Source organism: Vibrio sp. 10N.222.52.C12 (assembly GCF_041474215.1).
Classification (GTDB): Bacteria; Pseudomonadota; Gammaproteobacteria; order Enterobacterales; family Vibrionaceae; genus Vibrio; species Vibrio crassostreae_C.
The window spans coordinates 1-54,254 of sequence record NZ_JBFRTR010000042.1; the positions used below are offsets into that span (position 1 = coordinate 1).

At 43.9% G+C, this 54,254-nt stretch carries 46 protein-coding genes and 2 pseudogenes; 23 read left to right on the forward strand and 25 right to left on the reverse strand.

Annotated elements, in window-relative coordinates:
- Positions 1–355: 355 nt before the first annotated feature.
- Complete coding sequence (gene yegD / locus AB4623_RS07930) at positions 356–1,708, reverse strand: molecular chaperone (protein ID WP_017064846.1); 1,353 nt, start codon at positions 1,706–1,708, stop codon at positions 356–358.
- Positions 1,709–1,868: 160 nt separating this feature from the next.
- Here yegD and AB4623_RS07935 point away from each other — a divergent pair, with 160 nt between their 5' ends.
- Entirely contained in the window at positions 1,869–2,177 is a 309-nt protein-coding gene (locus AB4623_RS07935; protein ID WP_080582242.1) for a DUF1289 domain-containing protein, read from the forward strand.
- 153 nt (positions 2,178–2,330) lie between these two features.
- Here AB4623_RS07935 and AB4623_RS07940 read toward each other — a convergent pair whose 3' ends face one another.
- Positions 2,331–2,681: a HopJ type III effector protein gene (locus AB4623_RS07940; protein ID WP_017061764.1), complete on the reverse strand. Its 351-nt coding sequence runs from the start codon at positions 2,679–2,681 to the stop codon at positions 2,331–2,333.
- A gap of 194 nt (positions 2,682–2,875) precedes the next feature.
- Between AB4623_RS07940 and AB4623_RS07945 the strand changes: the two genes are divergently transcribed.
- Complete coding sequence (locus AB4623_RS07945) at positions 2,876–3,535, forward strand: PilZ domain-containing protein (RefSeq protein WP_102332012.1); 660 nt, start codon at positions 2,876–2,878, stop codon at positions 3,533–3,535.
- 59 nt (positions 3,536–3,594) lie between these two features.
- On the opposite strand, the gene luxQ is transcribed toward AB4623_RS07945, so the two are convergent.
- From luxQ to AB4623_RS07970, 5 genes are all read right to left on the reverse strand, one after another.
- Complete coding sequence (gene luxQ, locus AB4623_RS07950; RefSeq protein WP_372058060.1) at positions 3,595–6,168, reverse strand: quorum-sensing autoinducer 2 sensor kinase/phosphatase LuxQ; 2,574 nt, start codon at positions 6,166–6,168, stop codon at positions 3,595–3,597.
- Positions 6,168–7,262 carry an autoinducer 2-binding periplasmic protein LuxP gene (locus AB4623_RS07955; protein WP_229648191.1) on the reverse strand — a complete coding sequence of 365 codons (1,095 nt, stop codon included), beginning with the start codon at positions 7,260–7,262 and terminating at the stop codon, positions 6,168–6,170. Before AB4623_RS07955 ends, luxQ begins: the two co-directional genes overlap by 1 nt.
- 308 nt (positions 7,263–7,570) lie before the next feature.
- The gene (locus AB4623_RS07960; protein ID WP_102332010.1) at positions 7,571–7,885 is read right to left on the reverse strand and encodes a GIY-YIG nuclease family protein; all 315 of its coding nucleotides are present in this window, start codon (positions 7,883–7,885) and stop codon (positions 7,571–7,573) included.
- Positions 7,886–8,542 carry a YceH family protein gene (locus AB4623_RS07965; protein WP_017061769.1) on the reverse strand — a complete coding sequence of 219 codons (657 nt, stop codon included), beginning with the start codon at positions 8,540–8,542 and terminating at the stop codon, positions 7,886–7,888.
- A gap of 56 nt (positions 8,543–8,598) precedes the next feature.
- Positions 8,599–8,799 (reverse strand): hypothetical protein, encoded by a 201-nt coding sequence (locus tag AB4623_RS07970; protein WP_017061770.1) that lies wholly within the window; start codon positions 8,797–8,799, stop codon positions 8,599–8,601.
- 195 nt (positions 8,800–8,994) lie between these two features.
- Here AB4623_RS07970 and AB4623_RS07975 point away from each other — a divergent pair, with 195 nt between their 5' ends.
- The 3 genes from AB4623_RS07975 to AB4623_RS07985 all read left to right on the forward strand — a co-directional run bounded on the left by AB4623_RS07975 (position 8,995) and on the right by AB4623_RS07985 (position 10,535).
- On the forward strand, positions 8,995–9,309 hold the full coding sequence (locus AB4623_RS07975) for a DUF496 family protein (RefSeq protein WP_004742367.1): 315 nt from the start codon (positions 8,995–8,997) through the stop codon (positions 9,307–9,309).
- A 196-nt stretch (positions 9,310–9,505) separates the two neighbouring features.
- A complete protein-coding gene (locus AB4623_RS07980; RefSeq protein ID WP_017066096.1) occupies positions 9,506–10,132 on the forward strand; it encodes a D-Ala-D-Ala carboxypeptidase family metallohydrolase in 627 nt (208 codons plus the stop codon).
- Between the two features lie 166 nt (positions 10,133–10,298).
- Entirely contained in the window at positions 10,299–10,535 is a 237-nt protein-coding gene (locus AB4623_RS07985; protein WP_017061772.1) for a hypothetical protein, read from the forward strand.
- A gap of 31 nt (positions 10,536–10,566) precedes the next feature.
- Here AB4623_RS07985 and AB4623_RS07990 read toward each other — a convergent pair whose 3' ends face one another.
- Complete coding sequence (locus AB4623_RS07990) at positions 10,567–13,131, reverse strand: ATP-binding protein (RefSeq protein ID WP_372146147.1); 2,565 nt, start codon at positions 13,129–13,131, stop codon at positions 10,567–10,569.
- Between the two features lie 966 nt (positions 13,132–14,097).
- Between AB4623_RS07990 and AB4623_RS07995 the strand changes: the two genes are divergently transcribed.
- Positions 14,098–15,534 (forward strand): glyceraldehyde-3-phosphate dehydrogenase, encoded by a 1,437-nt coding sequence (locus AB4623_RS07995; RefSeq protein WP_017068649.1) that lies wholly within the window; start codon positions 14,098–14,100, stop codon positions 15,532–15,534.
- 239 nt (positions 15,535–15,773) lie between these two features.
- On the opposite strand, the gene AB4623_RS08000 is transcribed toward AB4623_RS07995, so the two are convergent.
- On the reverse strand, positions 15,774–16,835 hold the full coding sequence (locus AB4623_RS08000) for a hybrid-cluster NAD(P)-dependent oxidoreductase (RefSeq protein WP_136982710.1): 1,062 nt from the start codon (positions 16,833–16,835) through the stop codon (positions 15,774–15,776).
- A 101-nt stretch (positions 16,836–16,936) separates the two neighbouring features.
- Positions 16,937–18,598, reverse strand: coding sequence for a hydroxylamine reductase (gene hcp / locus AB4623_RS08005; RefSeq protein ID WP_017068651.1), 1,662 nt, complete (start codon positions 18,596–18,598; stop codon positions 16,937–16,939).
- A 273-nt stretch (positions 18,599–18,871) separates the two neighbouring features.
- On the opposite strand from hcp, the gene AB4623_RS08010 reads away from it, so the two are divergent.
- On the forward strand, positions 18,872–19,102 hold the full coding sequence (locus tag AB4623_RS08010) for a hypothetical protein (protein WP_017061777.1): 231 nt from the start codon (positions 18,872–18,874) through the stop codon (positions 19,100–19,102).
- 53 nt (positions 19,103–19,155) lie between these two features.
- Entirely contained in the window at positions 19,156–20,319 is a 1,164-nt protein-coding gene (locus tag AB4623_RS08015; RefSeq protein WP_017061778.1) for a carboxylesterase, read from the forward strand.
- Between the two features lie 393 nt (positions 20,320–20,712).
- Here AB4623_RS08015 and AB4623_RS08020 read toward each other — a convergent pair whose 3' ends face one another.
- From AB4623_RS08020 to AB4623_RS08030, 3 genes are all read right to left on the reverse strand, one after another.
- Positions 20,713–21,327, reverse strand: a complete 615-nt coding sequence (locus tag AB4623_RS08020; RefSeq protein WP_017061779.1) for a LysE family translocator — start codon at positions 21,325–21,327, stop codon at positions 20,713–20,715.
- A 127-nt stretch (positions 21,328–21,454) separates the two neighbouring features.
- On the reverse strand, positions 21,455–22,375 hold the full coding sequence (locus AB4623_RS08025; RefSeq protein ID WP_017061780.1) for a LysR family transcriptional regulator: 921 nt from the start codon (positions 22,373–22,375) through the stop codon (positions 21,455–21,457).
- Positions 22,369–22,830 (reverse strand): Lrp/AsnC family transcriptional regulator, encoded by a 462-nt coding sequence (locus AB4623_RS08030; RefSeq protein ID WP_017061781.1) that lies wholly within the window; start codon positions 22,828–22,830, stop codon positions 22,369–22,371. The genes AB4623_RS08025 and AB4623_RS08030 overlap by 7 nt, the downstream gene beginning before the upstream one ends.
- Before the next feature lie 254 nt (positions 22,831–23,084).
- Between AB4623_RS08030 and yjeH the strand changes: the two genes are divergently transcribed.
- Positions 23,085–24,356: an L-methionine/branched-chain amino acid transporter gene (gene yjeH, locus AB4623_RS08035; RefSeq protein ID WP_372146126.1), complete on the forward strand. Its 1,272-nt coding sequence runs from the start codon at positions 23,085–23,087 to the stop codon at positions 24,354–24,356.
- A gap of 46 nt (positions 24,357–24,402) precedes the next feature.
- Here the strand turns inward: yjeH and AB4623_RS08040 are convergent, their stop codons facing one another.
- Positions 24,403–25,860, reverse strand: coding sequence for a PLP-dependent aminotransferase family protein (locus tag AB4623_RS08040; protein WP_372146128.1), 1,458 nt, complete (start codon positions 25,858–25,860; stop codon positions 24,403–24,405).
- Between the two features lie 90 nt (positions 25,861–25,950).
- Here AB4623_RS08040 and AB4623_RS08045 point away from each other — a divergent pair, with 90 nt between their 5' ends.
- On the forward strand, positions 25,951–26,610 hold the full coding sequence (locus AB4623_RS08045) for a pyridoxamine 5'-phosphate oxidase family protein (protein ID WP_017061784.1): 660 nt from the start codon (positions 25,951–25,953) through the stop codon (positions 26,608–26,610).
- Positions 26,611–26,692: 82 nt separating this feature from the next.
- Complete coding sequence (locus AB4623_RS08050; RefSeq protein WP_017064860.1) at positions 26,693–27,625, forward strand: urea transporter; 933 nt, start codon at positions 26,693–26,695, stop codon at positions 27,623–27,625.
- A 10-nt stretch (positions 27,626–27,635) separates the two neighbouring features.
- Here the strand turns inward: AB4623_RS08050 and AB4623_RS08055 are convergent, their stop codons facing one another.
- Complete coding sequence (locus tag AB4623_RS08055) at positions 27,636–28,643, reverse strand: AraC family transcriptional regulator (protein WP_017061786.1); 1,008 nt, start codon at positions 28,641–28,643, stop codon at positions 27,636–27,638.
- Positions 28,644–28,776: 133 nt separating this feature from the next.
- Here AB4623_RS08055 and AB4623_RS08060 point away from each other — a divergent pair, with 133 nt between their 5' ends.
- The 6 genes from AB4623_RS08060 to AB4623_RS08085 all read left to right on the forward strand — a co-directional run bounded on the left by AB4623_RS08060 (position 28,777) and on the right by AB4623_RS08085 (position 35,596).
- Positions 28,777–29,127, forward strand: coding sequence for an MFS transporter (locus AB4623_RS08060; protein ID WP_017066493.1), 351 nt, complete (start codon positions 28,777–28,779; stop codon positions 29,125–29,127).
- Complete coding sequence (locus AB4623_RS08065; RefSeq protein WP_372146130.1) at positions 29,121–30,344, forward strand: HlyD family secretion protein; 1,224 nt, start codon at positions 29,121–29,123, stop codon at positions 30,342–30,344. Before AB4623_RS08060 ends, AB4623_RS08065 begins: the two co-directional genes overlap by 7 nt.
- 680 nt (positions 30,345–31,024) lie before the next feature.
- Positions 31,025–32,263 (forward strand): cytosine permease, encoded by a 1,239-nt coding sequence (gene codB / locus AB4623_RS08070; protein ID WP_372146132.1) that lies wholly within the window; start codon positions 31,025–31,027, stop codon positions 32,261–32,263.
- A 9-nt stretch (positions 32,264–32,272) separates the two neighbouring features.
- Positions 32,273–33,550: a cytosine deaminase gene (locus tag AB4623_RS08075; protein WP_136982714.1), complete on the forward strand. Its 1,278-nt coding sequence runs from the start codon at positions 32,273–32,275 to the stop codon at positions 33,548–33,550.
- 358 nt (positions 33,551–33,908) lie between these two features.
- Positions 33,909–34,121: a cold-shock protein gene (locus AB4623_RS08080; protein ID WP_004740083.1), complete on the forward strand. Its 213-nt coding sequence runs from the start codon at positions 33,909–33,911 to the stop codon at positions 34,119–34,121.
- A 458-nt stretch (positions 34,122–34,579) separates the two neighbouring features.
- A complete protein-coding gene (locus AB4623_RS08085) occupies positions 34,580–35,596 on the forward strand; it encodes a GGDEF domain-containing protein (RefSeq protein WP_017060611.1) in 1,017 nt (338 codons plus the stop codon).
- Between the two features lie 130 nt (positions 35,597–35,726).
- On the opposite strand, the gene AB4623_RS08090 is transcribed toward AB4623_RS08085, so the two are convergent.
- Complete coding sequence (locus AB4623_RS08090; protein ID WP_372146133.1) at positions 35,727–36,323, reverse strand: hypothetical protein; 597 nt, start codon at positions 36,321–36,323, stop codon at positions 35,727–35,729.
- A 169-nt stretch (positions 36,324–36,492) separates the two neighbouring features.
- Between AB4623_RS08090 and AB4623_RS08095 the strand changes: the two genes are divergently transcribed.
- Positions 36,493–38,022 carry a DUF3612 domain-containing protein gene (locus tag AB4623_RS08095; protein ID WP_083994278.1) on the forward strand — a complete coding sequence of 510 codons (1,530 nt, stop codon included), beginning with the start codon at positions 36,493–36,495 and terminating at the stop codon, positions 38,020–38,022.
- Between the two features lie 552 nt (positions 38,023–38,574).
- Here AB4623_RS08095 and AB4623_RS08100 read toward each other — a convergent pair.
- A complete protein-coding gene (locus tag AB4623_RS08100) occupies positions 38,575–40,224 on the reverse strand; it encodes a DEAD/DEAH box helicase (protein ID WP_017060608.1) in 1,650 nt (549 codons plus the stop codon).
- Between the two features lie 163 nt (positions 40,225–40,387).
- Positions 40,388–41,743, reverse strand: coding sequence for a diguanylate cyclase (locus AB4623_RS08105; protein WP_102398618.1), 1,356 nt, complete (start codon positions 41,741–41,743; stop codon positions 40,388–40,390).
- Between the two features lie 283 nt (positions 41,744–42,026).
- On the opposite strand from AB4623_RS08105, the gene AB4623_RS08110 reads away from it, so the two are divergent.
- Positions 42,027–43,169: a DUF3541 domain-containing protein gene (locus tag AB4623_RS08110; RefSeq protein WP_017064867.1), complete on the forward strand. Its 1,143-nt coding sequence runs from the start codon at positions 42,027–42,029 to the stop codon at positions 43,167–43,169.
- Between the two features lie 144 nt (positions 43,170–43,313).
- Here AB4623_RS08110 and AB4623_RS08115 read toward each other — a convergent pair whose 3' ends face one another.
- The 4 genes from AB4623_RS08115 to AB4623_RS08130 all read right to left on the reverse strand — a co-directional run bounded on the left by AB4623_RS08115 (position 43,314) and on the right by AB4623_RS08130 (position 46,862).
- Positions 43,314–43,931 (reverse strand): class I SAM-dependent methyltransferase, encoded by a 618-nt coding sequence (locus AB4623_RS08115; RefSeq protein ID WP_017064868.1) that lies wholly within the window; start codon positions 43,929–43,931, stop codon positions 43,314–43,316.
- 45 nt (positions 43,932–43,976) lie between these two features.
- Positions 43,977–44,246, reverse strand: coding sequence for a hypothetical protein (locus AB4623_RS08120; RefSeq protein WP_017064869.1), 270 nt, complete (start codon positions 44,244–44,246; stop codon positions 43,977–43,979).
- A gap of 341 nt (positions 44,247–44,587) precedes the next feature.
- Complete coding sequence (locus tag AB4623_RS08125; RefSeq protein WP_017060598.1) at positions 44,588–45,796, reverse strand: NupC/NupG family nucleoside CNT transporter; 1,209 nt, start codon at positions 45,794–45,796, stop codon at positions 44,588–44,590.
- A gap of 445 nt (positions 45,797–46,241) precedes the next feature.
- Positions 46,242–46,862 (reverse strand): hypothetical protein, encoded by a 621-nt coding sequence (locus tag AB4623_RS08130; protein ID WP_017060596.1) that lies wholly within the window; start codon positions 46,860–46,862, stop codon positions 46,242–46,244.
- Positions 46,863–47,049: 187 nt separating this feature from the next.
- Between AB4623_RS08130 and AB4623_RS08135 the strand changes: the two are divergent.
- A pseudogene (locus tag AB4623_RS08135) lies at positions 47,050–47,373 on the forward strand (PTS sugar transporter subunit IIA); the annotation flags it as partial.
- Positions 47,374–47,507: 134 nt separating this feature from the next.
- Here AB4623_RS08135 and AB4623_RS08140 read toward each other — a convergent pair.
- Entirely contained in the window at positions 47,508–48,773 is a 1,266-nt protein-coding gene (locus AB4623_RS08140; RefSeq protein ID WP_372146135.1) for an HD-GYP domain-containing protein, read from the reverse strand.
- Between the two features lie 226 nt (positions 48,774–48,999).
- On the opposite strand from AB4623_RS08140, the gene AB4623_RS08145 reads away from it, so the two are divergent.
- Complete coding sequence (locus AB4623_RS08145) at positions 49,000–49,536, forward strand: GNAT family N-acetyltransferase (protein WP_050633186.1); 537 nt, start codon at positions 49,000–49,002, stop codon at positions 49,534–49,536.
- A gap of 166 nt (positions 49,537–49,702) precedes the next feature.
- Here AB4623_RS08145 and AB4623_RS08150 read toward each other — a convergent pair whose 3' ends face one another.
- Together AB4623_RS08150 and AB4623_RS08155 are read right to left on the reverse strand one after the other, a co-directional pair.
- Complete coding sequence (locus tag AB4623_RS08150; protein ID WP_065584997.1) at positions 49,703–51,052, reverse strand: sensor histidine kinase KdpD; 1,350 nt, start codon at positions 51,050–51,052, stop codon at positions 49,703–49,705.
- Complete coding sequence (locus AB4623_RS08155) at positions 51,045–51,734, reverse strand: response regulator transcription factor (RefSeq protein WP_017060591.1); 690 nt, start codon at positions 51,732–51,734, stop codon at positions 51,045–51,047. The genes AB4623_RS08150 and AB4623_RS08155 overlap by 8 nt, the downstream gene beginning before the upstream one ends.
- Positions 51,735–51,916: 182 nt before the next feature.
- On the opposite strand from AB4623_RS08155, the pseudogene AB4623_RS08160 reads away from it, so the two are divergent.
- Together AB4623_RS08160 and AB4623_RS08165 are read left to right on the forward strand one after the other, a co-directional pair.
- Positions 51,917–53,305, forward strand: a pseudogene (locus tag AB4623_RS08160) (putative bifunctional diguanylate cyclase/phosphodiesterase); the annotation flags it as partial.
- A gap of 250 nt (positions 53,306–53,555) precedes the next feature.
- Complete coding sequence (locus tag AB4623_RS08165) at positions 53,556–54,035, forward strand: type II secretion system protein (protein WP_017060589.1); 480 nt, start codon at positions 53,556–53,558, stop codon at positions 54,033–54,035.
- Positions 54,036–54,254: the final 219 nt, after the last annotated feature.

Sequence of the window (54,254 nt, forward strand, 5' to 3'; positions counted from 1 at the left end):
AAAAAAAATCGCACTATAAAAAACAAAAATACCTTTTAAAACAGATGATTAACACGACAATTACTGGGATCTCCTTTTATTCTTTGAGATAAATACTTTGATTATTTTTGATTTTATAATCACTAAAAAAGCATTAAAAATCTAAACCCAAGGTAACTCATCAGACCATCGAGAGGCTCGCCTTTGCCTTTGAAACATTTTGTAACACGTAGAGCTCAGCTGAAATATTTAGCTTTGTGAAACAAATCCCAATATGAGCTAGGAAAAATCGTTCAATAGAAAGTTCATTAGAGAAAAACAAAAAAAGGGCAACCAATCAGCGACTGGTTGCCCTTCATAACTCATCATTGAACTCTTATTTGAAGCAAACCTCAGCCCAACGAGCTAAACCTGCAGTTACTGAACCGAAGTAATTACCACTCACAATCGGTACATTCGGCACAGCTTGTTGTACGGCTTCACGAAGTATCGGTGAACGAGCGGAACCACCCGTCATGTAGATTACGTCTGGCTTTTTCTGGCCTTGTTGAATCGCTTCTTTAACCAACTCAATCATCTTAGACTTTGGTGTTTCAATCGCTTCAACCATCTGTTCGACTGAGATATCTACCTCGACCAGTTCAGAGGCAACATTAATCGCAGCACGATATTGAGGGGATTCTGCCAGCGCAATCTTGGCCTCTTCCGCTCTACGCACAATACCGTAACCCAAAGTGTCGTGATAAACCTTCATCAAACGTTCTAGCTTTTGAGGCTCTGACGCTTCTTTACGAAGTAATTTTAATGCCGCTAGGTTTTCTCTTGAATAGAAGTTCTTTTGAGCTTCAACATTATTAATCGCAATTGGGTTCCAGAATTGAGTCAGTGGCATATCAATACCCGAAATGCCTTTGCTGCCCATACCAAAAGGTGACATCAGTTGTTTGAATGCAAGATAGATATCGAGGTCATTCCCCCCTACCCTTTGCCCACTGTGTGCCAACAAGCTCTGGGTACGATCCGCTTTACCAGACCACGTTGGTCCCATTTCTAATAATGAGCAATCGGTGGTACCACCGCCAATATCAACAACCAATACTGTTTGGTTTTCAGTTAATGTGCTTTCGTAATCAAGGCCTGCGGCTACGGGCTCAAATTGAAAAGCGATATCAAGGAAACCGGCACGCTTAGCTGCGCGAGACAGTATGTCTTCAGCTTGTCTGTTCGCCTCTTCACCACCTCGACCGTGGAAGTTAATTGGTCGGCCGATAACAGCTTGCTTGATCTGCTCTTGAGTCGTGAGTTCGGCTTGATTCTTGATATTTGCCATCATGGCGCACACTAAATCTTCGAAAAAGCTCACCTGCACATCATGCAGTCCACTCGCGCCAAGGAAAGATTTAGGGGACTTAACATAATAAACATCGCGAGGGTCTTCTAAATATAAGTCCAACGCAGCCTGACCAAATGCCATGTCTTCTGGCACTAAGTCGATACTCTCTTCTCTGTTCAGCGCAATCGCACGTCGTAGTACTTGCTCACCGATCGCATCACTCGGCTTGATATTCAAGTGGCGGAATAGATGTTCAGAAACACTCTCACGAGTAGGCGCAAACACGGTTGAGGGAATATAGTGGTTGTTACCTTCTAGCGGTAACAGGCTTGGCTCTCCATTAACCATCGCCGCGACAGAACAGTTCGCTGTTCCATAATCAAATCCAATAAACATAATATCCCCCCACTCAACAAAAGGGGCGAGATGCTACATGAAAAGCCTAAAAATTACGAGGTCATTTCTAAATTTAACTGAGTAATTTCTTAGCTTAACGGCTCTTCAAGAAGAAACAAATATGCTACATTTCAGCCCAAATGAATCACAGGTTAGAGAAATGAAAACACCTTGCCGAGCGGCTTGTAAAAATAATGGCGGAATGTGTAGTGGCTGCTTTCGAACAATGGATGAAATTATAGGTTGGAAAGGCTTATCTGAAGAAGAGCAAACGTCGGTTATGGATAATCTTAGTGGCGCGAGTTCGACTCACCAATGTCCACAGTGTAATGAGCCAGCTCAATGCGATATCAGTGCGGGCAAAGAGACGTGTTGGTGTTTTGAGTTAGAAAAACGAGATACTAGCGATATTCCAAAGGCTGGAGTTTGTATGTGTCGTAAGTGCTTGTCTGCCCTGCCCGTTCAGTAGTTTAGAGCCCATTTAGTAGTTTAGAGCCCATTTAGTAAGTTACTGGATAGCAAGTTACTAGCCAGTTCAACATAGACAAAAAAAGCGAGAGGTTGTTTTCTCGCTTCAAAATACTGAGATTAAATTTCGACCTAATCGTTACCTGGTTAGTGTCTACTTCACTTTTGCAACCAGCGCAGGCTGAGAAAACTGGATACCATTCCAGCCATGAACCATAAAGTTACGAATATTTTGATGGTCGCTGTTCTCAGGAAAACCTAGCACGTCGTTACGATAAAATTGACCAAAACAAGCAAGTGTTTGCTCTGCTGATAGGCCTTGCTCTAAACCAAAAGCAAAAATCTTACACGAACCATTATTCTGCCCTGCAGCGTTCACTACCTCACCATTGCGAAATTCGCGCTCAGAAAAATCATAGTGAGCTTCGATCACTTGCATTGTATCTTCAAATTGCACGGCCTCTGGGGTTTCAGCCAGAGTATTCAATAAGGTTTCCAGTTCCATTTACTATTTCTCCATCAAGTATATATCTGTCAGCAGTGTATCTTGTTTTACGACAAGAGTAAGCCGTTGTTTACTTGAGATAGCGATTCACTTTTTTGTTGTACGCTGCTAATTACTTCAATGAAACTAATGACATAGTTTTATCAGGGCGTTATATTATTTTATCAAACGATTAACATTGTTCAGTAACGAATATGCATAAAGATAAAAACTTAGAACTGTTCAGATACCTAAAGCCAGGTACAAAAACAGCAGGTGTATTGGAATTTGGCCCAGACGACTCAATCCAGATCAGTACACTTTATATCGGACACAAAGAAGATCAGTACCTCATCCTAGAGCTTACGCAAAAAGCGACAGAAGCACTGACGCTGAGAAAGCTCACAAACGTTGATATTATTGTTCGTGCGATTACCGACACCGAACTTGGGCACATTGTCGCGTTCAAAACCAATGTACTGGCTCATATCACCTCTCCAGCACATCTAATCTTCCTTCGCCCACCCTCAAACTTTGCAACCAAGCCTATTCGTGAACACGAAAGGTATAAAGTACGTCTCAGCTGTGAAGTCACTTTTGATACCTTGTCGCTGGATGCCACACTAGTCGACTTTTCAGCGTCAGGGTGCGGTATCTATCTTACCCAGCAATCAGATATTGATGTCGGCTGGAAGATAAAAGTCAATTCTGACTTAAATGAGTACTTAGATGACGATCTTGTCTACAAGGTGGTAAGTAAGAAAAGGCAAAGACAAGGCCGGTTGCTAGGTATCCAATTCCCTGAACACCTAGATATGAGTGATGAGTTGAAAACGCTGCTATTGGAACAAGCCTTTGTCGCTGGCTCGATATAAAGGCAGAAAATTAGTTACTTCTCTTCAACAGACTCCATTAAAGTGCACTAAGTTAAAGCCTAGTGCTCTGTGTCATTCCAGTATGAGTTTTTGAAATGAACAAACGCTTGGTGGAGCGACTCTTCTTTAATCGGCTTTACAATCACGTAATTCGCCCCTGCGGCCATAAAGCTGTCTCTAGTTGACTCTTGAGCATCAGCGGTACACGCATAAATAGGGGCTGACACACCAATCTCACCTCTTAGCTGCTGAGTGGTTTCAACACCACCGAGATTAGGGAGTTGGTTATCCATCAAGATCAAGTCATAGGTAATCGTCTTAGCCATCTCAATCGCTTCTAAGCCATCTTTTGCCCAGGTGACGACCATGCCATATTTCTTACAGAAAGCCTGAGCAATAAAGGCGTTGGTGTGATTGTCTTCCACCAGCAACACATTCAAAGGTCGACTAAACAACGCCTCTGGCTCAACCTCAGCTTGTTGCTTAGCATCGACTAATAGCGGCTTGGCGTGTACGACTACAGGAATTTCTATCGTGAACTCTGAGCCTTGACCTATCACGCTGCGGACTTGAATGTCCCCTTCCAGCATATCGACCAGATTTTTTACAATTGTAAGTCCTAAACCAGTGCCACCATATTCACGAGTGGTGGTCTCTTCGGCTTGAACAAAGGGTTCAAAAACAGCATCAATTTTGCTTTCATCAATACCAATGCCAGAATCTTTCACTCGAACGATCAAGCTGGCGTGATCGGAGTTAAAGATACTCTCGATCTCAAAGCTGACGGAGATACCGCCTTGATGAGTGAATTTAAAAGCATTACTCAACAGATTAAACATGATCTGATTGAGGCGTACTTGGTCGGTATTGATTTCAATGTCATCAACCAAGTGATTCACAATGGTAAATTCGACGGATTTATCTTCACACAGCGGTCGATAGATGCTGTCTAAGGTATTAACTAACTCCCCTAAACGGAAGTCTTTCTTTTGAATATTAAACTGCCCTTGCTCAATCTTTGAGAAGTCCAAGATATCGTTAAGTACCGCCAGTAAATGTTCCGCACTATTACACAGTACATCCACCTGCTCGCGATTATCTTCATTGTGCATAGAGCGCTTGAGCAGCTGAGACACACCGAGAATACCGTTGAGCGGCGTGCGAATCTCATGACTCATCTTAGCTAAGAAGTCTGCTCGCACATTCGCAAGATGCTCCGCTTCTTCTCTTGCTCGATCAGCCTGTCTTTCCGCCTCGATTAGCTTAGTAATATCTTGCCCTTGTACCACCACTCCTGTGATGCCGTGTTCCACGCGAATAGCAGACATGTTCCAACGAAACACCTTTTCACCAATGGGTACGTTAATACCCGTCAGTTTAGAACCCTGAACCACCATTTGAATATTAGGCAGCATTCGCTGCTCAAACTCTTGGGCAATTGGACCATAATTGTCATCAGCATCGAACAACGCCATGCGAGCGGCGGGGTTCATCTGAATCAAATCGCCTTTTTCAGACCAAACTAAGATAGGCGAATGAGCAAAGTTAAAGAGATCTTGGAATTTTTGATTCTGTTCAGATAAGCGCTCAAAGGTGTCTTCAAGAGTACAACCAATATGATGAAATTCGAAAATGTTAGAGCCATCGAACTTGTTGTACTCTTCGCTAGCACTTGCCGAACGAGTAAAGTCCATTAGCTTATCAAGCTCGGCTGAGACTCTCTTTTGAATCCAAGTTCGAGCAAAAAAAGACATCAATATGATCACCACAATCACCACGATGATCGCACGCTGATAATTCTCTTCTAACGCAATGAAATTATTATTTTTTTGAACAGCTCGAATGATTAAAGGAGTTTCAACAGCATTAATCTTAATGGTTGCGATGGTAACGAAATGACGCGGCAACTGTTCGTACATTTGGTAATTGAGGATGTCAGTAATGGTGTAGCTTTCATCACCACTGAATGTCGATGTCACCGGTGTACCGTGCGCTTCAATCACGATATTTTCGCTATTACTGCCCTGTTGGATTGACTCAGCCAAAGAGAAGTTGTTGTCAAGCACAATGGCGATATAGAGTTGACCAAGGACTTCCCCAGTAGCGTTATCAACAATAGGGGTACGGCGAGCCAACAAGTGACGCTTACCTATATCTGTCCTCAGTTTAATAAAATGCCAATTACTGCTGAACGAAACCTCATCAGAAATATGCTTTAAGTTGGACTCATCCAAACCATAAAATTGACTGTTGCCGTCTTCCCAAGCCAAACCATCGTGGGTTGAGACAAAGCGTAAATCTGGTGCATGATCCGGTTCACGTTGGTCAACACCAAAGAAAAAGTAGCTCAGAGTCTCGTCATTACCCGTATCAATGTACTCTCTGAGAGTTTCACTGTGTGAGCTACTGTCTTGATGGATTTGCAGCACCGACAAACGATAATCAAACATGTTTTGGATCAGGCTTGAGGTTTGCTGTACCGTTCGATTCGTCTCTTGCTGTACGATATTACTGCTGGTTTCATAATTATGAATAAGCACGCCAAGTGCCATCACGCCTATCACCAAAATAACGATACGCGTAATGAGTCTAGCTAAAGTGTTTCTAGGTGTACTGGCGTAACTTTTCTTCATTAGTGACCTGAGTACCTAAATGCTCGCTGTTTAAGTTCTGAAATACGTTCTGGGGAATCTTCCTTGGTGACAATTTCAAATTCACCAGAGTAAACGGTAGGCACTTCCAAACCGGCTAGATCCCACTTGATCGCCTCTGCCATTGCAATGCCTGTATCGTCGTTCATACGCATGACAGTAACATCTAGGTCGCCCCTTGCAATGGCTTCAAGTTCAGCAGAGCCGCCTCCCCAACCATTCACTAAGATGTCTTGGCCCGATTCACGAATCGCTTCCATTGCACCGAGAGCGACATCCGTTGAACATGCATAGATAAAGTCTAGATCCTTATCGTTCTCTATACTGATTTTAGCCGCTTGGTAGCCACTGTCTTTGTTTGATTTTGTGTAAAACGAAGACTTAAGGGTAAAGTTGGTAACCGTATTCACTTCATGGATAAAAGTATCTCCACGCGCATCACTGATATAGCCTTGTGAGTAATACAAAACAGAATACTTACTGTCTGGCGGACTTACTTGTTTAAAATAGTCCGCCAGTTTTAAACTGCCTGTCGCATGGTCAAAACCCACATACATAAATGGCTGTCTATCTGCCCAAGCTCGCACTGGCGTCGTGATATTTTGAAGAATCAGTTTGGTGTCTGTAGAGGTCAACACGTACTCGATAAACTTGCGGTGGCGCGTGGTATCTAGCGTGAAAATCAAATAATCCGTCTTGTTTTCAATCGCTTCTTGCAACGAAATACTCTGCTGCGCGAGATCGGCATTAATACGGGTAAACACTTGATTTATTTGATAGCGGATCTTCAGCCTATCGAGACGCTTCTCAAAAGCTTGAATATTGCGAACCCAGTAATCCGAGATCTGTTGACCCGGATACACCACGGAAATCGTAATTGGTTCGTCTTGGATTCTTCTCAGTGGCACAGGGTGATTTTGTACAGCCTCGACCATTTTATCGGTCAATGCTCTTTGTTCTGGAAAAGTGGAAAGATAATCTTGGTATTCCCAGTACCTATTGAGGACATGAGTACCATGGGAAAGAGCGGACGCAGAAAATACGGCAAGTCCAAACAACATCAGTAAACGTTTCATATTTTTCTCGTTTTAGATGAGCTACTTTGGCTCATTTTTTAACCTAGCATGACACCATCTCTTTGTATGGCTAATGGATATTATGTAGGACAACGATGATAAATGATAGCGTCTAACACTAATTAGAACGACATTCTAAATGAGCAATATGTTAATTTGGAATGGAGATTAAGAACAACGAGTTAAATTATGATTTCAGCCCATTCACGGTAAGAGTAATTACCATTTAAATTCATAAGCTTAGCTAGAGCCGATATAGCTCCTTACACTATTAAGATTTAATCAATAACAAACATTTTAGCTATGAATTATGAGACTTCGATATATTGAATTTTGTCTTTTTGCCACTCAATAATCAGTTTGAGTGATACCAGTTTTTCTTTGCGGGATTTGGGCAACTGCTTGATCGCGTATTCGGTTTTCAACGCCTCACTTTTTGAGCCAACACCAAACCTCCAAACCAGCTTAAGTGGGCCTTTACCTTTTAAAGCTTTGGCGCCTTTACCGGTTTGATGTTGTTCAAATCGACGTTCTAGATTGTTCGTCACGCCACAATAAAGGGCATTGTGACGATTGCGGATCAAGTACACGACCCAATCCGCATTTTTATCAGCATCTGACATTTAAAGCAGTGATTCAACCAGAGCCTTAAGCTCTGCCACTTCTGCTCGTAGGCTTGCAACTTCAGACTCAAGCTCTTCAAACTTTTCACTCGTTGCAGAGGGGGCAGCCGCGCTTACTGATGCCATCGCAAACGCTTCAACGTCCACTTCACCGCTCAACAAATGCTGGTAGCGTGATTCACGTTTACCCGCTTCGCGTGGCAGCTTCACAACCAAGGCACCTGCTTCTCTTGCAGCGAGTTTGTCTAATGTTGCTTCTACTTCTTTCACATCACTAAAGTTTGCAAGGCGACCCGTTCGAGTACGAAGTTCACCGGGTGTTTGCGCACCGCGCAGTAACATACAGCAGATGATTGCACGCTCTTGCTCTGTAAATTGCAGATCGCCGAACTCAGTGTTGCAGAAACGATGCTGATACTTATTAACACGGCTATTGAAGCTGCTCTCATCACTCACCATGCGACGTCCGATTAAACCATCAACTGCATCTAAAACATCTGACTCAGAAAGAGAGAGAACAGGTTCACGGTTACTCTTTTGATTGCATGCCGTGGTTAAACTGTTCAGTGTCAGTGGGTAATGATCGGGAGTAGTGACTTCTTTCTCGATCAAACAACCGATAATTCTCGCTTCAATTGGGGAAAGTACTGTGTTCATCGTTTTTCCTTTTTATTATTTTGATAATTCCATCTCAACACCTAACAATGCAGTAACTAGTGTTCAGACAAAATTGGTACTCGTTTCTTTCTGCCCTGTTCATCAATCATTATGATCTTAGAACGGTTGAGCTCTATTTCCACGACTTCCAAATAAGTACGCTCTTGTACATACGCATCACGAAGCTTGTTTTGTTCTGCTGAAGATTCAGTGACATTCTCGTCCAATTCTTCGTTTTCCAATTGTTGTTGATTCATTTCACATTTCGTATCAATGCAGTATCTACATGGGATACTAACTTGAACGGTAAGATAAAAACAATCACACATCAGCGAGAGTGACGAATAATTAAACAACCTTACTTTTGCTTTGATCTAAAGACTGTTACATCATCAATTGATGTGCTTTAATCAGAAGCAGACAACGTATTTGACGAATAGGAAAAGGAATCTATGAGCAGCGTATTTGAAATTGTTAACCAAGCACGACGTAAGAACAAACTTAAGCGTGAACTTTTAGACAACGAAAAGAAAGTTCGTGACAACCGTAAGCGTGTCGACCTTCTTGATAACCTACTTGATTACATCAAGCCAGAGATGACCCACGACGAGATCCTAGGCATTATCAAAAATATGAAAGCTGACTACGAAGACCGTGTTGATGACCACATCATCAAGAGCGCTGAGATTTCTAAAGCTCGCCGTGACATCAGCCGTCGCATTCGTGAACTGACAGAAGAAGACAAGCAAATCCAAGGTAAGAAGTAATCTAACCTCGCTAATTTACTTGTAACAATGTTAGTAACCCACTCTTAGTAGTGGGTTTTTTTACCTAAACTCCAGCGTCTATACTTAAGCATCTAAACCTAACCGTCTAGGCTTAAGCGTACCTAAGCAAAATGAATGAAACTCAACAGCAGTATCAAACTAAATAACGAGTGTACACTAGCGATGGAGAGACTTTATGTACGGAAGTATTCTGATAACCTTGGCTTTATCAACGACACAACCTTACCCTGAAAAATTTGAGAAACTTTATACCGAAGAAACCGAAATCACTTATGACGATCTCGTGGTCGATGTTCATGGCTACAAGGTTCCGACCCGATCAGCATTTCGAGGTTGGATGCTCCTCAATCACGCTCAAGACCAAGTGAGAGCAATCGGACAACAACTCAAGGACAATGGCGTTACTCAGAGCATGCCTCTGCATCTCGTTCTATTGCAAGGGACGGATTGGGCAATGAGTAATACAACCTTGTTTACCCTCCCAAATAAGAAACATGTGCCAAACATGATCAATACCCTGAAGTACATACAACAATATATTGAGCCTGAAATCGGTGTTGTTATACCAGTATCTGGAGAGCGAACCGATATCTACAATCAACAAGCTGGTGGTGCACTGCGAAGTAAGCACTTAGAGTTTTGTGCCTTAGACCTAGTGCCTGCAAATGACATTACTCGCGAAGATCTACACGTGAAACTTAAAAAGATTCATTCGGAATTCGGGCAAAAAAATAATGTTGGGCTTGGTTTATATTCAGGTGTTCGATTCCACATCGATACTTGTGGGTTTAGACAATGGTAAAGAAACACGATCAAGTCATAAAGACATGCAATTCGCACGTGTCACTTAGACTCTAAAAACAAGCAAAATTACATAAGATTATGATTTTAAATGTAAATTAAAACTGGAACGCTAATTGATATTAATAACAAGTATCATAATTATTAATAGCAATTAGGAATTCAATATGAAGACGATGACTCAACGCTTTCAAACTCTGCTTTCTGTTTCAAACTTCAGTCTAGCTATCACAACCTTGCTTATGCTTCTCAGTATTATTGTTGCTTATCCAATGGCCGATCACTTCTCACTGCCAATTCAAATCGTCGCCCACATCAGCACCATCTTAGTCGCAGCCTTGCTGAACATCAGCTATGTCGGTCGTTGCCTTGCACAATACAACCTTGGATTGGAAGTTCGTTAAGTAGCGCCGCGCTAGCCTTGATACGGGAGCCCTAGACAATATCAAGGCTACTGAAAAGATCGTACAGCTGGTGAGATTTATAGGGTTTAGGTAAGTAGGCGTTCATACCGGCTTCAAAACAATCTTTGATGTCTTCTTCTAGAACACTGGCGGTTAAAGCTATGATGGGTAATGGTGTGACTTGTTGATCGGCTTCCCACTGACGTATCGCACGAGTCGCCGTTATGCCATCCATAACAGGCATCATGCAGTCCATTAAGACTGCATCAAACTGAGCACCCCGGGTGATGACATCCACCGCTTCTTGGCCATTACTGGCAATCAAATATTCATAACCCGCTTGCTCAAGGAAGAAGCTCGCTATTTTTTGATTCATCAGATTGTCTTCAACGATCAAAATGCGTCGATTCAGAGAGCGAACTTCTTCATCTTTTGCTTCCACTTGAGGCGTTTGCTCTTCGCCCACATCGAGAGATTGTAAGCTGGTTAAGAAACGTCGGCCCAAGAATGGCAAGGTATGAGTCGAGTGGACCGTTTCTCTGATTAGGTTGGTTTTAAATAGGTGATGCTGACAAACGATGACGCGAGCAAGAGGATATATCACCTTCAACGTCGCAAGATCTTTTTCCATAGAGTGGTGCAAGGTATGACAATAAAGTATGAAGTCACTTTCTTTTACACTTTCACTAAGGGCAGCAATGGATGACACCACATTGGCTCGAACATTCAAACGCTCACACTCTTTAACGAGCTGATCGAGGTAATTGAAAGAGTTCGAGATGATGGTCGCTCGGCTCAGGTTATCGAAAGTTTGAACAGGCGCTTCTACAACATCGACATACAAACAAAAAGTGAATGTAGAGCCCTCTCCTTTCACTGAACGCGCGGTAATGTAACCACCCATCAAATCAACAAGCTGTCGACAAATCGCAAGCCCTAACCCCGTACCGCCAAATTGACGGGTAATGCTGCCATCTTCTTGAGTGAAAGGTTCAAATATGGACTCTAACTTCTCGGGCTCAATCCCAATCCCGGTATCAGACACGCTGCATTCAAGCTTGCCCCTGCCCATAGACATAGGTGTATAAGCAATGTCAGTTGTAATTGTGCCCTTAGACGTAAATTTGATGGCATTAGAAAGCAGATTGGTCAGCACCTGTCTCACGCGGTACTCATCGAAAAACAGTTGTGACGGCGTTTGATAATCGATATTGATGTCGAGCTCAATATCCTTACTTATCGCTTTCGACTGAATCACACTCACAGAGTCATAAACCGCTTCTCGCAAATCAGCATTGTGTGGTGACAACATCAAGTTACCCGACTCGATTTTAGACAGGTCGAGTATGTCATTCAGCAGCACCAGTAAAGAGTGAGAAGACGATTCGATATCCCCCAGTACTTCTTGTTGATTTGGGCTCAGTTGGCTTTGAGATAAGATCTCAGCCATGCCAATGATCCCGTTAAGTGGCGTGCGTATTTCATGTGACATATTTGCTAAGAATGCGCTTTTGGCTTTGTTAGCCGAAATCGCGTCTTCTTTTGCTGTTATCAACTCTTTGTTGTGCAGATAGTTGCGTTCCATCACTCGATTTAGGGTTTCAGTGAACTCGGCAAGCTCATCGTTCCCTTGGATACGAATCACCTTTGGCTGGCCGTAGCTATCAGCGCATTCCGACACACCTTTCAAGATAATCGACAGGTTTCTGTTTAAGCTCAGAGATGTCGCAACCCCAAGCCACATCAAAACACCAGAAGCGATGAGTATAAGCAACGTCATGACCAAGGTTTGCCTTTTCTGCAACGCGATATTCTTGGTCAGTTCAAACTGTATTTGATTGGTGTAAGCGCCAATCGCGTTTGAAATAGCCCGTTTTTTAACCTCTAAGCTTTTCAAGTGTTGATATATTTCGGGTGATGAAAAGTCCCCTTTGAGGATTCGAGATATAAATTTGTCTTGAAAATCATCTTTGGCGACCGCGTTTAGCAACTGTCTAATGTTTGGAGAACGCGTATCCGAACGGAAAAATGTATCTAATAGCTGTTGCTGCCTCTCTAGAGCAGCGACATAGCTAAGCAAGTATTGGTTTTTAAACTCTGGGGAGCGATTCAAACTGAAGCTTAACCACGCTTCTCTCTGAGTCCAAAACACATAATGCGTAAGATTGATAAACATCGCTTCCGCTTGACCAATATTGCCATCGACTAAAGCCATGCGATATTCGGACAGCTCCATCAGCACGTCTTTTAACAAGTCGAAAGCGCGCTCTGTCAATTTTCTGCTGTCTGTCGTTTCAGGTGTACTAGCTAGGATCATCAACAACTTTTTCAATTCAGCTAACTGAGGGTCAATACTCCAATTGCTGTCGAACCGTTGAAGTCGCATTCCATACTGAGTCAGTCTATCCAGCTCTGATTGCAGTGTTAAAAGCAACTGACCTTTCTCAGGGGAATCATTAGACAGCACCAACCATCGATAAGCATCACTTGAAACCGTATTAAAAAATTGAAGCGCTTCGACCTTAATACGCGTTGTTTCAAGGTGATTCATCTTCTCATCGTTCTTAAGCACTTCATTCACTGTAAACCCGAACATAATGAGTACAGAAACCGTGGAAAGAAAAATAAGACGCCATCTAATTGACATGTTTATCATTTTTATAACGACTCCCTTCCCGAAAGTAATTTACCTAACCCAAATTAAGAATAGGACATTAACAGGGGGTTATTGATCAAATTGGATATGAACAAATGATACTCTGAGCCCAGAACGAAAAATTAGAATCAACAGGCATCCAAAACAGGGCTTTAAAGCGGAGGAGTCTGCTTTACTAAGTGAGATTGAGACAAGCCGATTTTAGACAAGTGAACGTTACGTGAGAGAGGTCTACTCGAGGAGGTTTCTACAAATGAGATGTAAGCAAGCGAGGTTTTAGTGAGCAAAATGTAAACAAAAGACGTTTTCTCCAGTTATTATCACCGGCATAACAAGTACACATCCACATTCTGCGGCTCAACTAGACTGTGAATAATGACTCTGCGTGCTAACAAAGTGGATAGTTAGGTTAAAATTGTGACATCCAATCGTTTGCGTGATGCACTTTTCACACTCAAGCTAGGCTTATTCAAAGGTCAAACATCAATACTCGTTAATTCCCTTATTTATCGTTTACTGTTTACGTGTAACTTGAGTTAGCGATCACACCTTTAATGTTCAATATGACCTGTATTACATATTATCCTTTGAATTGAGTATTTTTTGACGAAAAATAAGTGCTACAGATTATTAAAGTCAATAGTCTTTATCGACGTTCAAATCTTGATTTATGGCTAATATAAAGCCAATTTGCAGATATTTTGTCTGCATTTATTTTTCCTAGCAGAATAACCCGTCGTACCTTACAATCCTGCCACATAAAAATTACAAGTTACACACAAGGTATATCAGCACATTTAAGTGGCAATAAAGACCACAGACTGATGCCTCAAATCCCCTATGCTGATTGGCTTCCCTACAACCGCCATGAATGCAGAAACTTAACGTGAAAGGTCCCGAGTAAAGATGAGTCCCGAAAAGCACCTCCTAGATTGGCAAACTAGTCAAACCATTGCTGAATCCATCGCTCCAACTTTAGGTCAGTTATACCGTCAAAAAGGCGTAGAAGTTATCCTCTTTGGTAAGACCTTAGTTAACGCGACAACTATCGACATCATCAAAGCTCACCGCATCGCAAAACGTTACACTGGTTCTCCTCTTACAGCAGAACAGACTCAACCTATTATTCAACACCTTCTCTCTATGGACTTATCTCCATGTCGTATTGATGTTGGTCGCCTTGCGCATTCATTCTGGCAAGATCGCGAAGACACACATGGGTTGGATGATTTCCTACAAACTGCACTTATCGAATCGCTTGAAGGCGATGCAATGACAGAACCTCGTGACGTTGTATTGTACGGTTTTGGTCGTATTGGCCGACTGCTAACTCGTCTGTTGATCGAGAAAAGTGGCCCGGGGTACCCACTGCGTTTACGTGCAATCGTTGTACGCGGCGGCAAAGATGGCGACCTAGAAAAACGTGCAAGCCTGCTTCGTCGTGACTCTGTACACGGCCAATTCAACGGCAGCATTGTTGTAGACCAAGAACGCAAAGCGATCATCGTTAACGGTAACTTCATCCAAGTTATCTACGCAAACAAACCAGAAGAAGTGGATTACACGGCTTACGGTGTTGAAAATGCACTTGTGGTTGATAACACAGGCGTATGGCGTGACGCGGAAGGCCTGAGCCAACACGTTGCGTGTAACGGTGCGAAGAAAGTGCTACTGACTGCACCTGGTAAAGGCGACATCAAGAACGTGGTATTTGGTGTGAATGAAAATGTTATTCAGCCAGAAGACACCATCATCTCTGCAGCAAGCTGTACTACTAACGCAATCACGCCAGTATTGAAAGCGGTTCACGACAAGTTTGGCGTGCTGTCTGGTCACATCGAAACGGTGCACTCATTTACCAATGATCAAAACCTAATCGATAACTTCCACTCGGGTGATCGTCGTGGTCGTGCTGCATCATTGAACATGGTACTGACATCGACTGGCGCTGCTAAAGCAGTATCAAAAGCGATGCCGGAAATGGAAGGTAAGCTAACAGGTAATGCGATTCGCGTTCCTACGCCAAACGTTTCAATGGCAGTTGCGAACCTAAACCTTGAGAAAGGCACAAACAAAGAAGAGTTGAACGAGTACCTGCGTGAAATGGCGCTGTCTTCTGCTTTGTCTGCACAAATTGATTACACAGACTCGACTGAGATTGTATCTACCGACTTGGTTGGCTCTCGTCACCCAGGTGTGGTTGACGGTGTGGCGACTATCGCACAAGACAACCGTGCCGTGCTGTACATTTGGTACGATAACGAGTTTGGCTACAGCTGCCAAGTTGTTCACTGTATGGAACAGATGATGGGTGTACGCTACAAGACATACCCAGAAGTTTAATTAACTTCGCTCTTGTAGATACGTCCATCGCAACAAGCTCCACAACATAATAACTATATCTGCGAAGTCTGTATGGACTTCGCAACCCCTTTTGTTTTACTCCCCCGTATAAACAAGAGGGTTGCCACTTAGATCTGCTCTCTCTAACTGATCTAGGTGGCCTTTTTACATCTAGCGCCCTAACTTTTATCGCTATAATAAGATCTTGTCTTCATCACTCTTGCACAGCTTTACGTCTGTTATAACTCAACCTCAACATCTGACTGAATCGAGCTTGAACATGCAAGCACGTAGCCCTGTTCAATCTGCTCTGGCGTCAATGTTTCTTGGCTGCTTGATTCCACAGATCCTTTGGTCACTTTGCATTTACACGAACCACAAATCCCACTACGACAAGCGATAATAATTGGAACGCCTGCTTTTTCTAATGAATCCGCCAATGGTGTGCCAGTTTCCGCTTCAACTTCAGCGCCGAACGCAGGCACAAATACCTTAACAGCACTATTCGTATCGTCAGCAATTTCGGCGTTTGACGCTTCTGATTGAGCATCCTGAGTAGCAGGAGTAAAGCTTTCTTGATAGAAGTTATCCATGTTGAACTCAAGCTCTTTCAGATAACTCTCAATATCTTGCATGAAGCCGACAGGCCCACACAGGTAAACCGTTCTATCTAAGATATCTGGGCTCAGTTTCACCAACCAGTTTTTATCTAAACGACCTTGAGGGGCGGTTGTTCCTTCGTTGTCTTTTAACAGCAGTTTTAAGTTGAAATTCGCATGTGATTCATCGAGCTGATGAAGTTCTTGAAAGTAGATAGTCTCAAGCTTGTTGCGTGCCATGTGGACGAAATCAATCTCAATGTCACTGTCACTGTCTTGAGACAGCCAATATTTTACCATCGCCATTACGGGTGTAATGCCACAGCCCGCACTCACTAGCGTTACTTTCTTTGTTGCCGTTGGCATGCAATCAATACAGTTAAACGAGCCTGCCGGCTTCAACACAGAAACCTCGTCACCTTCATCAAGCTCATCAACAATAAAGTTCGAAACCAAGCCACCTTCCACACGCTTGACCGTCAACTTCAGGCGGTTATCTTCGGGGCAAGAAGCCACGGAATAAGCACGGTAATCCGTTTTCGTCGGCATATCTAAACCCAAGGTGATGAACTGACCGGGCTTAAAATTGAAATGTAAATCTTGTGGAATACTGCCAAGCTCAAAGCTGACCGTATCTGGCGTCTCGTGCCATTTCTTTAAACACACTAAATTGATTGAATCGCTATCCGACCATGCATACATAGTTCACACACCTCACTGATACTAAAGAATTAAATCTAAAAAGCCCCGCCGCTGCACGTTCCTAGAGAACAGCAACAACGGAGCTTGGGAGTGGGCTTAGATTAAGCCGCTAAGATTGTTTTAAGATCTTGCTCTGGCGTTGAGATAGAACGCATATCGAACTCGTCTTGAATAATCTTTAGTAGGTTTTCAGTTAGGAATGCAGGCGCTGTTGGGCCTGTGTAGATACCTTTCACACCCAGTGCGAACAGAGTAAGCAGGATAACGATCGCTTTTTGCTCGAACCAAGAAAGAACAAGTGTTAGTGGTAGTTCGTTGATGCCACAATCAAACTCTTGAGACAGCGCAAGAGCAAGCTGAATCGCTGAGTATGCATCGTTACATTGGCCAACATCGAGCAGACGTGGAATACCGTTAATGTCGCCGAATTGGTTTTTGTTGAAACGGAATTTACCACATGCCAATGTCAGGATTACTGAATCTTCTGGCGCTTGAGCTGTGAAATCTGTGTAGTAGCTACGTTCAGATTTGTCGCCGTCACAACCACCCACTAGGAAGAAGTGTTTGATGTTGCCTTCTTTCACTTGTTCAACAACCGCAGGCGCTGCTTCCATCAAGGCGTTACGACCAAAACCGACAGTGATCATTTGCTCGATCTCGTCATGCTTAAAGCCTTCTTGCGCAAGAGCACAATCGATCACTGCACTGAAATCGTCACCTTCAAGGTGAGCAACACCCGGCCAGCCTACGATGCTACGCGTAAATAGGCGGTCAGCGTACGAGCCCACATCTGGGTTAAGCAGACAGTTAGATGTCATTACGATCGCACCTGGGAAGTTCGCAAATTCTTTTTGCTGGTTCTGCCAAGCGCTGCCGTAGTTACCCGCAAGGTGTGGGTACTTGTTTAGTTCAGGGTAGCCGTGTGCAGGTAGCATCTCACCGTTGGTGTAAACGTTAATGCCCTTGCCTTCCGTTTGTTGAAGGATCTTTTCTAGATCATGCAGGTCGTGACCAGAAACAAGGATACAGTGACCTCGCTTCGTCTTCACATTCACGGTTGTTGGTTGAGGGTGACCGAAGGTATCTGTCTCGCCTTTATCCAACATTTCCATGACCTTGTAGTTCATTAAGCCGATCTGCATAGACGTATCTAACAGTTGTTTTAGGTCTGATGGATCTGTACCTAGGAACGCCATGATTTCATGGTATTCAGCGAAAATAGCATTATCAGTTTGACCAAGAACACGTGCGTGCTCCATGTAAGCTGCTGCACCTTTTAGACCGTATAGGCAAAGAAGGCGAAGACCAATCACATCTTCGTGTTGAGAGTCGTGACCACGGTTTACCGCCGCTTGAGGGGCAAGCGCCAATAGCTCTGAAGAGTCCGTTGGAAGGTCGAATTGAGCAGCAGCAGAAAGCGCTGGGATCTCAAAACCAATCAATGTCGCTGCCGCGCGAACCTGTTGCTCTAAACGCTGCTTGAATTCATGGGACTGTTGTGCGAATTCGATGATACGAGCAGGGTCGAAGTTAACGTTGGTTAGTGTTGCGAAAAACGCTTTTGGCGCCCACTCGTCGATTTCAGTATCAATAACATCACACGCACGGCCCAAATTGGCCCAAAAAGAAACACCTTGAAGAGAATGCACCAACACGTCTTGAAGGTCGGATACTTCCGAAGTTTTACCACACATACCTTGTGCGAAAGAACAGCCTTTTACGGTTGGGGTTTGAATTGTTTGTTCACATTGAATACAGAACATATAAGGGCTCCAGTAATTTTTATTAACCGTAAGTACTTTGCTTACAGTGACTTATTCCAACCCCTATAGAGCATCAAGCGTGCCAACTTTTAACATATTGATTTTATTAAACTTAGTTTTATTCCATGTTTTTAGTGCGTGATTATGACTACATATAAACTCCCTAACAGCACACATCCGTGTCATAGTGACTCTCAGAGATTTATTAACGGCGTTCATGTTTCGTTCAGAATAGAAGCGATAAAGTAACAACATAGAAAAAGAGGAATGAATATGAAAAATATATTAGTTACGATTGTTGCATTGTTTACTGGCCTTTTGGCGTTATTCACAAGCTTGATCCTTGCTATTCCTTTAGCTATTGCAGCTTTAATTACTGGCAAGCGCATTCAGAATCAAATGAAGAAACAAGGTTTCGCAGCTCATATGAACACTCGTCAGTCATCAACCAATGATGCCGGTGTTATTGAAGGTGAATACGAAGACCTTTCAAGCAAAAAGTAACCTAAACTTTAGTTTCAGACATAGTGAAAGCACAACAGAGACAAGATTACATAATGCAAAGAAAGCCCCTCCTAGCACTGCTGGCCTTAACGACTTTAAGTCTCGTTGGTTGTTCCAACGAGACACCGATACCCGCTTACGAAACATCTCCAGACTTGCCTAGCTATCAGCAAGACAGCTTTGATGCCTACGTCAATGACACACAAGATTGGTTATTGAAAAACCGCGTGTTCATGACGGAAGACAAGCAACTCGAGATCCAACTCAATTCACCAACCGAGTATCAACCAACCTCGCCAAACGGCAAGGCGGTATTATTGGTTCATGGATTAGGCGACTCACCTTACTCATTTAAAGACATCGCTACCCATTTGGCAGAGCAAGGTTACTTAGTGAGAACCGTATTACTTCCGGGTCACGGCAGTCGCGTGGGTGATTTAATGCAGCCGAGCCTAGAAGATTGGCAAGGTGTGGTGGCTCATCATACGAAGTTACTTGAGCAAGAGTATGATTCTGTTTGGCTAGGCGGCTATTCAACCGGCGCGAACCTCGTGACTTCACAGGCGATGAACGATCCAAAGATCTCTGGGTTACTGCTGTTCTCACCTGCGTTTCAACCGAGCTCGTCTGCCGTTCAATACGCGGGACTAGCAAGCTACTTTGTCACTTGGGCGGATCAAGATCCTGAAGACAATGTGTTGCGTTACAACTCGTTGCCAATGAATGGTGCATCGGTTTACTACGAGACATCAGAAGTCGTACGTGGTGACTTACAAGATAAACACTTCGATAAACCAGTTTTTATTATGATGAGTGAAGGCGACAGCGTGATTGACACCAACTACGTTCAGCAAGCCTTTACTGAATCTATGCCGAATCCAAACAATGTGTTGGTTTGGCAAGGAGAGACGACTCTCGAGGATCCTCGCGCTGTTCAGTACAGCATGAAGATCCCAGAGCAACGCATCTCGAACGGCTCTCACATGGGCTTACTGTTCTCACCAAACAACCCTTATTACGGAATCAATGGTAGCGAGAAGATTTGCTCCAATGGTCAGGCAGAAGGGTTTGAAGAACAATGCAATGCAACCAGTGAGGTTTGGTACTCAGCTTGGGGCTATCGTGAAGAAGGGAAGAACCATGCGCGTTTGACCTACAACCCCTACTTCTCAGACTCGATGGCGAAGCTAGATGCCGTACTGAACTCTGAAGGCTAATAAGCTCAAGTCTTCCAAAAGCTAATCCAGAGAAATCAAAAAGGCTCACTAGATAACGTCTAGTGAGCCTTTTTTAATAAGTGTCGTTTCTGGTGAACGTCTAGGGTCTGTTGACCTTTAGAGCTGATTTTTGCAGCACTTTGTGGGAAATTTCTACAAGGCAGAGGCTTTGAAGTGTAGCTAGCCTACATGAGAAGCCGATAACGCAGTAGAAATGAACCACAAAGGCTGCCCGAAGGGTTCGGCTAGAATCGTTTTATGCTTTGTTAAGAAGTATTAACTTAGAATGACTAGGCTACATACTCCTTGCCGCGCCTAAAACGATTCTATCTCGAACAAAATTTAACCACTAAAAGTTAACAGACCCTAGTTACTTATTCTTATCGTTTACTGCTATATCGTCCACACCACGCGAACAGCAAGCAGGATCAGCACCACGCCAGATAGTCGATCAATCAACTGAGCTTTCGAGCGAATACGTTCAACAATCAACGGGCTAGACAGTACCAAGGTGATAAAGGTGTACCAAAGGCCGTCGACAATCAGCGGCGTTGAGACAATAATCACTTGATTGGTCAGTTCATTACCTAGCGCTACAAATTGGCTAAACAGAGCGATGAAGAACAATGCGATCTTTGGGCTCAAGATAGAGATCAAGAAAGCCTCACGAGCAGACTGCATGTAACTCATCTTTTCACCCGCTTCTAATTTCGCGGCAACACCACCTTTCGAACGTAACGCATTAACGCCAAGATAAAGCAGATAAGCAGCCCCCGCTAAGCTAATACCTTTAAATAACATTGGGGATTGCTCAAGCACAACGGCTAAACCAACAATGGTTGCGAACGCATAAATACCGATACCAGCAGCGTGTGACCAAGCTGCGATAAGCCCGTTCATACGGCCACCAGCCAAACTGTGTTTAGCGATCATCGCCAAGCTTGGGCCCGGAGACATTGCACCCAATAAGCAAATCGCTAATAAAGAAAACCAAATTGTTACTGTCATCATTCCATTCCTAATAAAATAAAGCGTTCCAGCTGAACGCTCTACGCTTAATACTCAATACTTGGCACTTACCATAATTCGCAGGAGGTATTATTTGAAATCAAAGATTATCATCACACCTATGATTTCAAGTCATACTGATATTGTAACTCGACTTTTGCATGGCTTGGAATGCTTTTTCTCGCGCCCATTTGTGGGCAGAGTCGTTGTCATATTTAGGATGCCACATTAACCAATAGGTATGCATTTCCGTATCAAATGGCAACGAAAAGTAGGTAGTATCGAGGTGTCGACCTAGGTTATAGGCGATATGTTCTGGCACGATCATCAGATAGTCGTCTTGCAATAACACAGTACCAGCAGATGAAAAGAACGGAACCTGTAAAGCCACTCTTCGCTTCAGCCCTTGCTTCTTCAATGCTATGTCCGCGTAACTGTCTTTATCTCCACCACCCGTCACTTTGATGTGAGAGTAGTGAACAATATCTTCTGCACTCAAAACCGCTTGTTGAGCCAGCGGGTGCGACTTTCGCATCAAACACACCGACTTATCTTCACCAAGTTTGATACTTGAGACATGTTCTGGCTTTGTGGGAAACATACTGGAAGCCAAATGAATCCCAGACTCGTTCAGTGCTTCAAGGTAGTTTGGCTGCCACAATCGATAAGCCAGATTAATGTTCGGCGCTTCAGCAGACACCTCTGCCACAATCACAGGAAGAATATACTGAGCGACATAATCACTCGAAGACAACACCAATTCACCCTGCCAGTCTTGCGGCTCGAAGGGTTTATCATCTAACAGGTGGTCAAACTCGCCAAGCAGGTCGTCGAGTTTACCTTTGAGTAGCAATGCACGGTTGGTCGGCACCAGTTTGTTGCCGTCACGGACCAGCAAAGGGTCGCCACACAAATCACGTAACTGGCTGAGCTGACGGCTCACCGCGGATTGTGTGATATGCAAACGTTGGGCGGCACGGCTCACATGACACTCTTCAAGAAGTACATGCAGTGAACGCAGTAGGTTTAAGTTGATATTGCCTAACATGAATGCACCGTCGCATTCTGTTTGTTGAAAAACTCGGTCAAAACCGTATGAGTCATTAAGTGGCGAAGATCCGGGTAACTTTGCAGCTGATCGCGAACTCGGTTCAAGCTCTCCATGCTTTCCACTTCCACGTACAACATCATATCTGTCTCACCGCTAATAGAGTGGCACCATTGCACCTCATCAATACTCTGGATTTGTTTCGCGTAAGACTCACAACTATGGTCACTACTCGACATGTCGAACTTCAACAAGATATAAGCGCACACATTCTTCGTTTGGTTGGGTTCTGCCACTTGAGCGCAGTAGCCCGTAATCACTTTGTCGCTTTCCAGTTTCTTGATTCTGGCGTTCACCGCTGAGCGCGAGAGGCTGACATCTCGGGCGATATCGCTCACTGAGCATCGTGCATTGGTTTTGAGAATATCCAAAATCTGGCGATCAAATTTATCCATGCTTCTGATTCTTTTCATTTATTGTTCTATTTATAACGCCTAATTTGACACAACTTTCCTACTTATAACAGCCATTCTGACAGCCGACACTTTCACACTGAATCGGATTAATACCGTTAAAATGACGGTGTCTTACGACGTTTCGCTAGCTGTATTATTGATGTCAACAATGTATGCTCTCAATCATAACTTCTCACACACCAGAAGAAAGTTACTGGAAGACCGTGACCAGAATCAAATAGCTAGGAGAGCGAATGACACAACTCAAACAAGAAATCACGCTTATTTCAGGAATCGGACAACTCTCGACGACCTTGCTAGGCACTGGATTATTTATGATCCCTGCGATCGCAGCAGGCATCGCTGGGCAGTTGTCTCTTCTCGCTTGGTTAATCCTGTTTATCGCTATTTGCCCGATTGCACTGACCTTCGCAGCACTAGGAAAACGCTACCCGAATGCAGGTGGCACTGCCTATTTTGTGCGCCAGGCGTTTAGCGAGCGATTAGAAACAAGCGTGGCGTGGTTGTTTGTGAGTGTTATTCCTGTCGGTATTCCAGCGGCCATTGCACTGGCTGGTGGTTTTGCTCAACAATTGTTACCCGCACCTCTCGATACACCACTTGGTGCTCAATCCTTTACCGTCGTCCTGCTTATTGCCGTCAATTTGATGGGCAGTAAATCTTCTGGCCGACTGCAAACCGTGATCGCATTGTCGATTTTTGCCTTAGTCAGCGCTTTTGTTTGGAAAGCCGACATCACGGCAACCGATGTTGCTCTTCCTGCCATCTCATCCAATTCAATGTGGTCTATCGGCGCTGCTTTAGCTGTCATGTTTTGGTGCTTTGTCGGAATAGAAGCTTTTGCTCACATGGGAGAGGAATTCAAAAATCCACAACGTGACTTCCCAATCGCCATCATTGCAGGCTGTTTTGTTGCGGGGCTAGTGTACTGGGCTTGTTCAGTAGTGATTCTTAAGCTGGGTGCTTTCGGTTCATCTGAATTCGATGCCGCATCCATCCCTTGGGTAACAGAACAACTGTTTGGTAATGGCTTCAAAACCGTCATCAGCGTGCTGGGGTTCTTTGCTTGCTTTGCCAGCCTAAACCTTTACACACAAAGCCTGTCTCGGATGATCTGGGCTCAGGCCCGCCAACACAGCCCTGCAAGTCGAATGGCTCAACTGAACAGCCGCGGCGTACCGCTCTACCCAACGTTAGCAATTGGCTTTGTCGTGCTTATTTCGTGTGTGATTGGTGAGCTGTCTAATTTAGACCTTGAGTTCTTTCTCAAGCTCGCCAACGGTATTTTTGTTCTGGTTTATCTGCTCGCAATGTTAGCCGCTTGCCGATTACTAACAGGCGCATCTAGATACACTGCCATGCTTTCATTGGTCATCTGTACCTTGGTGTTTATCTGTTTAAGTTGGTCGATGCTCTATGCTGTGACTGTTTTTGTGACATTGTCACTCCCTTGGCGGAAGTGGCTAGGTAAAGGTAAACCCACCGTCTCTATCGACAAGTTGTAACTCGATTCGTGATGAATCAGAAAATGGTAAACAAGCCCTACCAATATTACTGATAAAAAAGCCGAGCGATCTGTTTGATCTTCGGCTTTATGTCAGCCAATCGGATATTTCCAAACCCCAACACCACCCCACTCCAATCACGAGCATCACTTGATCCATATTCATAAAAATCAAACGGACGAATGATGATATTTTCAAGCTCAGCTCTATGACTCCATTCAGTCTCAGATATACCTTGATACCACTTCACGGTCACATGTAGCCCTGCCGCCTGACTGATCACTTCAAGATCACCGTTAAACTCGCTTTCAATCGCTTCTATCATCGCTTCATACTTGAGTTTGTATGACCGACGCATCTTTCTAATATGACGCAGCAAGTCGCCTTCTCGAACAAAATCCGCCAAAGCTTCCTGTGTGTGGGACGCCGTGTCTCCAGTGAGCGCGTCTTTGATCTCAAGACACTTCGCCACCAGACTTTCTGGCACCACTAAGTACCCTAATCGAAGGCCATTGAACATAACCTTACTCAGAGAGGCGACATAGATGATGCGATCATCGAACCCCAACTTTCCCGCCAACCCTTGCATGCAGGTATAAGGGCGATGAGCAAACTGGAACTCACTGTCATAGTCATCTTCAATGATCCATGACTGATGTTGATTGGCCCAATCGATCAGTTTAAGGCGCTGCTCAGTATTTAAAGTCGTGCCCATTGGGTATTGGTTACTCGGTGTGACATACAGAGCCTTAGCATTACTGGCCAACACTTTCTCAATATCCAACCCCACCTTTTCACGCACACTTACACCTTCTAACTCTAGTCTCAACAGATCGATAATTTTATGTACTTGTCGATAACCGGGTTCCTCCACGAGGATTTTGTCGCCCATCGCTAACGTTGCCATTAATCCGATTGAGATGGCTTGCTGCGCACCTGCGGTGATGATGATTCTGTCGGCATTACAATGAACGGAACGACTGCTTGCAAGATACCCACTCAACGCTTCCCTCAAGGCTGAGCTTCCCTGAACCTCTTGATTGCCCGCAATGTTCTGACGTGTAGAGTGACGTTGCAGCAACCTCTGCCATTTCGCAAAAGGGAACGCATCTAAGTCAGGAACTCCTGGGGCAAAGCTGCGGTTAATGTCGTTAGGTGTCGCTATGTTTGTACTCGGTTTACTGACTGTTTGTTTGACCTTCGGATCCTGAACACTGTTTGGCTTAGACAAACTTAGAAAGTGTTCTGGTTGTTCAACCGAGACATAAAACCCTGAGCCTTGCTTACTCTCGATATAGCCTTCAGTAACCAGTTGTTCGTACGCATAAATCACCGTATTTCGACTCACCGATAACTCGACAGCCAACTTACGTGTTGAAGGTAACTTACTGCCCTTGCTCCATAAATCTTGAACGATCTTCTCTCTTATCGCGTGGAACAAGGCGGTTTGACGCGTGCCGTGTTGTTCGTCTAACTGTAGATCACCGACATCGATAGGCTGCATAACTGGATCCAAATAGTGTTTAAAAGTGGCTCTATTTAATAGACCAGTTAATCGCTACATTAATCAAAAGGCAATGATTAAGGAGCGATTATGTTATCTAACACGAAAAGAACCACGATTAAAAAAGGGGCTCACAAAGCCGTATTTGAACAAGAGAAACTGCACCAAATTATTGATGAGAGCTTAATCGCACACATTGCATTGCAGGGCGAACAAGGACCAATGGTCATCCCGATGCTCGCGTGGCGAGTGGGTGATATAGTCTACATTCATGGAGCTAAAAACAGTCGCCTACTAAAAGGACTAAAAAAGGGAGAACCAACCTGTTTAACGTTCACCTTGTTCGATGGTTGGGTGCTGGCTCGTTCGGCATTTCATCATAGTGCGCATTATCGTTCTGCTGTGGTATTGGGGTCATTTTCAGTCATCGATGACAATCAAGAAAAGGATCGCTTGTTGAATATCTTTATTGAGCAAATCGCACCGGGCAGAACCGATGAAGTGAGGCTCAGTAATGAAAAAGAACTCACTGCGACCGAGTTGTTGGCGATACCTTTAACAGAAGCTTCCGTGAAGATTGGTAAACATGGAGTGAATGATGATAAAGCCGATATGGACATTCCAGTTTGGGCTGGCGTATTACCCTATAGAACTGTTGTTGGGCCGTTAGAAACCGTTCCAGAACAAGAAGGCATCATTGAAACACCAGATTACCAACAAGCTTATGGTGAACGCTGGTATCAGAATTAACACTCGAAGATGGTGAACTTGATAAAATTGCATACAATCTGAATTACAAAAATTTAACATGACTCAATAATGTAATCAGACGATGAAAACGAACAAGGATATTCTGCCGTTTCAAGGCTTGCTCAATGGCATTGGGCAAGTCTATTTCACACCGTCTATCATGACGTCGACTTTGCTGTTGCTTGCCATTTCTATTGAGTCACTGGCGCTGGCTTTTCTTACCTTACTTGGCGCCAGTTGCAGCTATGCATTAGCTTTCTATGGCTATATGTACACCAACACCAACACCAACACCAACAAGTCAGTTGACGACATTGATAGTGGAATGTACGCGCTAAATGGCGCTTTGATTGGTTTATTTATCGGTAACTTTTTTGGTGTGACACCATTATTGGCTTTAGTGACTGCGTTAGGTGCATTACTCACGGTGCCGATTGCCCACATCGTATTCAGTTTTGAGAAATATCGCGGTTACACTAGCGCCTTTATCCTCACCACTTGGCTGATTTATATTATCCAATCAACCTTTGAGCTGTCAGCGTTTTCTGCACCTGATTCCGCACTGATGCCACTCATCAGTATTGAGGCTAACTCGTGGTTCAACCTGCCGACAGTGGTGATCCCGTTGTTAAAAGGGATAAGCCAAGTCAGCTTCATCGAAAATGCGTTGTCGGGGCTCGTTATCTTAGTCGCCATCGCACTCAACAATATCAAGCATGCCATTTGGGTTATGCTCGCAGTAATAATTAGCACCGTATTTAGCGGGTTGATTGGCGCTTCTAACGAACTGGTAGCCCAAGGTCTTTACGGGTACAACGCCATTCTTGCCACTTTAGCACTTGTGCCCTATCCGCGAATCCGTTGGCCGTTAATCCTATTAGGCATGCTGTTAAGCTGTCTCATCACACTTGGTTTTCATGAACTGTCACTGTTACCACTCACCGCCCCTTTCATTTTGAGTACTTGGGGGATGGTTTACTTGTCCAGCCTGATCCATAAACGAACCATAAGTTAGCTCTGAATAGTTACAGGCCAGTTTTTAGGCGCTCAACATATTGCTTGGGTGTCAAACCTCGATGTTTCTTAAACATCCGATTAAAGCTCGCGACATTGGTATAGCCGAGCCTCGTCGCGACTTTATCTATTGGCACTGAATACATCAACAACTCCACCGCCACATTACTTAACGCATAGCCCATAATGGTAGAAAAGTTGATGCCTAAGTTATGCAATCGACGTTGAAATTGCTGTTCAGATAACCCAAGCAAACTCGACACTTTATGCAGTGTTGGCAGGCCGAAATGGCGACTGTAATTGATCATCTCATAGGTCACCTTATGCTCATCCGCGGCATCAGGCATGTTGAGGTAATTATCTAAGTCATGAAAGTTCATTGCCAAGCTCATCTTGCCGCTAGAAGGGGCTTGATTGCTCGATAACCTCGACTGGCTTGGTATCCAGATTTCAGTTCGTGGCTGGCCCCACTGAATATTGCACCCAAAATACTCTTGATAGAGTTGAGTGTTCTCGCGATAACCTGCGATAGAGACGGCTGCGGGAGTAAAGTCGTCTCCCAAGTAACGCCTTAATATCTTCATCATAAAGATGGCAACTCGAATTGAGTCATGAACTTTACCCACCTCAGTATAAGCAGGATTGTCGTAGCACCATTTGATGAAATTACCGACTTGAGCGCCATATAGAAAAGCCCCGGACTGCAAACAGTGCAACCCGATGTTAACTCGGCGTATAGACGACGCCAGATCGTGCCCCGAGAAAAACCAGTTAGAGAGAGGACCTAGCCTTTCAATATCCACTCTATCAGCCAGCTTCAAGATAATATCGGAATCACCGGTTTGTTGTTCAAGTAAGCCATACCATTTGTCCACTTCACTTACGGGGATAAGGTTCATCGGGTTATTAAACACCGATTTAGGAATACCTAATTGCTCAGTATTCACAGCCTTATTAGTCGTTGCGTATTGGTAAATACCCAAAATACCCAATGCTCTTAAGAAGTTACAATTGTTCATTAGCCACCATACTTAGAAGTCACTATTACAGATCAAATCATAATGACATCATTATTAAAGTAATTGGTAAATTATCAACTTCTAAATCTGATATCAATAACACTCGGTGCTCAATTTAACCTAGGGTATATCAATGAGTTTAGTTAGTGTCCCATTTGTCGGAACCGGCGCAGATACCGCACTACACGTAGTTGCAGGCGTAGTGTTAGTCGCAACCATCGCTGCTGCATGTTACGGCTTCTGGCGTGTGCATGAATTACCAATCAACAAGGCTCACAGTAAAGAGCATCAACAACTCGGTTTGATCACCGCATTAACATGGATTGGTTTTGTATGGCACTGGGTATGGGTACTAGCAGTAATTTTGGCCTTCGTTGATATGGAAAAAGCCATCATCAATCTAAGAGACACATGGAAGTCACCGACCACAACCAAGGAGCAAACAACTTCCGACAAGCAAGATGAGGAGAGCCAAACATGTTAGAAGGCTTGGCAATTTGGGCACTGTTCATTTACTTACTCAGACTTGTTGGTATGCCTTGGAACAAAGGCACCAAGGCGTTTGCGTACCTAGGGGGTACATCTTGGTTGCTGTTTGTATGGGTTGGCCTACTCAATTTTACTCCGATGGATCTATCGGGAGGCTCAGTGGTTCAGTCTCCACATATTCAGCTGCGTCCCGATTCAACTAATGTGTCGGGAAAAACTTCCAAAGTCCACATCGACCCAAACCAGGATGTGACTGAAGGACAGCTAATTTACGAAATTAATGACACTAAATATGTCATCGCAAGAGACAAAGCCAGCGTTCAACTTGAATCTGCAGAGGCCGCTTTAGACACAGCTCGTCAAGAAGTGAGCATTGCAAAAGTCAGCTATCAATCGGCGCTTGAAGACATCAAAGCTTCAGTCGCACAAATAGATTCGGCTAAAACAGACTTAGTACTGCAGTCAAAGACGCTTGATCGTTACCAGAAGCAAAACAAAGTGGTAGAACATACGATCACTGAAACTGACATCGACCAACAAACAGCAAAGGTAGACTTAGCGACGTATAACGTTACGACATTGGAATCTCAGCTTAGCAAGAAAGAAGTCGATGCCGAGAATGCGAAGTTGAACATCCACAAAGCTGAAACCAATGTGAGCAAGAAGCAAACTGAGGTCGATTCAGCAAAGGCAACACTGGCACAAGCACAATGGGACTTGAACAGTACCAAAGTCACGGCACCGACTGACGGCTTTGTAACGAACTTTATCCTTCGTGAGGGTCAACGCGTTTCAATGATGCCTCGTATCCAGATGTATACCGAAGAGAAGTACGTATTGATGCGAGTCAATCACCAAGCGATTCGCAATATTAAGGTCGGTCAACCTGCGGAATTTGCGACAGCGGTATACCCAGGAAAAGTGTTCTCTGCAACCGTAGAAGGCATTGTAGAAGCCACTGGTGAAGCGCAAGCAAGTTTGCTGGGTATCGATGAGCAGGTTCGTGTTACCACAGGCAAAAACCTTCAGAACAAGCACCACTTTGTTCGTTTAAAAATCGATGAGGCAGAGGGTTACGATATTCCTGTTGGCTCTGTCGGATTAGCGTGGGTAAGCGGTGAGAAGCCTATCAGCTTTATGGCGTTCCTAGACGTAATACGCGGGATCATCATTAGAATGAAGTCTCAACTGTACTTCTTCTACTCCATCTAATACTTCCTATTGGTGAAACAATACCCAAGCCCGTGCGCTCTTAGATCGCACGGGCTTTTTGTTTATTTCACCATTCGTCGCCAGAAAGAACACAAACCCGAAAAACGAATAAACACTCTAAAGTTGCAAATCGCAATTGCATTTTGCAATTGGGTATTTCAAAAACGCAAATTAAACGCTCAAATACGCACCAGATTGCTATAAAACTGCCGTTTTACGTGGTTTTAAAAGTTGGCACACTAACTGCAATGTATATATTGACCCTTCTTAAGCCGAGGGTCACCTAGCCAACTGACGTTGTTAGTGAACCTATTCTTGTTCACAAAATATATAGGCCAATTGCGATTATTGCGATTGGCTATTTTTTTGCCTGCAGTTTGGCCAACCGCCCTCTTTTTCGATACAGACACCCATTCAGACGTATAATAATAAGCATTCATAGCCAACCAAGAACAGCAGATAACCAACGCATTATAGAAAACGTTTTCTATTTGTTTTTTTTAAATAAAGACAGAAAATAACCCTATGTTTTACAAGATAATTACTGCAATAACTGGTTTTTATGGGCAATTATTGACAAAATTAGCATTGACGATGTGATTTATATCACCATAATGCGCAAGTTTGCCTGCAATACGGCGACCGTTAATTTTAATTTTGATCATTTGCGGAGGTAAAAAATGGCTGCTGATAATAACTACAGTCTAGGGCCGGTTCCTACATCGGCTAGGAAAGGAGTCGTTTCACTCACCATGGTAATGCTTGGACTCACTTTCTTCTCTGCAAGTATGTGGACAGGTGGTTCACTCGGGACAGGTCTTTCATTCAACGATTTCTTCCTCGCCGTTCTCATCGGTAACCTAATCCTCGGTATTTACACTTCTTTTCTTGGCTACATCGGCTCATCTACTGGCCTCTCTACCCACCTCCTTGCTCGTTTCTCTTTCGGTACTAAAGGCTCATGGCTTCCTTCTGCTTTACTTGGTGGTACACAAGTCGGTTGGTTTGGTGTGGGTGTTGCGATGTTTGCTATTCCAGTACAAAAAGCAACGGGCATTGATACCAACACCTTGATTATCGTATCTGGCTTGTTGATGACGGGGACAGTGTACTTCGGCATTAAAGCACTAATGGTACTTTCAGCGATTGCAGTACCTGCGATTGCGATTTTGGGTGGTTACTCAGTACTGACTGCCGTAGACAGTGTTGGTGGACTAGAGCAACTGCAACTTATTAAACCAGAGACGCCAATGGACTTTTCAATGGCTCTTGCAATGGTTGTAGGTTCGTTCGTAAGTGCGGGTACGTTAACGGCCGATTTCGTTCGCTTTGGTAAAAAGCCAGCAAGCGCAGTATTAATTACTATGGTTGCGTTCTTCATCGGTAACTCGCTGATGTTTATCTTCGGCGCAGCAGGAGCAGCAGCAACCGGTCAGGCTGATATTTCAGATGTGATGATCGCGCAAGGTCTGCTGCTTCCAGCCATCATCGTGCTTGGCTTGAATATCTGGACAACCAATGAAAATGCACTTTATGCATCCGGTTTGGGTTTATCTAACATCACTGGTCGCTCAAGTACTACAATGTCTATCATTAACGGCATTATCGGTACGATTTTCGCACTTTGGTTATACAACAACTTCGTTGGTTGGTTAACCTTCCTTTCGCTGGCGATTCCACCAATTGGTGGCGTAATCATCGCCGACTTCTTCGCGAACCGTAAACGTTACAAAGATTTTGCAAATGCAGAGTTCCAAACCGTTAACTGGGCTGGCATTATCGCGGTAGCAACAGGCGTAGCCGCTGGTCACTTCCTACCTGGCGTTGTTCCTTTGAACGCAGTGTTAGGTGGTGCAATCAGTTACCTCGTGCTTAATCCTCTATTGAACAAAAAAGCTCTGAAATCTCAGGCCGCTTAAGGACACACTATGACAACCTTATTAATCAAGAACGCGAAACTTCAAGACCAAGAAGGCTTGAAACAGATTCTGATTGAAAATGGTCAATTTTCTCGCATTCTCGATAATGGCGCGCAAATCAATCATCAAGGCGACATCCTTGATGCTGAAGGTGGCATTGCAGTTACTCCTTTCTGTGAACCGCACATCCACCTAGATACTACTCAAACTGCTGGTGAGCCTAACTGGAACATCTCTGGCACTTTGTTTGAAGGTATTGAGCGTTGGGCTGAGCGCAAAGAACTGCTATCAATCGAAGACGTAAAGTCTCGTGCCAAGCAAACACTGAAATGGCAGATAGCTAACGGTGTTCAACACGTTCGTACACACGTTGATGTGTCTGACCCAACACTCGTTGCGTTAAGAGCGATGGTTGAAGTTCGTGAAGAGATGAAAGAGTGGGTCGACATCCAGATCGTTGCATTCCCTCAAGAAGGTATTCTTTCATACCCTAACGGCAAAGAGTTGCTTGAAGAAGCAGTGAAGATCGGCGCTGACGTTATCGGTGCTATCCCTCACTTCGAATTCACTCGTGAATACGGGGTTGAATCTTTGCATTATGTGTTCGAGCTTGCACGCAAGTACGACTGTCTGATCGACGTTCACTGTGATGAAATCGACGACGAACAGTCTCGCTTTGTGGAAACATTAGCAGCTCTTGCTCATAAGTTTGAAATGGGCGAGAAAGTAACCGCTAGCCACACGACTGCAATGGGCTCTTACAACGGTGCTTACGCATCTCGCCTATTCCGTCTATTGAAGATGTCTGGTATCAACTTCGTGGCAAACCCGTTAGTGAACATTCACTTACAGGGCCGTTTCGACGATTACCCGAAACGCCGCGGTGTAACGCGCGTTAAAGAGATGCTAGCAGCAAACATCAACGTTTGTTTTGGCCACGATGATGTGTTTGACCCATGGTACCCACTGGGCACAGCGAACATGCTTCAAGTTCTGCACATGGGACTGCATGTGACACAGGTTATGGGCTACGATCAAATCAACAACTCACTTGATTTGATCAGCAAGAACTCTGCTCGCACATTGAACATACAAGACAACTTCGGCATCGAAGAAGGTAAGCCAGGTAGCTTACTGATTCTTCCTGCTGACAATGGCTTTGATGCAGTGCGCCGCCAAGTACCAGTGCAGTACTCAATACGACACGGTAAGGTGATTGCAGAGACTCAACCAGCGAAAACAAAAATAAATTTAGATCAAACTGAAGATATCAACTTTAAGCGTTAATATCGTCTATACTAATGATCAAAAGGAAGCTGAGATGCTTCCTTTTGTTGTGTTGGACGAAGCGACAAAACTATCACTAAATCAGTGTAAATCTTGTACATTCGCACGGTATGACAAAAAAAGCACAAATTTCTTAAGCAATGCGTGTACATCTCAAAAGACTGTGTTAACATGCTCTCGCTCTGTTAGCCGGAGTTATTTAAGTTAGATGAATAGTAAAAAATTGACATGTAAAATCGTTACCCGTTTTTGTAAGTAGTTTTTCCTTATTTCTTAGCAATATTAAATAATTCAATTATCAGCGCATTGCATTAAATGCAATCAACAACTTAGAAAATTTATGAATAAGGGACAAATTATGTCTAACACAAATACTGGCACTGTAAAATGGTTTAACGAAGAGAAAGGTTTCGGCTTCATTTCTCAAGACAACGGCGGCGCTGACGTATTCGTACACTTCCGTGCAATCGTTTCTGAAGGCTTCAAAACTCTGAAAGAAGGCCAAAAGGTTTCTTTCGAAGTTGAAAACGGTCAAAAAGGCCTACAAGCAGCAAACGTTGTTGCTCAATAATTAGCTCTTATAGCTAAAAAGAATTTTAAAGCGCTGATTTTTATCGGCGCTTTTTTATGCCTGCTCATAAACATTTCCCCTCTTGATGCAAGCTTCACCCGTTAACTCTGAACAAATACAAATCACCAGCCAAGCCTCCCAATCTAACCACTCTCAGTTAAAGCTCGACGCCCAAATAACTTCACTTTTTGTATGCACTTCCAGAGACAACAACACTCATTTCTCAGTAATCTTTTGATACTAACTCACGCTACGCCGAAAGTTTGATAAGCCCAAATATGGTTAAAGAACAATCCATTAGATTACGCTTATGAATACGCAATCGATATTCATAATAAAAATGAGTTATTTATCCAACCCTCATCCACTAATCATATAATTTTTAAAGCAAAGACCTTCGAAATCCGCTAACCTTGTTCGCAAGTGGCTTAGTTGTTTTGGTATCTGCAGTAAAAATAATGAACAAAGACGAATTTCAGAAATCCACCGCAAATCTAAAAAAAGCGGTGCCTCTTATGATGAAGAACAGGGTGTCAACGACACCTGCAAATTACGCACTTTGGTACACCTATGTCGATAACGCTATTCCCCAGCTGACTCAAGACATGGATGGTGTTTTAGAACACTACGGTATTTGTCCTCCTGCCGTTGGTGAGCAGCTATACAACAATTATGTTGCCAGCAAATCCGAAACCAATATCAATGACCTTCGCGCTAATTTGGAACTGTTAGTTTCTGAAGTTTCCAATTCAATGAATGACACCCTGACCGACACCTCCGCTTTTTCTGACATGATCGATAAAAGCTTCGAGGACTTGGCTCGTGTTGATAATGAAAGCCTATCTATTGATGAAGTCATGTCCTTAGTTCGACAGCTGGTGTCTGAATCCCGTCATATTCGTCACTCTACTCAGTTTTTAAACTCTCAGCTAAACTCTGCAACCTCAGAGATCACTAAGCTAAAAACCCAGTTAGTAGAAGTTCAGAAAGATGCGCTTTTCGATAGTACAACCACACTCTATAACCGTCGCTCTTTCGACCGTGACATAGAAACCCTGTGTGAAGCACAACAATCTTTGTGTCTGATTCTTCTCGATATCGACCACTTTAAAAATTTCAACGACACCTATGGCCACTTGTTTGGCGATATGGTGCTTAAAGCGATCGCTCGCAAGCTGAAGTTAAGTTGCCGTGAAGGTATTTCTGCCTATCGATTTGGTGGTGAAGAGTTCGCGCTGATTGTGCCTAACAAGTCTTTGCGTATTGCTCGTCAACTCGCTGATACCAATCGTCGCTCTCTAGAAAAGCTGTCGATTAAAGATCGCCGCAGTGGTCAACAAGTCGGCAGTATCACTGCATCGTTTGGTGTCGCTGAACTTGAACCCGGCGAATCAGCTCAATCGCTGATTGAACGTGCTGATAAGCTACTTTATGAAGCGAAATCACTTGGCCGTAACCGAGTCATGCCTTTGTAAAACACACCAACAATGCTCTTATCGACATATTAGTCGGCTCGTATTGAGACTAGAAAGCCCCAAAGTTCATTATCTTCGGGGCTTTTTTTCTTTAGTTATATAAATTACTTTAGCTAACTAGGATTCACCGTTAGATCTGGAAGCAATAATTCAAGCAGTAGTCTTCACCACTCTTTGCTCTGAACTCTTTATCTTCACTGCATGCCTTTGGTTTACCCTTTGCGTCACCTTGAATCAAACTGATCCAGTGGCGCATCGCTGCAATGGTCTCTTCACGCATTGTGGTTGTTGCTTCCATTGGTGATTGGCCAAACGTGGTGCATGATTCCAACTGAATATCATCAATTTCTACTAGCTCAATACAACCTGTCCCTTTGTGGCAACCAAACATCACCTCTAGGTGGCTGCCACTGCCATCTCGAAACAAGATAGAGTCTGGGTCGTTCTTCTCACCCATGTACGCTACAAACTGCTTAGGGTGCTTCAGACCGCTGTGCTGACCGTCTTTAAAGTAAGCCATAATATGGCGGTAATCGACTACGTAGCTGGTTACGTCTTGATGTGAGCCATTCTCTAGTGGGAATAGTCGATCAAGCAGCTGCTTTGCTTTCACTTGCTTTTCAGTTTGCTGATTAGCATTGATTGTCTCCACGGCAAAGACAGCTTCAGCGATAAATGACTTTGATTGTTTTTGGATTTCTGTTTTATCGAATGTAAGCATATTCATAGTCTTTCCCTCTTGACCAGTCCGGTGATAACCACCGATTTCTACAGCAAAAATGTGTCCTAGAGCAATTATTCCAAACTAACGTTTAATTTATTTGTCATTTTGTGAATTGCTTAGTTTGTAGATTAGCGCTTTTTTACATACAATTTCACAACAAAAATTTTACAATGTGAATTTTACAAATATGGCCTTGTCAAAAAGTTTAGTTCGTCAGTCACATTTCCTAGGTACGAAAATACGTAACCTAAGAAAACGTAACCATTTAACGATGGAAGACCTGTCTGCGCGTTGTATTAGAATCGACCCAGAATGTGCTCCTTCCGTTTCTTACCTTTCAATGATTGAACGTGGAAAGCGGGTTCCGAGCATCGATATGCTGGAAGTGATTGCACAGGTCTTTCAGAAGAATCCGACGTGGTTCCTCGACGACGAATCTGAACAACAAGCCATTGCTCCTGATAAGGGGAATCGTGGTGGGATAAGTGGCATGGCGCTCGAGCCGAGCTTCCTATTCTCAAACGACATCCTGCAAATTGCGATTCCTGAGATGCTGTCACAAACGGGCATTTCAGGCCGCCAGTTTGCGCACCTCTTGATTCGAGCACACCAAGAGAGCAACCAGAACCACTTCCCTGACCTTGAGCGCGCTGCGGAAGAAGTAGGCTTAAAACGTCTTAACCTCAGCGTAGAAGACCTGATAGACATCGCTAGAAGCCTAGGAATCAACATCCGCTGGGTAACGCGAACGCCGCAAGACGTAGTCGATGAGCTCGGAATTAACGCTAAGCAGTTGGTGACATCCTTCTTTGAGCCTCCCGGTACTATCTTCTTAAACGAGATCCTTAAAGAGTACCCAACCCGTCTGAAATACGACCTTTCGGTTTATATCGGTCATTGCATTCTGCACAGCAAAGAGGGCCTAAAGAGTGTGTTGTCGGTCGGTAACAACAACACGTGGGACGACAACCAGATATCGGGATCTTCACAGCTCAACTCCCAAGATATTCTTCAAGCATGGCGAGACTTTGAATCTAGCTTCTTTGCTGGTGCACTTCTGTGTCCGAAAGTTCCGTTTAGACAGCTACTCGACCGCACTGGTTACGAAATCGACGTTCACAAAAGAGCAGGGGTTTCCCCCTCTGTTGCGATGCGTCGAATGACTGTAGTATCGCCCTACCCTCACTGGCACTACTTTGATGCTTATGGGCCGGGGAAACTCAAGGCGGTATATCGCGGGAACGGGATTCCGCTACCTTGGGGAAATATGAGAACGGTCGCTGACCCATGTCAACATTGGGCTGTGTTCCGTCGATTATCAGAACCTCGAGCGGGAAGCTCGGCTCAAATATCCATTTTGAACGTGGGTGATGAGCCAAGGATCTACTGCTGTGAATCCATCAATATGACGGATCCTGCGGGTAACAATCGTGTGCTGTGTGCTGGTATAGATCTCAACCCTGCGATTGATGCTCAAGGCGGTAATTCAAGAGACATAGCAGAGCAGCTTAAAGCGTCATGCGTTAACAATGGTGGCTCTGTGGTAATTCCGCGTAACATCAAGAAAGATCTCACGACAATAGCCAAGATTCTAAATATAAATTGGATTGAACGTGGGATTGAGACAGAGGCGAGGCTTATCTGCTCCAGAGGTGGAGAATGCCCACGCCAGCCAAGCTGTTACTCGAAGTGTGGTGAGTAAAAAAGTAATAACAAAAAATAGAACCTAAAATTCAGGCAAAAAAAAACCAATCACAATAAGGGTGATTGGTCATATATTTTGAGTGAACAAGAAAGGTTCACTAACAACGTCAGTTGGCTAGGTGACCCTCGGCTTAAGAAGGGTCACTATTACTAATGCAGCATGCGTGCCAACTTTTAAAACACGTATTTACTACGCATCTGGACACGTATTGGCCGTATATCCTTGTTTGTTTTGCAAACTGGAATTGCAAATTGCGAAAACCAACAAAAACGCTAGTGATTATGTTGTTATTAATGAATCATTAAAGATTCATTACCCTTCCCCAAAATGCCATATTTCCCTTAGATTCAATCACTTTAAACAGCAATAAACCTCCCCCTAGGGTTACTCAACATCAACAATACCCCAAACAGCGCCCATAAAAAAACGCGAACATTGAGATTCAATATTCGCGCTTATTCGATTTCTATGACAGAAAGAACTTAACCCACGAGACGCCTTTTTATAAAGCGACTCATGTTCGTTGCTCTTTCAATATCTCAGAAAAGATTACTTCTGAGGAGCTGGCTTAGAACGGCTTCGAGACGGTTTGTTTGTCGAAGGTTTGTTGCTTGTCGGCTTATTTGACGACTTGCTTGGGCCGTAGCTACCGCCGTAACCAGACTTCTTAGGTTTGCCTGCAGGTTTACCCGCGTTGTTTGGCTTACCAGTACCGTTAGATTTACCCGCACCGCTTGGTTTGCTCAGAGTGTTCTGAGCACCTGCGTTATTTGCAGCAGGTTTATTGCCCGCACTACCGCGTTTAAAGTTGCTGCCGTTGTTTCTTACTGATTTATCTTCAGTTGTCGCAGCTGAGTTGTTTTCAGCAGGTTTCTTACCAGATGTCGGCTTACGCTTTGGAGCCGAACCATTACCAGCTACATGACGCTTGTTCTTACCTGCTGGCTTGTGCCCGCGAGCGTTATCACCAGAGCGTTGACCATCAGCATGTTCACGTGGCTGTTTTGCTTTCTTCGGTTTCTTAGGCTTGATTGGACGTGAATCCAAGCGAGACTCAGGTAACTTATTTACTGGAGAGAAACCTTCCAGTTCACGACGCTCTAGCACTTGTTGAATCAGGCGTTCAATACCGAACAGCTCACCCACTTCATCAGCACAAACCAATGAAATCGCTTTACCTACTTCACCTGCACGGCCAGTACGACCGATACGGTGTACATAGTCTTCTGATACATGAGGAAGATCGAAGTTAACTACTTGAGGCAGTTGCGGGATATCGATACCACGAGCGGCGATATCAGTTGCAACAAGTACTCGTACCTTACCTGTTTTGAAGTTCTCTAAGGCTTTAGTACGTGCACCTTGGCTCTTGTTACCATGGATAGGTGCAGCAGTGATGTCTTGCTCTTCAAGGAAGCGAGCAAGCTTGTTCGCACCGTGTTTCGTCTTGCTGAACACCAACACTTGTTGCCAATCGTTATCTTTGATTAGCTTCGCTAGCATTGCGCTCTTTTTCTTTTTGTCTACTGGGTAGATGCTTTGCTCAACCGTTTTTGCCGTTGAGTTTGCAGGGCTTACTGAAATCTCAACAGGATTGTTCACCAAGCCTTTCGCTAAGCTGCGGATATCATCAGAGAACGTCGCTGAGAACAGTAGGTTCTGACGCTTCTTAGGCAAGAAAGCTAAGATCTTACGAATATCGCGGATGAAACCCATGTCTAGCATGCGGTCCGCTTCATCTAGCACTAGGATTTCTAGTTGGTCAAAACGCACTGCATTTTGGTTGTATAGGTCAAGTAGACGACCAGGTGTTGCCACCAACACGTCACTACCTTTACGCAGTTTTTGCATCTGAGGGTTAATCTTCACACCACCAAACACGACCGTCGAAGTCAGCGGTAAGTTAATACCGTACTTCACTACGCTGCCATTCACTTGCGCAGCAAGCTCACGAGTTGGCGTTAGCACGAGCGCACGAACTTGGTTCTGACGTACGCGAGTACCTTTCGATAACATTTCAAGAATAGGTAGCGTGAAGCCTGCAGTTTTACCTGTACCTGTTTGAGCAGCGGCCATAACATCTTTGCCCGTTAGGACAGCTGGCACGGCTTTCTCTTGTATTGGTGATGGCTTATCGTAACCTTGTGCTTCAATAGCTTTAAGGATCGGTTCAGAAAGGCCAAGGGAGGTAAAACTCATAGATTATTTTCTCAGTTGAATAACATTTAGTATGAGCAACACGTTAAAAAGTGCGTTGCTTCAGCTTTTGCTCATCAAATACATTGATACGGAGCAAAGCGCGGTATTCTGAGGCTTTTCCCCCCATTCAGCAACTAAATTCTAATCGCAGCTAAAATTCAACCTAGATAACTTGTCGCTTCTGTTCGTACATTTTTTCATCAGCGGCTTTCAAGAGCGCATCGACATCATTGTAGTTACTATTGTGAATAACCCAACCCACACTGATTCTGAGATAAATAGAGTGCGCTTCGTACACAACTGGCGCCGAGCATATCGCCTTTCGTAGTTTAGTCACGATTGAAGATACGTGTTGATCATCGATGATGCGTGGCAACAAGACCAAGAACTCATCACCGCCTATCCTTGCAACGATATCTGAAACACGCAGCTCACTTCTTATGCGGTTAGCACACTCAATCAATACCTGATCGCCTGCCGCGTGACCATAAGTGTCGTTGATTGCTTTAAACCCATCGAGGTCGATATTTACAACGGCAAAGGTTCTCGCTCTCTGTTTTTGAGTGGTTTTGAAGGCCTGTTTGAGGCTATACATGAAGTATCGACGATTCGGTAACATCGTTAGCTCATCATGCATAGAGCGGCTATCTGCAATCCGGTACAGACGATAAATAGTAAAGAAGGCAAACGCCAACACTAATATAATGGAGTAGCCTACCAGCCTTACCGCTTGGATTCGATACCAAGGCTCATCCATCAATACATGTTCGTTACCGGAGAGAGCAAGGTACCAACCCCCGTATGGGAAACTCACCTGTTCAGTGGCGAACGCATTATCGAACACATCCTGAGTGCCATAAAAGACAGCGCCATCTTTCCCTGAACTGTTTGCACCACGAATTGCTAATTCATACTTGTTCTCTATCTTGCCGATTCCAACATCTTCAAACAGCTCATCTAAACCGATAACAGCACTGGAGACACCCCAATAATCTTGATTGAAAGGCGGGTCTCGGAAGATCGGAGTGCGTGCAATGAGGGCTTGTCCACCTTGAAACAGCTCAAAAGGACCGGCAATAAAGGTGTTGCCAAGATTACGGGCTATCTCAACAGACTCCCATTGATTTGGGTGATCACGATAATTAATACCGAGAATCTGCTCATTACCTTCCATCGGGTAAACAAAGTTTAGAATGTCGTCTTTGGCGAGTCCGATAAGTCGAATATGGAAGCCATCTTGAATGATATTCTCAGCAATCTTATCCCAATTTTTCACCTCACCATCGGGGTTGATGGTCACTAAGGTCGAGAAATTATTGAGGATATACATATCTGACACGATCGCGGCTTCAATCCGAGAACGAATAATGGATAGTTGCTTTTTTGCCTCTGAATACGATTCGTTTTTAAGAAAAGTTAATTGCTTGGCATGAAAGAACTCAATTGCGCTTACTATCGCAAGGAAAAAAAGAAAAGATACTACTCTGGCAGACCACTGCTTGCTAGAACCACTTGGCATTTACGAACCTCTAACACTATTGTTCTATATACTGCCTTATAACGGCTCATTTTTGGCTTATTGCCCCAGTATGCCGCTAAGTCATTAAAAATCCATACTGACGTCGACTATCTATCAAATATTGAGTGATCCATCACTTCAAACTTCTTTACTAAACGAATGGTTTAATCAAAAAGGGTTAGTGAACCTTATAAAGCTTACATTGTATTGACTCAACGCTTACATTAAAGGATTCATCAATGTTATTTTACATAGACTAATAATCAGCTTGGTACCTCACGACATGAAGTTAAAAACTATCACACTGTGTACATTGCTATCAGCCTCGGTTGCCGTTCACGCACAAGAAAACGTTCAAGCGCCAACCGCAGTGAACGTTCAATCCCAAGCAGATTCGCTCAATTCTCAAGAACAATCTTTCAAGCAATCTGCAGACCTAATTCGCACCACCTACGAAAGCCAGCTTTACACCCTGCCTGCATTCAAAGAAGGTCACTACGGGCTGCGCATGTATCGTCAAACATTAGACGATAAGTATTCAGCGGCGGTGTGGAGCGACATGGCTCGAGTGGCAAGCAAGCTCAGCACCCTGTCGAATGACGTTCAAACCATGGAACAAATCGTACTCTACTCAGAGAAGCGAGTTGCATCTTATATTGGTGATAACGATGAGCGCAGTATTCGACGCTACAACATCACCAAGCACATGCCTGAATACCTTTACCTTGGTGTTGACCTTCTAGGCTCTATGGCTCGTGCTAACGAATACGGTTTAGAACACAAGAACGATGCCAAGCTACGCGAAATCATTCGTCGCTATGACTTCTCACGATACGTGACCAATGAAGACATGGTGAAAGCGTGGGCGGCTCAACTCGCCAATCAAGTCTACTGGCTGCGCCAACTGGGTGAACAAGATGTCGTTGATGAGTTTGTCGAAACCTTCAAAAAAGCGTACCCAGACGATGAAGATAAGAAGCTTTCAAGTCAGCAATTTGGCAACAAACTCTACGGCATGACACACGTCATCTTTGGCGATTCCGAGTACTATCAGCATCAAGTGAGCGAGCAAGATCATCAATGGATCTACGATTACTTCAGAGAAAACATCGATACGATTCTGTTGCGTGCGAAAGAAGATGTGATTGCTGAGGTTGGATTGACCTTCTTACTGGCAGGTTTAGAAGATGACCCAGTTCTAGAGAAAACTCGACTCGCGATTCAAGCTTCTATCGATGAGAAACAAGGCATGATCCCTTCTATCACTGGTGATTTTGATCTTGAGTACGGTGAACACCGCAATGTGCTAGCAATCATGCTACTCGATTGGCAGCAAGTGAATGAAGCGCCGACCTATGAAGGCAACCCTAAGGTATTTACTAACATCCCTTACGGACTTATTAAAAACCAACCACCGAAGAACTAGCAGCATACCTAGCCTAGGTTGGTCATAGAACCCAAAAAGCCGCATACCTTTCAAGGCTGCGGCTTTTTGCTGTTTACTACGTCAGTACTCGTATCAAAAGTTGTTAATATCAAAACCTGCGTAAAGATAAAAACAAAGACGACATCAAGCTCCTGACACGGCTTTGTTCATCACTATCGTAAAATCCCCTTCTGCGTAGCCCTCCGTTAAAGAGACATCATCGCAGAGCGTTTTACAGAAACGATAGACACCTTGAGGGTGATAACTCATCAAGGTATTACGCGAAGGATACTGGCTTGAGTTGAGAAGATTAAAAATCACCGTCTGATTCGCCAGTTCATACATGCGAGTAATCATGTTTGTCAGATAATCAGAATCACGAGAGATGTAGTTCAGTGAACCACTAGCGATGACAATGTCGTGCGCCTCAAGGTTCATTTTGCTCATATCACCCGCCAAAAACTGACAACGATCTTCTGTGTAGTTTTGCTTCGCCTTCTTAAGAAAGCCTGCGTGTTGGTCAACGCCGGTATAAGATTGAATACGATAGATGCTGTCGAGCAGTTCAAACAGCTCGCCATAGCCGCAACCCAAATCTAAAACACTCTTCTTTTCGAAGTCCGCCGCACGAGCGATTACTTCAAAGCGACACAATTGACTCTCTTCGCTAGTCCAACCTAAAGCTTTAGCCTTGTCGCCATTCGAGCGGTTAGTTTGTTTCCGATGATAGCGATACACCTTCCAACGATCGAGCCAGTGCATTCAAATCAGCCCTACTTCAATGAACATCAGCACACCTTGATAAGATTAAGCTTTAGAACTTGAAGAAAAGAGCCCACCGATTTTATAACCGATCGCATAGCAAACCACGGCGACAGTAACAAACACCAATGCCGAGAAGAAATACGCTACAGACGCTGCGACACCAGCCCCCCACACCACGCTGAACACCAAACCGAGATAAGCCTCTTTTGGCCACTGGTAGATAGGAAACTGAGCGCCGCCAGCAATTAGGTAAACCATCGCAAACAAGCCAATGAAGGTAACAATAAGACCGATGAGAACGCGAATGTTCATGGAGAGACCCTTGATTAATTTAGCTTGGTTGCCATTGTTCCTAATCGAAAGCGGATATGCTTAGTCGGAACCGAATGTTCTCAATCGAAATCGAATGTTCTCAATCGAAATCGAATGTTCTTAATCGAAGCCGAATGTTATTAATCGCAACCTGATGATATTCAAGTATATCGGATAAAAGGAACTGGCTCTATTACTCTTCCGAGTGAGCTTTTACTCACGATAGACAAATCACAGTCGACGGCCAAAACCTGATTTCGCCTGATTAACAGGCACAAAAAAGCGGACACCCTCCTTACGTTAACTCCGTAAGTAAAGTGTCCGCTTTAACTGAATATAGCTTAAAGCAGGATGAAAATACCCGCTAAGCATGCACTCATTAGGTTTGCTAGCGTACCAGCAGCTACAGCTTTCAAACCTAAGTTTGCAACTTCAGCACGGCGCTCTGGTGCCATAACACCGATTGAACCTAACTGAATCGCGATAGAACCAATGTTAGCAAAGCCACATAGAGCAAAAGTCACGATCACTTGGCTGTGTTCAGATAACAGAGCTTTGTTCTCAACGAAGTCGATGAAAGCAACAAACTCGTTCATAACGATCTTCTGACCGATGTAAGAACCCGCCATCAATACTTCGTCACTTGGGATACCGATCAGCCATGCAAGAGGCGAGAACAGGTAACCAAAGATAGCTTGTAGCGTAATACCCGCAAAACCGAACGTTTCACCTAGGCTTTCTAGGCCAGTGTTGACCATCGCAATCACACTCACGAATGCAACCAACATAGTACCAACCGCTACCGCAACCTTCATACCGTTCATCGCGCCGCTTGCCAATGCATCAATCACGTTGCTTTGGTCAGCTTTATCTAGTTCGATATGGTCGTAATCACTTGGTGTGCTGCGCTCAGGAACAATGATCTTCGCCATTAACAGACTGCCCGGAGCCGCCATAAAGCTTGCAGCGATAAGGTATTTAAGCTCAACACCAAGGCCAGCATAACCACCAAGTACACTACCCGCTACCGACGCCATACCACCTGCCATTACAGCAAACAGTTCCGAACGAGTCATAGACTTTAAAAAGGGACGAATAAGAAGAGGAGACTCACCCTGAGAAAGGAAGATATTACCTGTAGCAACCAGAGATTCAGCTTTACTTGTACCCAGCAGTTTTTGCACCGCTCCGCCCAAGATTTGAATCACTTTTTGCATAACGCCTAAGTAATAAAGCGCAGAAATCAAAGCACTGAAGAAGATAATGATTGGAAGCACGCGAACCGCGAAAATGAAGCCTTCAGTAGCAAGGTCACCGAAAAGGAATGCGATACCAACGTCTGCAAAACCAAGCAGGCTAGAAACACCATTACTTAGGCTTGTTAGCGCCAATTGTCCCCATGGGAAATACAAGACTAAGGCTGCAAAACCGATTTGAAGTAATAGTGCACGAGAGACCGTTTTCCAGTTAATTGAAGAACGACTTTCAGATAACAGGTACGCGCAAGCAATCAGTGCAAGAACACCGACAAAACCAAATAGAATATTCATAATGTGTCCTAGTAATCCTTAAAGAGTGAACATGAGCCAAGCAAATGACATCAAAGGAACAGGACAAAGAACCGCAAGCAAAACGCTACGCGATGAAGGAGCTAACAGGGTTAGCGAATGTAACAACGAGTTGTTCATGTAAAAAATCACCTTATACAAGCAGTGGAACGTAGCTGGTCCGGTCCGTGGGGTCATTCACATATCCATGTGACGGCTTGTATTGGCTAAGCACCGGCTTAAAACCGGAAAAGAAGTATAAACAGTTAAGTGAGACTTTCATCACATTTTTTGACGCAAACGATCGCGCGGTCATAAAGCGTACAAATCGAACTACTTCTCGCAATAATTCATTTTCCCAGCAAGAAATAATGCAAAAAAAACCATCATTAAAACAAAAAGCCACAGAGTGTGGCTTTTTCAAAATATGAGATCAAAGTGGGAATAACTAGTTTAGCAGGGCACTTTTCACTTCAGCATCTCGGAATATCTCTTCAAAACGCTGTTTGTAGATCAGTTGCATCTCATTGATGATTGCACCACCATCAGGTACATCATTCTCGCCTTGGAAATTTTTGCTGAGTAGCTTATTACCAGCTTCATCATAGATAATCACATTAACGTTGTACCAAGAGTTATCCGTAAATGCGTGGAAGTCATACTTCCACTCATTCAAGACAAACATCATCGATTTGTTGTCGAATGCTTTCATCTGCTCAGCAACCTTGGTGATATCCTCTTCAGGCGTCGTCTCAACCGACTCAACAGCTACTTGCTGTTTTTTCAAGCCTGCGACCAATCTGTCAGTCAAAAATTGAGACATTGGCTGCTGTGTCGCCGTGTTGTAGGTATAAGGAATACCTAACGAACTGCGAATAATTCCCTCAAATTTTGGCTCTTTATCATGATCGAGAACGTATGGTCTCTTATCGATTACAGCGACGGTCAACGCTTTTTCCTGTGGAACTTCATTGAGTTGAGGCGCACTTTGTTCTGCTGTTAATACCGTTGCACAACCAGAAAGCCCTAACGATACTGCAGCGAGCAGTAAACTGACGAGTTTTTTCATAGATTTACCTATCTTATTGTTTTGAATAGGCTGTTCTAACAAAAATCGACTTAATGAGTAAACATTCATAAAATCAATATTTTACATAATTGTTATTTATATAAATTCGCTCACACATCGGGTTAAATTTATTGAGTCATCAGTCAATAACAAGGGTTTGTAACGGAACGTTATGAAATGAACAGATTATGTTCAAGCTATCAAGCAAAAGCACAAGGACATCGGCGCGTACTATGTTCTGGCACCAAAAATTGCGATGCCTCATGCTCGCCCTGAAGATGGTGTGAACGAAGCATCACTGCAAGTAACGGTATTCAAAAAGGGTGTTGATTTAGAGTCAGAAGACAACGGTGACGTTTACCTTTCGATTACTCTGGCGGCGATGGACTCAGATAGCCACATCCATACGATTATGGCGCTATCAGAGTTGTTCCAAAATGATAATGACATTGATGCCATCATCGCAGCGGAAACTGAGCAAGCGATCATCGAGATCTTAAAACGATACTAATCTCGATCTAAAAATCCTGATAAGCCCCCATTAAAAAAAGCGATAGCCTCGGCTATCGCTTTTCTGTTTCTGGTGTTTAGTCATTTCGACCGAGTATGAATTTAGGCGTCACACCTCGAAAGCATTCAGTGGCGTTAAAACGCGTACATTCGTTTGTCTGTCGATAATTCAAAGCAATATTGCGCGTGTTTATTAAGGCACTCAAACACTTCTCGATCCAACTTAAAGTTATCAACGTGGTCCCTCAAAATAGCGAGAGTCTCTTCTAACGTCATGCCTCCACGATAAGGTCGAGACTGAGTTAGCGCTTGAAACACATCCACCACAGCAACAATTCGACTGGGTTGATCCAACTCTTCCGCCGTTTTTCCCATTGGGTAACCCGAACCATCTAACCTTTCATGGTGATTAGATGCCCACTGACAAACCTGAGGTGAACTGAACAACTCCTGCAATGCGAATCGAGTGTCCGTTGCATGGCGTTTAATACAGCAATACTCTTCTTCAGTGAGTAAATCCGGCTTATGCAGAATGTCATTAGGGGTTTGCAGTTTACCGATATCATGGACTAACCCAGCCAGATAGAGTTTGCGCTGAGTGGTGTAGGAATAACCCAGCTGTTTGGCGAGGTATTCTGAAAGCTGCCCAACCTTTAAAGAGTGCTTAAAGGTAAACGAACTTTTGGTATCAACAACATTGGCGATAAACTCGGCAAAGGCCACCGTCTCATCCAGCGACATTTGCTGGGAGAAAAATGGCACAGGTTCAAAGTTATCCCTCATGTTCTCGATGTATGGAATCTCCATAGAAAACCAGAAGTCATCCAAATCAACCAACTCGCACATGTGTTGCACAAGGTTGGTTTCGAACATCTCATCCGCTTGTTCAGTCAAACGTTCAATGATGCTCGCTTTGCCATCTGGTGTTAGGTTTCCATAACGATCAGAAGAGGTTATGCCGTATAGATAATCGACTCTATCGGCAAGCATCACGATGGCAGCTAGTTCTCTTTCTAACTCGCTGATATGAATAGCCCTTAGCTCAGACCACGGAGTATGGTGATAAAGAACCGGCTTAGCGAATATAGAAAGAACCGGGCACTCTTTTAGAATTTGGTACCCCTTTTGACAATGGTGGTAACTCGAGTCAGGAATGAACCCTGAAACCAAACTACGCTGCTCGTCAATTTGCGATACACCGCAGTCGTGAATTAACCCCAATGAGAACGCGAGCTGCGCTTGCTCTTCTTCCCACCCCACACTCAGAGCACATCGATACGCGATATAGCCCACTCTCTGTCCATGATTTTTACTTTCGAAACCGACGTTATCAAGCGCCTTAGCAATACCGAATAGAGCCTTCCTTAAGTCCACGGTCACGTCCTGGCAATGTTGATTCATTATTTAAGCCTAGCATTTTTATATTTTTTATATATTTAGGCCGCTAATACTAATGCATAGCTAATGATTATATACACAACTATTGTAAGGTTTAATGAGTTTCGTGATAGAACCAACGTATCACGAAAAATCCGTGCTACAAATGGTTGCATATTAAAAATCATGCGACATTATAGCCTGCCGACTAAGATTCGCTTAAATAAGCAGCCATAAGAAAAGGAAAGACATGTTTAAAACGGTTATCGACAACGAACTCTCCATCGCATTGGTTGAAGAGAGCTTCGCTTCTCACTACGCGGAAATCTCACAAAGCCAGAATGAGTACCTAAGTCAATGGCTCGTGTGGCCGCCACATTGTAAAACCGAGCAAGACTTTAGGATCTTCATCCAACGCTCGCTACACGATTATGCGGAAGGGAAAAGCATGACCTGTGCGATCGTGTATCAAGACAAGGTCGTCGGTAACTGCAGTTTCAATACTATTGATCATGATAAGCAAAAGGTGACGATAGGTTATTGGTTATCTGAGACATACCAAGGAAAGGGGATTGTGACGCGCGTTGTCCAGAAGCTGATTGATATTGCTTTCAATGAGTTAGATATGGAAAAGGTAGAGATATCAGCCGCAACCGGTAACCAAAGCAGCCGCAAGGTTTGTGAGCGCTTACATTTCACGTTAGAAGGTATTATAACTCGTAACGAGAACTTGAATGGCCGCATCGTAGACCACGCTATTTATGGACTTCATCGCTCTAAGCTCTAAGCTCTAAGCTCTAAGCTCTAGGCTCTAGGCTCTAGGCTCTAGGCTCTAGGCTCTAGGCAGTAGTAACTAAGAAGTCACTCGCTTGTAAATCGGAATATAACAAAGCCACGGTATTAGTCGGTGGCTTTGTTATTTGACGAGCCTGAAGAGCTCTTGAAGCTGCAGCTTATGCGATCTTAGGAATCACGATACTGAACTTGGCGCCACCATAGTTGCTGTCGTCGATTTTGATATCCCAAGAAAGTTTTTTAGCCGCCGATAGAGCAATCGCGAGGCCCAACCCCAATCCACCGTTGGTCGACGTTCTGCTTGAGTCTAGTCGAGAGAACGGAAGGAATACCTCATCACGCCTATTCTCTGGTATTCCAGAACCATTGTCTTCAATCACCACCAGCCAGTTTTCTGAGTTCTCATCCAGCGTCATCCACACTTTGTCTTGTGTGTAATTACCCGCATTCTTGAGAACGTTATCGAACACCAAGCGTGCCATTGAGCAATCACACTTAATCTTGCACTCTAGCTGTACCTTAGATTCAAAGGTGGCATTGTCTAGTTTCGAGTAACGAATTCGGTCTAGGCAATACTCACGAAGATCGGAGGTCACTTTAACGAGCTCAAAGAAAGAGTTATCCATGACATTCAACTTCGACAGCATGATGATTTCTGACGTGAGCTCGTTGATATCCTCAATGTAGGTATCAATGTCATCGAAAAGAACCTGATGATTATCGGGGGCTCCCCTTCTTAGGATATCGGTCGCCAGTTGAATACGACTTAGCGGAGTTCGTACTTCGTGTGGGATAGCTTGAGCGAAAATATGACTTTGTTTTACTTTGCTTTCGATCTCTTCAGCCATGAAGTTAAAACTGCTGGCCAAATCAGAAACAGGATGGATGTCGTCCATGTCAGATCGAGTACTAAGCTTGCCCTTACCAAACTGTTTCTGCTTCTCGACGAGCAACTCTATTCTTTCTTGAAAACGCCTCACAGGTAAGTAAACACTTGCTCCAATCGCCACAATCACAGCCAACAACAGCCCTAACAAAAAGTGTCGTTCTGAGTCTTCGTACCATTCAATGTCAGGAGAGAAAAAGTCCCCTACCTCACTGAACCCAAAACTGAATTTAGAGTTTGGTAGCTGAAACACGGTCGAATAGAGGTTGTCATCACTTAGATATATCGGCACACCGTTTAAGGTTGTGTATAACTCACATTGTTGGCAAGGCGCCTCGCCCGACCAATTCTCCAACAGGCGTAAATTGAAGATATAAAATTGTTGGTAGCCTGTTCTATCGAGCTCTTTATAGAGTGAGTTTTCTTGATTGTGTTGACGAACATACTGCTCCGCAAAGTAGATGCCATCATTGAGGAAGGTTTCGATCTCGGTGCGTCGCATGTACCCCTCACCAAGGTTCAAGAACAAAAATATCGTTGCCGACATCCCAGTCACAATCCCAAGGTATAAGCGAGCAAACATCGAAACCGAGCGAAGCTTCGTAGCAATGAACTTACGCAACCAGCATGTACCCCTTGTTGCGAACCGTACGAATCAACTGTTTGTCTTTTGCGTGAATGCGCAGCTTTCGGCGTAACCCAGACACGCGCATATCAATCGAGCGGTCGTTGAACGCGTAATCTATCCCTCTAAATAACTGACAGCACTGGTCTCGAGTCACGACCTGACAGATGTTATTAACGAGAAGGTTTAAGATTTCAAATTCAGCAGAAGTAAGCTTGAGGTTTTGGCCGTAGAGCGTGGCACTTTGAGCAGAGCTGTTGATTACAATATCGCACTGTTTTTCAGCCGTAGTTTCTTGCGCAGTTTTTACGGGAGTCGCTCGACGCAATAACGCTTCAATTCGCGCTAACAAGGCATGGCCACGAATCGGTTTGGCAACGTAATCGTCCGCACCAAATTTAAACAAGCTGACCTCGCTCATTTCATCGGCGGAAGCCGTTAGCACTAAAATCATTCCATTGTAAAACTCACGGGCTTGACGGCAAATTTGCGCGCCGCTCATCCCTGGAAGCATCAAGTCCAACAGCACTAAATCAGGTTCAATACTACGGATCGCTTCAAGTGCCAAGTTCCCTTCATGAACAACGCTAACATTGTAACCTTCAGCTTCGAGGTAAAGCGTCGTTAGACGAGCTATCTCTTGGTCATCTTCAACAATGAGCACTTTGGTTTTCGACATTCCTATCACCAGTATTTATTAAAAGCGAAGGCAGTATATATACTGGTCATAGATCATCAATATTGGAATCAGAGCCCTACATTTACCGTACGCAAAACATAGTAATCACTTTTGTACATACACGTTTACAGAATAGAGAACCAACAACCGGTGCGCCTTGGTTTATCAAGGTTTCCTCCTTCAGAGCACACCATTTTGATGTGCAAGGAAAGTGGCTCTTTGATAAAAGCGAACTGCTGCTAAACCTAGCCTGTACAACAAAGCAAAAAGAGAAGCTGATAAAAGCCAGATACAACGCAGAACACGACTGTTTAACGGAGCTTTATAATCGCCGTGGGATCAGCAACCTTCTAGAAACCAGCATTGCCTATCGCTCACCGTTTGAATTGATGTTTGTCGACCTTGATGGCTTCAAATTAGTTAATGACACTTATGGGCACACTGTCGGAGACCAACTACTCAAACGGGTTGGTGAACGCCTTAAACAGTTGGTTGATGAGAAATGCATGATAGGGCGATTTGGTGGCGACGAATTCATTGTGATTGCCCACACCTGCCGAAATCAAAATATCCCACTACTTTGCTCTCGCATCATTGATGCCTTAAACCGAAGTTTCCATATCAGAGGCATCGGCAGTTTATCTGTCGGTTGCAGCATAGGTACCGCGCATTTCCCTGATAACGCGGTTGACCAAGAAACATTGCTAAAGCAAGCGGGTATGGCGATGCATCTTGCAAAAGCGAATGGTCGAAACCGCTTCCAAACGTTTACCCCAGACTTAGCACAAACCCTGCATCGCAAAGTAGAGATCCGCCATCGACTGGCACGCGCCATAGAAAACGACGATCTCAACCTTCACTACCAACCGATCATGAACACCAACAGCGACAAGGTGAAAGGGTTTGAAGCCTTGCTTCGATGGTCAGACAAAGAGCTAGGTAACATAGGCCCTGATGAGTTTATTAGCTTAGCGGAGGAGACGGGGCAGATTGTACCGCTCGGGAAATGGGTTCTGAACTCTGCACTCAAACAGCTATCGATATGGCAACGTGAGTTTGATAGTGAGTTGATGATGAGTATCAATATTTCGAGTATTCAGATGCACGCGACCTTTGCCGAGCAGCTATTAGCAATGTTGAACTTCTACAATATCCAACCTCAAAGCATCGCCCTTGAGATCACCGAATCTTCCATGATCTTCAAGCATGGTGAAGTCAGGCAAGCGTTAAGCGATATTTCTAAATTGGGCGTAGAGCTTCACCTTGATGACTTTGGCACAGGCTACTCGTCACTGTCGATGTTGCATGACTTACCGATTAGCACCGTGAAACTCGATAAAAGCTTCGTCCACGGTTCACACAAAGGGAGCAAAGCGATTGTCCAAGCCACCCATGCTATCTGTGAAAAATTGGGGCTAAAAGTGGTTGCTGAAGGTGTCGAAACCGAAACGCAAAAAGCGTTCTTAATCGATTGTGGATACCAGTATCTTCAGGGATTTTTATTTAGTAAACCAATTCCCTCAAATGAAGTCGAAAGTCAGTTTTTGAATGGTCGACAATCCTACAATTAAAGACTTATTTATCAATAAATTAAGTCGTTTGAATGCTTCCTAAACAATCGGCTGCTGTGGGTGTGTACGCTTACGTATGCTTACATAGCGTTTAACAGTAAGAGGAAATAATTAAGCTATTGTTTATAAAGAAAATTACTTAGAAATTCACACAATAAAACACCAAACCATTATACCCACTAACTGTAATGACTTTGGTATTTAGATTACCCTCATTCCGTCCCTTTAGCAGAGCAAATAATCGGTAACCATGAACAGACAAAACGGCTTCACTCTTTTAGAACTCATCATCTCTGTATTAATTTTAGCGATCGTTTCGGCGACAGCTATGGTCAAGTTCTTAGACGTTCAAGGAAGTGCTCGGGCGAGTAAAATACATGATGTGGCTGGTAACCTTCGCACGGGTATCGATATGATCTACGCGAAGTCAGCGATTGCTGGCGTTGAGGATGAGTGCAACTATGTTGAAAAGACGGAGATTGAGACCTACTACGTTTGTCATGGTTACCCAATCGCCTATGTTGACTCACTAAGAAGACTGCTCAATATCGACGCAACAGAGCTTCATGTCATCAACAAAGAAGTAGACTCTGGCAGCAATGCAGAAAGAGTAGCCGCCATCTCTTTCGACACCGAAAACTACACCTATTCGCCAGAAGGAGACTTTTGTCAGGTGCTTTATCAGCCAGAAAAAGAACCACAGATCGTGGTGCTTGATGGTGCATGTTAAATACTCAACGATTGCACGCTTCCATAGTTAACACAAAGCCACCGCAACAGATCTTTGAATATCATGTGGTTACGCTAACATTTGCTCAAAAATAACACTAATTGATCTAACTTGTTGCTGCTTATACTTTTAGGCAGTGCTCATGGTATAACACCAACCTCATTCATATCTTATTTTCATCACTAGCCGATTAATATTTACATAGACACATATTTGATA

Coding starts and splice junctions, on each gene's coding strand:
- yegD (WP_017064846.1), bottom strand. CDS start 1,708: ATGTTTATTGGATTTGATTATGGAACAGCGAACTGTTCTGTCGCGGCG.
- AB4623_RS07935 (WP_080582242.1), top strand. CDS start 1,869: ATGAAAACACCTTGCCGAGCGGCTTGTAAAAATAATGGCGGAATGTGT.
- AB4623_RS07940 (WP_017061764.1), bottom strand. CDS start 2,681: ATGGAACTGGAAACCTTATTGAATACTCTGGCTGAAACCCCAGAGGCC.
- AB4623_RS07945 (WP_102332012.1), top strand. CDS start 2,876: ATGCATAAAGATAAAAACTTAGAACTGTTCAGATACCTAAAGCCAGGT.
- luxQ (WP_372058060.1), bottom strand. CDS start 6,168: ATGAAGAAAAGTTACGCCAGTACACCTAGAAACACTTTAGCTAGACTC.
- AB4623_RS07955 (WP_229648191.1), bottom strand. CDS start 7,262: ATGAAACGTTTACTGATGTTGTTTGGACTTGCCGTATTTTCTGCGTCC.
- AB4623_RS07960 (WP_102332010.1), bottom strand. CDS start 7,885: ATGTCAGATGCTGATAAAAATGCGGATTGGGTCGTGTACTTGATCCGC.
- AB4623_RS07965 (WP_017061769.1), bottom strand. CDS start 8,542: ATGAACACAGTACTTTCCCCAATTGAAGCGAGAATTATCGGTTGTTTG.
- AB4623_RS07970 (WP_017061770.1), bottom strand. CDS start 8,799: ATGAATCAACAACAATTGGAAAACGAAGAATTGGACGAGAATGTCACT.
- AB4623_RS07975 (WP_004742367.1), top strand. CDS start 8,995: ATGAGCAGCGTATTTGAAATTGTTAACCAAGCACGACGTAAGAACAAA.
- AB4623_RS07980 (WP_017066096.1), top strand. CDS start 9,506: ATGTACGGAAGTATTCTGATAACCTTGGCTTTATCAACGACACAACCT.
- AB4623_RS07985 (WP_017061772.1), top strand. CDS start 10,299: ATGAAGACGATGACTCAACGCTTTCAAACTCTGCTTTCTGTTTCAAAC.
- AB4623_RS07990 (WP_372146147.1), bottom strand. CDS start 13,131: ATGTTCGGGTTTACAGTGAATGAAGTGCTTAAGAACGATGAGAAGATG.
- AB4623_RS07995 (WP_017068649.1), top strand. CDS start 14,098: ATGAGTCCCGAAAAGCACCTCCTAGATTGGCAAACTAGTCAAACCATT.
- AB4623_RS08000 (WP_136982710.1), bottom strand. CDS start 16,835: ATGTATGCATGGTCGGATAGCGATTCAATCAATTTAGTGTGTTTAAAG.
- hcp (WP_017068651.1), bottom strand. CDS start 18,598: ATGTTCTGTATTCAATGTGAACAAACAATTCAAACCCCAACCGTAAAA.
- AB4623_RS08010 (WP_017061777.1), top strand. CDS start 18,872: ATGAAAAATATATTAGTTACGATTGTTGCATTGTTTACTGGCCTTTTG.
- AB4623_RS08015 (WP_017061778.1), top strand. CDS start 19,156: ATGCAAAGAAAGCCCCTCCTAGCACTGCTGGCCTTAACGACTTTAAGT.
- AB4623_RS08020 (WP_017061779.1), bottom strand. CDS start 21,327: ATGACAGTAACAATTTGGTTTTCTTTATTAGCGATTTGCTTATTGGGT.
- AB4623_RS08025 (WP_017061780.1), bottom strand. CDS start 22,375: ATGTTAGGCAATATCAACTTAAACCTACTGCGTTCACTGCATGTACTT.
- AB4623_RS08030 (WP_017061781.1), bottom strand. CDS start 22,830: ATGGATAAATTTGATCGCCAGATTTTGGATATTCTCAAAACCAATGCA.
- yjeH (WP_372146126.1), top strand. CDS start 23,085: ATGACACAACTCAAACAAGAAATCACGCTTATTTCAGGAATCGGACAA.
- AB4623_RS08040 (WP_372146128.1), bottom strand. CDS start 25,860: ATGCAGCCTATCGATGTCGGTGATCTACAGTTAGACGAACAACACGGC.
- AB4623_RS08045 (WP_017061784.1), top strand. CDS start 25,951: ATGTTATCTAACACGAAAAGAACCACGATTAAAAAAGGGGCTCACAAA.
- AB4623_RS08050 (WP_017064860.1), top strand. CDS start 26,693: ATGAAAACGAACAAGGATATTCTGCCGTTTCAAGGCTTGCTCAATGGC.
- AB4623_RS08055 (WP_017061786.1), bottom strand. CDS start 28,643: ATGAACAATTGTAACTTCTTAAGAGCATTGGGTATTTTGGGTATTTAC.
- AB4623_RS08060 (WP_017066493.1), top strand. CDS start 28,777: ATGAGTTTAGTTAGTGTCCCATTTGTCGGAACCGGCGCAGATACCGCA.
- AB4623_RS08065 (WP_372146130.1), top strand. CDS start 29,121: ATGTTAGAAGGCTTGGCAATTTGGGCACTGTTCATTTACTTACTCAGA.
- codB (WP_372146132.1), top strand. CDS start 31,025: ATGGCTGCTGATAATAACTACAGTCTAGGGCCGGTTCCTACATCGGCT.
- AB4623_RS08075 (WP_136982714.1), top strand. CDS start 32,273: ATGACAACCTTATTAATCAAGAACGCGAAACTTCAAGACCAAGAAGGC.
- AB4623_RS08080 (WP_004740083.1), top strand. CDS start 33,909: ATGTCTAACACAAATACTGGCACTGTAAAATGGTTTAACGAAGAGAAA.
- AB4623_RS08085 (WP_017060611.1), top strand. CDS start 34,580: ATGAACAAAGACGAATTTCAGAAATCCACCGCAAATCTAAAAAAAGCG.
- AB4623_RS08090 (WP_372146133.1), bottom strand. CDS start 36,323: ATGAATATGCTTACATTCGATAAAACAGAAATCCAAAAACAATCAAAG.
- AB4623_RS08100 (WP_017060608.1), bottom strand. CDS start 40,224: ATGAGTTTTACCTCCCTTGGCCTTTCTGAACCGATCCTTAAAGCTATT.
- AB4623_RS08105 (WP_102398618.1), bottom strand. CDS start 41,743: ATGCCAAGTGGTTCTAGCAAGCAGTGGTCTGCCAGAGTAGTATCTTTT.
- AB4623_RS08110 (WP_017064867.1), top strand. CDS start 42,027: ATGAAGTTAAAAACTATCACACTGTGTACATTGCTATCAGCCTCGGTT.
- AB4623_RS08115 (WP_017064868.1), bottom strand. CDS start 43,931: ATGCACTGGCTCGATCGTTGGAAGGTGTATCGCTATCATCGGAAACAA.
- AB4623_RS08120 (WP_017064869.1), bottom strand. CDS start 44,246: ATGAACATTCGCGTTCTCATCGGTCTTATTGTTACCTTCATTGGCTTG.
- AB4623_RS08125 (WP_017060598.1), bottom strand. CDS start 45,796: ATGAATATTCTATTTGGTTTTGTCGGTGTTCTTGCACTGATTGCTTGC.
- AB4623_RS08130 (WP_017060596.1), bottom strand. CDS start 46,862: ATGAAAAAACTCGTCAGTTTACTGCTCGCTGCAGTATCGTTAGGGCTT.
- AB4623_RS08140 (WP_372146135.1), bottom strand. CDS start 48,773: ATGAATCAACATTGCCAGGACGTGACCGTGGACTTAAGGAAGGCTCTA.
- AB4623_RS08145 (WP_050633186.1), top strand. CDS start 49,000: ATGTTTAAAACGGTTATCGACAACGAACTCTCCATCGCATTGGTTGAA.
- AB4623_RS08155 (WP_017060591.1), bottom strand. CDS start 51,734: ATGTCGAAAACCAAAGTGCTCATTGTTGAAGATGACCAAGAGATAGCT.
- AB4623_RS08165 (WP_017060589.1), top strand. CDS start 53,556: ATGAACAGACAAAACGGCTTCACTCTTTTAGAACTCATCATCTCTGTA.